This window comes from Methylobacterium sp. WL12 (genome assembly GCF_008039475.1).
Taxonomy (GTDB): domain Bacteria; phylum Pseudomonadota; class Alphaproteobacteria; order Rhizobiales; family Beijerinckiaceae; genus Methylobacterium; species Methylobacterium cerastii.
Genome location: NZ_VRUW01000031.1, coordinates 1 through 53,038 on the forward strand (window position 1 = coordinate 1; position 53,038 = coordinate 53,038).

Sequence of the window (53,038 nt, forward strand, 5' to 3'; positions counted from 1 at the left end):
GGGGGGGGGGCCGTCCCGGCCTCGATCTCCCGCGACTTGGTCCCGCGCGCCTCGGCCCCGTTGGCGATGGGCCTAATGCGCCCCTCCGCGGCGACGGCCGCGCCGCAGCCGGCCGAGCCGGCGACCGCCGCCCCCGCACCGGCTGCGCCCGCCGCACAGCCCCCCGGCTCCGAGGCGCGCGGCGTGCCCGAGGTGATCGACACCGGCACGCTCTCGTTCCGCGGCCGCACCGTGCGACTCACGGGCGTCGACGGCCAGGGCGGCCACCTCGCCCGCCAGCTCGCCCGATACCTGCGCCGCCGCGAGGTGGTGTGCACGCCCGATGCCGGCGGGACCCAAGGCACCCGGTGCCGCATCGACGGCGACGACCTCGCCGCCCTGATCCTCTCGGCCGGCGGCGCCCGCGCCACCGAGGACGCCCCGCCGGACCTGTTGGCGGCGGAAGAGCAGGCCCGCTCGGAACGCACCGGGATGTGGGGCGGGCGGCGGTGACGGACGCGTGCCGGGACAGACGGCCTTCGCCCTCTCGGTCCCCACTCCATCCGGCCTGACGCGAACGCTGTCCGGCTGCTAGCGTCCCATCCGACGCGAACAGAACGTCGATGGGAGGTCACGATGCGGAAACCCGTCCTGGGCGGCGTATGCGCGCTGCTGTGCTTCGGCTCGCTGGCCCTGGCCGAGCCCGCCCCCGACCACCCGGCGACCTTCAAGCCGGCGCAGCGCGAGGGCTACTTCTTCGTCGGGGGCACCTACGAGACGGCCGGCGGCAAGGCGGCTGCGGTCGGGCAGATGTTCGTCCAGTATCACGCGCCGGCGCAGGTGACGCAGCCCTACCCCGTGGTGATGGTGCACGGCACGGCGCAGACCGGTGTCAACTTCCTCGGCACGCCCGACGGCCGTCCCGGCTGGGTCGACCGCTTCGTCGAGAAGGGTTTTGCGGTCTACGTGGTCGATCAGGTCGGGCGCGGCCGATCCGGGGACAACCCGGAGGCCTACGGGCCCTATGCGCGCCTCGCGCCGAACGACCTCGAGACGATCTTCACGGGCCAGGAAAACTTCGGCCTGTTCCCGCAGGCCAAGCTCCACACCCGTTGGCCGGGCGGAGCCGGCGTGAAGGGCAACGCGGCGTTCGACCAGTTCTATTTCTCGCAGGTCCCGTTCATCGCCAGCGCCCTGCGCAGCGAGGAGCTCGTCGACCCGGCGCTGATCGCGCTTCTGGAGAAGATCGGTCCCTCCGTCCTGCTGACGCACTCGCAGGCCGGCGTGTTCGGCTGGGCGGTGTCCGACCGGCGGCCCGACCTCGTGAAGGCACACGTCGCCGTCGAGCCGAACGGGCCGACCTTCTACGACATCCGCTTCAAGGGCGGCGCCGACTGGTACGAGAAGGTCGGCGAGGCCCGCGCGCGGCCCTACGGGATCACCCGCGTGCCGCTGACCTTCGATCCGCCGGTCTCGCCTTCGACGGACTTGGTGGTGGCGCAGTCCGAGGCGCCGCTCCGCCCCGGCCAGATCCGCTGCTGGCTCCAGGCCGAGCCGGCACGCAAGCTGCCGAACCTCGCGCGCGTGCCCGCCGTGATCGTCACGGCCGAGGCGTCGTTCCGCGCGACTATGGACGATTGCACGGGCGCCTTCCTCGAACAGGCCGGCGCCAAGCCCGACCGGCTGGCGCTGGCCGAGCACGGCATCCACGGCAACGGCCACATGATGATGCTGGAGACCAACAACGGCGAGGTCGCCGACGCGATCATCGGCTGGATTGCCGGCACGCTGAAATAGCGAGGACGCTCTACCGGAACGGCGGCTCGTCGAAGCTCCTGAGTTTGCGCGAGTGCAGGCCGTGGCGGTCGCCGCGCAGGATGTCGAGGGCGGCGAGCCCGATCAGCAGGTGTTCGGCCACCGCGCGCTCGTAGAACGCGTTGGCCGCGCCCGGCAGCTTGATCTCGCCGTGCAGCGGCTTGTCGGAGACGCAGAGCAGGGTGCCGTAGGGGACGCGGAGCCGGTAGCCCTGCGCGGCGATCGTCCCGCTTTCCATGTCGACGCCGATGGCGCGGCTGAGGTTGATCCGGCGGCGCTCCTGGCTGAAGCGCAGCTCCCAGTTGCGGTCGTCGTAGGTGACGACGGTGCCGGTGCGCAGGCGGCGCTTGAGCGCGTCGGCCTTCTCGCCCGTCACCTGCGCGGCCGCGGCCTGCAGCGCGAGCTGCACCTCGGCGAGCGCCGGCACCGGCACGTCCGGCGGCACCAGCTCGTCGAGGATGCGGTCGCGGCGCATGTAGCCGTGGGCGAGCACGTAGTCGCCGATGGTCTGCGACTGCCGCAGGCCGCCGCAATGTCCGACCATCAGCCAGCAATGCGGACGCAGCACCGCGAGGTGGTCGGTGATCGTCTTCGCGTTCGACGGGCCGACGCCGATGTTGACGAGCGTGGTGCCCTGCGCGGTGCCGTCGGCACCTTCCGCGACGAGGTGGTAGGCCGGCATCTGGAAGCGATGCCAGGGCGAGGCCGCCATCAGCGCCGCCGGATCGGCCGACGCCGCCTCGCCGCGCGTCACGGTGATGCCGCCCGGCATGACCAGCTTGGTGAAGCCCTCCGCGCCCGAGGCCAGGCGCTCCAGTCCGTGGCGGACGAACTGGTCGACGTAGCGGTGGTAGTTGGTGAGCAGGATCCAGGGCTGCACCTCGCGCCAGTCGCAGCCGGTGTAGTGCACGAGGCGGCGCAGCGAGTAATCCACTCGCACGGCGTCGAACAGGGCGAGCGGGCGCGGCTCGTCGGCCATTGGCTGCCACAGGCCGTCGGCGATCTCGTCGCCGACGAGCGACAGCAGCGGCACCGGGAACCAGGTCGCGAGCTCGGCCGGGCTCACCCGCCCGGCGCCGAGGTCGGTGCCCGGCTCGAGCACGTAGGAATACGGGATCTCCTGCGCGCTCAGGCCGACCTCGAGCCCGACGCCGTAATCGGCCACCAGCGGCTCGAGCTGCGCCGTCAGGTAGGCGCGAAAGTCCGCGGGGCTGGTCACGGTGGTGCTGTAGGTGCCGGGCGCCTGCATCTTGGCGGTGGCGCGGCTGATCCGCGGCACCGGGCCGGCGGGCCGGTAGGTGACGCGCAGCTCGGGGTAGCGGAACTGCAGCCGCTCGGCGGCGTCCGGCGGCGTGCCGCCGTCGAGGGTCCGGGTCAGCGCCGTGCGCAGGGCCTGGGTCGCGCCGGCATGCAGCTCGACGAGCCGGTCCACGGCGGTCGCGACGTCGGCCACCGCCTCCATCGGGCGCAGTTCGTTCTCGATCACGCGCGATCCCCTTGCTGCTTCGTCTCGGCTCTACACCCCCCTGCCCGGTCGCGCGAGGCGGGGCTTGCGGTCCGCGCCGACTTGTCGGAAAGCCGCCGGACGGACCGGTCGGGACGCCATGGACGCTGACAGCAACGATTTCGCGCGCCGCGAGGGCGAGGAGGCAATCGCCCTCCCCGAGCAGGCCGATGCCGGCGTGCACTTCATCGGCCGTATCCGCACGCCGTGGACCATCCGCGGGCAGTGCCCGAAGAACGGGCTGCAGACCGACGCGGCCTGCACCGTCGAGGTCGATCCGGTTTACGCCGCGGGCCTCCGGAACGTCGAGGGCGCGAGCCATCTGATCCTGCTCTACTGGATGGACCGGGCCGAGCGCGGCCTCCTCGTCCAGCGCCCGCGCCACGCGAACGGGAGCCGCGGCACGTTCTCGCTGCGCTCGCCGGCGCGCCCCAACCCGATCGCGCTCTCTGTGGTGGAGTTGCTAGGGCGCGATGGCGCGACGTTGACGGTACGCGGGCTCGATTGCCTCGACGGCACGCCGCTCCTCGACATCAAGCCCTACTACGCCACCACCGATTCCCGGCCCGGGGCCACGGTCGACCGAGCCGGGACCGTCCGCGCATGAGGCGCCGGGTCGCGCTCGCCGCCACCGCCGTGCTGCTCGTCGGCGCCGGCATCCTGGTCGGGCGGATGCTCGCCACCGCCCCTGTCAACGTACGGGCCTACGCCCTGGGACGGCTCTACGCGGTGCAGGCGCATCTCGACGAGGCGCCGGCGGCCTACGTGTTCCTGGCCGGCGATTCCCACGCGGAGCTGCAGGCCCCGGCCCAGCGGCCCTGCGGCCTGGAACTCGTCAACGGCGGCGTCAGCGGCGCCACCGCACCGGTCTACGCCGACCTCGTCGCGACCCTGCGGTTTCCCGTGCGTCCGCGGGCCGCCGTGCTGACGATCGGCACCAACGACATCCTGTCCAAGAACGACCCGCGCGACCCGGCCGCGGCGGCGCGCTACGAGGCGGCCGCGACGCGGATCATCCGGCAGCTGACGGCCACGACGGATCGCCTCGTGGTCACCGCGCTTCCGCCGATCGGGCGCGAGCTCGACGGACGCCTCGACCCGCTGGCGGTCGGCGACTACTCGGAGCGCCTGAAGGCCCTGTGCACGCGCCTCGGCTGCCGCTTCGCCGACCCGTTCGCCGCCATCCGAGACGGGACCACGGGCTTCGCCAAGCCCGGCGCGATGCGCGACGGCTTGCACTTGTCAGCCTATCGCCCCGCGCTCGCCGCCCTCGCGCCCGCTCTGTGCAGCGCCGGCACGCCTTAAGCGAACTTCCGCCGGCAAATAAGGTTGTGTCGGCGGAGACAAGTTTCCACGTTGCAGGTGCGCAACGCCCGGGAACAGGTCTAAGTATTCCGGCGACCGGGACGATCCGGCATCGCGTGGCGATGAACGGGTGAACAAGTCCCGGCGGGGTGTGGCCAATGGGTCGATCGAACGAGGGCGCAGACGAGACGCCCGACGTAAACGGAAGCACGAGCGCCATGGTGGACCCGAAGGTCTACGTGCCGGCGCTGCTGACCCTGTTGTCCAACACGCTGACCAACAACGCGTCGATCTTCTACCGGCAGCATTTCGGCGTCGGCCTGACCGATTGGCGGATCATGTACCGGCTCGCCTCGGACCCGTGGATCACCGCACACCGGATCTGCGAGCTGTCCGCCCTCGACAAGGCGGTGGTGAGCCGCAGCATCGCCTGGATGGAAAGCCGCGGCCTCGTGTTGATCCGCGGCGACGCCGAGGACGCACGCCGCCGCCTGCTGGCGCTGTCGCCCGCCGGCCTCGACCTGCACGACCGCATCACCGTGGTGGCGCTGCAGCGCGAGCGCAACTTCCTCGCCGCGCTCAAGGAAGACGAGGTGGCCGAGACGATCCGCCTGCTGACGAAGCTGGTGGACAACCTGGGCGCGTTCTCGACGCCGGTGGCGATCCCGCCGCAGCGGGTCGCCCCGATCGAGTCCGCACCGCCGACCTCGCCGCGGCGGGCGATCAAGCCGCGTTAGGCTTCGGACCGTTCGCGGCCGGCGGGCGGATCCGGTACCACCCGACGTAGAGCGCCGGCAGGAAGAACAGCGTTAGGAAAGTCGCCGCGATGATGCCGCCGATCATCGCGTAGGCCATCGGCCCCCAGAACACCTCGCGGGCGATCGGCACCATGCCGAGGCTCGCCGCCGCCGCCGTCAGCAGGATCGGGCGCATGCGGTGGCGCGTCGCCTCCACCACCGCGTCCCAGGGCCCGAGCCCGTCGGCCTCGCATTCCTCGATCTGGCTCACCAGGATCACCGCGTTGCGGATGATGATGCCGATGAGCGCCAGGATGCCGAGGATCGCGACGAAGCCCATCGGCTTGCCCGAGGGCAGGAGCGCCGCGACGACGCCGATGAGCCCGAGTGGCGCCACGCTCGACACCAGGAACAGCTTCTGGACGCTCTGAAGCTGGATCATCAGGAACACCGCCATGGTCAGCAGCATCACCGGCACCACCGCCGCGATCGGTCCCTGGCCCTTGGCCGCCTCCTCGACGGCGCCGCCGGTGGCCAGCGCATAACCCTCGGGCAGCGCCTCCGTGAAGGCGGCGATGTCGGAGGCGAGCGCCGCCACGATCGTCGGCGGCTGAGTCGCGTCGACGATCGGTGCGCGAACCGTGAGCGTCGCGACCCGGTCGCGGCGCCAGACGATCGGCTGCTCCAGGTCGAAGCCGATCCGCGCGAAGGCGAGCAGCGGCACCACCGAGCCGTTGGCCAGGCTCACCTGCAGGCTCTGTAGGGTGTCCAGCGAGGTCCGCTCCGCCGCCTGCGCCCGGCCGACGACGTTGACGAGGTAGATCGAGTCCCGCACCTGTGTGATCGAGGAGCCGCCGACGACGCCGTTGAGGATGCCGGCGATGTCCTGACTGGTGACGCCGAGCTGGCGCGCCTTGTCCTGCAGGATCTCGACCCGCAGCACCTTGCCGGGCTCGTTCCAATCGAAGGTCGGCACGCCGACATGCGGGCTCTTGGCGACGATGTCGGCGAGCGCCAGCGCCTTGGCGCGCACCACCTGCAGGTCCGGCCCGCTGAGGCGGTACTGGATCGGCCGTCCCACCGGTGGGCCGAGCGAGAGCGGGTTCACGAACACGTCGGTGCCGACGAAGTCGCGCTTCGTCCGCGCCTCGAGCTTGGGGAACAGGCGGTCGCGCGCCTCCAGCGACGTCGTCACGACGACGACCTGCCCGAAGAAGCTGTTGGCGAGCTGCTGGTCGAGCGGCAGGTAGAAACGCACCGCGCCCTGTCCGACATAGGACGACCAGCGCTCGATGTCCGGGTCGCCCTTCAACGTGGCTTCGAACCGGTCCATCTGCGCCCGCGTCTCGGTGATGGTGGCGTTCTGCGGCAGGGTGAAGTCGACCAGGATCTCGGTGCGGTCGGAGGCCGGGAAGAACTGCTGCTGCACGAAGGTCATGCCGAAGATCGACAGGCCGAGCAGCGCGACGCAGGCAGCGACCGTGAGCCAGCGCCAGCGCATGGCGGCGACGAGCACGCGCAGGAACAGGCGCCCCATGCGGCCGGGCTCGTGGCTGTGCTTCTTCATGGTCTTGGGCAGCAATGTCACGCCGATCAGCGGCGCGAACAGCACGGCCACCACCCACGAGACCAGGAGCGAGGCCGCGATCACCACGAACAGCGAGTAGGTGTACTCGCCGGCCGAGGAGCCGTTGAAGCCGATCGGCAGGAAGCCGGCCACGGTCACCAGCGTGCCCGTCAGCATCGGGAAGGCGGTGGAGGTGTAGGCGAAGGTCGCAGCCTTCTTCAGCGAATCGCCGAGCTCGAGCCGCGCCACCATCATCTCGACGGTGATCATCGCGTCGTCGACCAGCAGGCCCAGCGCGATGATCAGCGCACCGAGCGAGATGCGCTGCAACGTGACGCCCATGATCTGCATCACCACGAAGACGATGGCGAGCACCAGCGGGATCGAGATCGAGACCACCAAGCCGGCGCGCACGCCTAGGCTGACGAAACTCACCGCGAGCACGATCACCACCGCCTCGACGAGCGCCTGGGTGAAGCCGCCGACCGCCTCCTCGACGATGCGGGGCTGGTCGGAGACCAAGTGGATGCCGACGCCGATCGGCAGCTTGGCCTCGATCAGGCGCATCCGCGCCTTCAGGTCCTCGCCGAAATGCAGCAGGTTGGCGTTCGGCCGCATGGCGATGGCGAGACCGATCGCCGGCTTGCCATCGACGCGGAACAGCGCCGCGGGCGGGTCCTCGTAGCCGCGGCTGATCTCGGCCACGTCCGAGAGGCGGAAGAAGCGGTCGTTGATCCGCAGGTTGATCGTCTCCAGCGAGGTCTCGGACGAGAACTGCCCGCTCACCCGCACCGAGACCCGCTCGGGGCCGGCCTGGACCACGCCCGAGGGCGAGATCGCGTTCTGGCTCTGCAGCGTCTTGATCAGGGACTGGATGTCGATGCCGTAGCCGGCGAGCTTGCGCGTGGAGAAGTCGAGGAAGATCGTTTCCTTCTGCGTGCCGAGCAGTTGCGTCTTGCCGATGTTGGGCACCTTGAGGATCTCGGTGCGCACGCCCTCGACGTAGTCGCGCAGCTGACGGTGGCTCAGGCCGTCGGCGGTGAAGCCGTAGACGTTGCCGTAGACGTCGCCGAACTCGTCGTTGAAGAACGGCCCCTGCATCCCCTGCGGGAAGGTGCCCTGGATGTCGCCGAGGCGCTTGCGGACCTGGTAGAACGACGGCTGGATCTCGGACGCCTTCGTGGTGTCGCGCAGCTGCACGAACACCGTGGCGTTGCCCGGCGTGGTGTAGCTGCGGACGTAGTCCAGGGTCGCGACCTGCTGCAGCTCCTTCTCGATCCGGTCGGTGACCTGCTCGAGGGTGTCGCCGATCGTGGCGCCGGGCCAGACCGCCTGCACCACCATCGTCTTGATCGCGAAGGGCGGGTCCTCCTCGCGGCCGAGGCCGCGATAGGCGAGCGTGCCGGCCACCAGGCAGATCGCCATGAGGAACCACACGAACGAGCGGTGCGACAGCGCCCATTCCGACGCGTTGAAGTTACCCACGATCGGAAATCCTGCCCACGATTCAAAATCCGCCCACGATCAAAGGTCCTGCGTGCCGGGAACGGCGATGGGCGTATCCGCGAGGCGGATCGCCTGGCCCTCGGCGAGGGAGTGGACGCCGGCGACCACGACGCGGTCGCCGGCCGAGAGGCCGCTCGCGACGCCGACGTAGTCGCCCCTCCGGTCGGCCACCGTGACCGCGACGCGCTTGGCCGCGTCGCCGGCGGCGTTGACGACCCAGACCGCGTCGCGGCCGTCTGCGCTCAGGATGGCGGTGGCGGGCAGGACGAAGCGCGGCGGGACCTTGCGCACCAGCGAGACGGTGATCGTCGCGCCGAGCCGGAAGGCGCCCGGCGGGTTCTCCAGCGACATCCGGATGCGCCGGGTGCGGGTGCTCGAATCGGCGAAGGGCGCCGTCTCGCGCACGGTGCCGACCGCCGTCACCGTGGGCGCGCTCTGGAGGGCGACGGTGAAGCGGCCGTCCTTGGGCATGGCCGCGACGAGGTCGTCGGGGATGTCCACCACCGCTTCGCGCACCTCGGGCCGGGCCACGGTCACCACCGTCTGCCCGGCGGTGAGATCCTGCCCGATCTCGGCGTTGCGCTGGGTGACGACGCCGTCGAAGTCGGCGTGGAGCTCGGTGTAGCCCATCTGGTCGCGGGCCTTCTGCAGGCTCGCCTGCGCCTGGGTCAGGCGCGCCTGCGCCGTGTCGCGGTTGGCCACCATGCCGTCGAGCTGGGCCTGGGTGACGTTGCCGCCCTCCATCAGGCGACGCGTCCGCGCCTCGGTGGCGGCGGCGTTCTCGGACTGCGCCTTGGCGTCGGCGACGTCGGCTTCGGCGCGGGTCATGGCGAAGCGCGGCACCACCGTGTCGAGGGCGGCGAGCCGCTGCCCCTTCTTCACGAGGTCGCCGACGGTCACGTCGCGGGCGACGACGCGGCCGCCGACCTGGAATCCGAGCTGCGACTGGTAGCGCGGCTCGACCGTGCCGGCGAACGGCCCGAACCGCACCGCCTCGATCGGCTTGGCGACGGCGTACAGCACCGGCCGCACCGGCGGCGCCTTCGCCTCCTCGGCGGGCTTGCAGGCGGCGAGTGCGAGCAGCGATGTCCCGGCGAGGATGGTGACGAGAGGCAGCTGGATGCCGCGAAACGCGGAATGCCTCACGCTTCCATCCTTCACCTGCGGCGCGGCGTGACACGCGGGTCCCCTCTCCCGAGCGGGAGAGGGACAGGGTGAGGGACGAGAACTCACCGGAGAGGTCACGCCCCTCACCCCAACCCTCTCGCCCTGGGAGAGGGGGCCGCGATGCGACGCGCGGAAACCGTCAGCGATCGGGTGAAACACCATCACTTCGCGGCTCCCGTCGCGACCTGCTCGGCCACCGTCACGGTCTGGCCCGGGCGAAGGAACTGGATGCCGGCGATGACGACCTCCTCGCCGGACGCGACGCCGCCCGCCAGGGCGATGCTGTCGGGGCCGTAGCGGTCGATGGTCACGACGCGCGGCGCGACCGTCCCGGCGCTTGGGTCGCGCACCCACACGGCGGGCTGGTTCTTCCAGCGGTAGAGGGCCGACCACGGCAGCACGACCGCCGCATGGCTCTGGAACCGGCCGCGACCGATCACCACCGCGCCGAGCGTCATCGCCGGCGGCGTCTCCTTGAGGCCGACCTTCACCCGCACCGTGCCGGAAGCCGGGTCGACGCTGGGCGAGATCTCGCGGACGCTGCCGAGGGCGGTGACCGTCGGGTTGCCCTGAAGCGTCACGTCCACGGTTCCCGATTGCGGCGGCGCGGCGAGCAGCGCCTCGTAGACGTTGAAGACCGCGTCGCGCGGCCCGTCCTGCGCCAGGGTCAGGACCGACTGCCCCGCCTGCACCACCTGGCCGACCTCCAGGGACCGGCTCAGCACCACGCCGGCCACGCCCGACCGCAGCTCGGTGTAGGACAGCTGCTCCTGCGCGGTCCCCAGCGCCGCCTTGGCCGAATCCACCGCGGCCTGGGTCGTGCGCAGCTGCTGCTCGGCGTTGTCGTAGGAGGGCCGCGTGGTGTAGCCGCTGGCCATCAGCTGCTCCTGGCGCTTGAACCCGAGCTTGGCCTGCGTCGACAGGGCCTCGGCCGAGGCGAGCGCGGCCTGCGCGTTGGCGAGGTTCGAGCGCTGCTCGCGCGGATCGAGCCGGGCCAGGACCTGGTCGGCGGCGACGTGGTCGCCGACCTCGACGAGGCGGGTCTCGATCTTGCCGGCGGTGCGGAACGAGACGCTGGTCTGCCCCTGGGCCTGGACGTCGCCGGTGAAGACGGCGTCGGAAGCGATCATGCTCTTCGTCGCGATCACGGTGCGCACCAGGGTCTGCGCCATGAGGCCGACCGGCGCACCGGCTTGCGGTTCGGCTTGTTCGGCGCTTGCCGCGGCCGCCGCGAGCAGCGCCGCGGCAAGAGCGGAGACAAGCACGACGGGGAAACTTCGGTTCACGGCGTTCCTCGGCTCCGCACGCTCTATCGCGGCGCGAACCTATCCACTATCTTACCGACCGTCCAGACGGTTTTTACGGGGTAGGGAGATGGACGACGTGACGGCCAAGGCGCGCAGCCGCCGGCAGGACCGCGCCGAGGTGATCCTCGACGCGGCCGAGGCGCTGCTGCGGCGCTCGGGCACCCGGACGCTGACCATCGACGCGGTCGCCGTGGAAGCCGGCTTGAGCAAGGGCGGGGTGCTGCACCACTACGCGTCCAAGGACGCGCTGTTGACCGCTCTGGCCGTCCGCAAGGTCGGCCGGATCCGCGTCGGCATCGCCGCGTGCCTCGCTTCCGCCCCCCACGGGCCGGCGGCGCTGCCGCTCGCGGTGGTCGCGCATGCACGCCAGGTCTACGCCGAGGAATGCGGCTTTCCCGATTCGCTGCTGATCGCGTCGGCCGACAACGCCGACGCGGCGGCGGCGTTCTCGCAGTTCCTGAGCGAGCTGCTCGCCGCCATGGGCGCGGCCGAGGCGCGGTCGGGCCAGGGGGCGGCGCTGACCTTCGCGGTGCTGGGGTTGATGCTGAGCCGGTCCCTCGACTTCCACCGCATCGACGGCGCGCCGCTGGACCGCCTGTTCGACGCGCTGGAGGCGCAGGCGCGCGCACTGCCGAAGGCTCAGTAGAGCGCGTTGGCGGCGAGCGCCTGGAACACCAGGGCGTGGCGGTTTGCGAGCGCGTCGACGTCGTGGGTGTAGCCGCCGCCGATCACCGCCACGAGGGGGATGCCCCGCGCCCGCGCCTGCCCGACGACGTAGCGGTCGCGCGCCAGCAGCCCGTCGTCGGTGAGCGCGAGACGCCCGAGGCGGTCGTCCCGGTGCGGGTCGACGCCGGCGTTGTAGAAGACGAGGTCGGGCGCCAGCGCGTCGAGCAACGGCGGAAGCCGCGCCTCGAGCACGGCGAGGTAGCCGGCATCGTCGAGCCCGTCGGGCAGGCCGACGTCGAGGTCGCCGGCGATCTTGGCGGTCGGATAGTTCTTCTCGCAATGGATCGACAGCGTGAACAGGTCTGGTGAGCGGGCGAGGCAGTCGGCGGTACCGTCGCCCTGGTGCACGTCGCAATCGACCACGAGCGCCCGACGGATCGCACCCTCGGCCTGCAGCGCGCGGGCCGCGACCGCCACGTCGTTGAACACGCAGAATCCCGCCCCCTGCTCGCGCCGGGCGTGGTGGCTGCCGCCGGCGGCGCTGCCGGCGAGTCCCTGCACCAGGGCGAGGCGCGCGGCGAGCAGCGTGCCGCCGACGGAGGCGCGCGAGCGTCGGACCACGCTCTCGTCCACGGGCAGGCCGATCGCCCGCTCGATCGCCCGCGGCACCGCGAGCCCGAGCACGGCTTCGACGTAGGACGCGTCGTGGGCGAACCGTAGGAGTTCGGGCGAGGCCGGCTCCGGCGTCGTGAACCCGCGCGGCGCCAGCCCGCGCTCCATCAGGACCTCGGCAAGCCGCCCGTACTTGCGCATCGGGAAGCGGTGCCCGGCCGGGAGGATCGCCTCGTAGGCCGGATGGAACACGATGGGCGGGATCACCGCCCGAACGTCAGGTCGGCGGCGATGCGGTCGGCGAGCGCCCGGCCGCTGTCGAAGGCCGCCTCGATCCGCGGACCCAGGCACCAGTCGCCGGCGGCACCCAGCCGCTGCGCCGGATCGTAGAGGCAGGGGTGGCCGAGCGCCGACTCGACCATGGCGTAGCGCCAGCGGTGGACGGCGGCGTAGGTCGGGCGGACCGACGTCCCCAGGCGCGCTTCGAGGGCGGCGACCAGGGCGGCCTGCACTGCCTCGCGCGCCTCCTCCAGGTGGGCGCGCGACCAATCCGGCGCGGCGTGGACCACGAGGCGATGCCCGGGCGCCCGGCCGGGCTTGGTCTCCTCGCGCGCGATCAGCGCGATCGGACTCTCCGGAAACGTGAGATGCGCTTCCGGGAAGCCTGGTGCCGCATCGAGGTCGAGCAGCAGCGACCAGCACGGCGCGTAGGATGCGCGCTCCGGCCCCGGCAGCGCGACGCCGCTCGTCTCCATCAGCGCCGTCACCTGCGGCGCCGGGAAGGTCACCGCCACGGCGGCGAATGGGCCTTCGGTCGCGCCCGCGGCATCCGTCAGCATCCAGCCGCGATCCCCCCGCGCGACGCAGGCGATCGTCGTCTCCAGCGACACCGGCAGCCCGTCGAGCAGGTGGCGGACAGGCGCCGGCATGCCGGGCAGGCCGACCTCGCGGCCCTCGACGTCCCAGGGCGCGGCGACGCCGGCGGCGATCCAGGCCGCGCATTGCGCGCGAAACGCCTCGCCCTTCGCGCGGAAGAACTGTGCGCCGTGGTCGAAGCGGGCGCCGGCTTGCGTGCGCCGCGTCGCCATGCGCCCGCCGATGCCGCGGCCCTTGTCGAAGACGCGGACGTCGAGGCCGGCCTCGGCGAGGCGCCGGGCGGCGGCGGCACCCGCCATGCCGGCCCCGAGGATCGCGACGGTTCCGCCTCCGGCCAAAGCTTCGCTCCCTCATCCGCTTGGTGCTGCTGTCATACGGCTGAAACGCGCGCGCTGTTAGGGGCAGTCAGCCGACGCGGCCGCGCGCCGCGGGACAGGCCGGTTCGGAGATGCCCGCCGCATGGGTCTCGTCAGCACCTTTCCGGCCCCGGACGGCACCACGGTCGCCCTCGTGCTCTGCGCACTCCTGACGGCCCTGCACCTCGCGAGCCTCGTCGTCGCCGGCCGGCGGATCGGGCGACATGCGTCCGGGACGACGTTTCCGGTGGGCGCGCCCGTCTCGCTGGTGCGTCCGGTCTGCGGCCTGGAGACCTTCAGCGAGGAGACGCTCGCCCGCGGCTTCGCCCTCGACTACCCGGCCTACGAGATCGTCTTCTGCGTCGCCGACGCCGCCGACCCCGTGCTGCCGCTGGTCCGCCGGCTGGTCGCGGCGCACCCGCGGGTCCCGGCCCGCATCCTCGTCGGCGACGAGCGCATCAGCGACAACCCGAAGCTCAACAATTGCGTGCGCGGATGGGAGGCGGCGCGGCACGATTGGATCGTCATCGCCGATTCGAACGTGCTGATGCCCACCGATTACCTGCAGCAACTGCAGGCCGCCTGGCGCGACGACACCGGCCTCGTCTGCTCGACGCCGATCGGCGCCCGCCCGGACGGGATCTGGGCCGCGGTCGAATGCGCCTTCCTCAACACCCTGCAAGCCCGCTGGCAATATGCCGGCGAGGCGGTGGGGCTCGGCTTCGCGCAGGGCAAGAGCATGCTCTGGCACCGCCCGTTCCTCGAGGCGCGGGGTGGCATCCGGGCGCTCGCCGCGGAGATCGCCGAGGACGCGGCGGCGACGAAGCTCGTGCGCGCGGCCGGCCGCCGGGTCCACCTCGTCGCCGCGCCGTTCGAGCAGCCGCTGGGGCGCCGCGCGGCGTTCGAGGTCTGGTCGCGGCAGATCCGCTGGGCGCGCCTGCGCCGGGTGACGTTCCCGCTGTTCTTCGCGCCCGAGATCGCCAGCGGCACCTTGCTGCCGTTCGTGATTGCGGGGTCGCTCGCGGGCACCTGGACAGCGGCGGCCGGGCTCGCGGCGCTGTCGGCTTTGGGCTACGCGGCCGAGTTCCGGCTCGCCGCGCGCGCCGGCTGGTTCCACGCGCCGCGGCTGCTCGTCGGCTTCCTGCTGCGCGACGCCCTGATCCCACTGGTCTGGTGCGCGGCCTGGACCCATCGCGCGATCGTCTGGCGCGGCAACGCCATGGACATCCGCCTGAAGGGCGCCGTCGGCCCGCGCGCGGTCCTCCGGCGGGCACGCGCCGCCTGAGGCGGTTGCATCGCGCTGTGAACGGCGCGATGCCGAGCCTGTCGCCCATAGCAACGGTCAGCCCGTGCGCATCGCCATCCTCGAAGCCGGCTCGCCGCCGACGCGGCTCGCCCGCTTCCCGTCCTACGGCGCGATGACCGCGCGCATGATCGGCCCGGCGCATGCCGCCACGATCCTCGACGTGCGCGCCGGCGAGCTACCAACAGACCCGGATGCCTTCGACGGCTACGCGGTCACCGGCTCGGCCGCCGGCGTCTACGATCCGCTGCCCTGGATCGCGCCGTTGATCGGGTTCCTGCGCGCGCTGCCACCGGGCAAGCCGCTGGTCGGCATCTGCTTCGGCCATCAGGTCATGGCGGAGGCCTATGGCGGCCGCGCGGTCCGCTCCGGGAAGGGCCGCGGGCTCGGGCTCGACAGCTATGCGGTGACCGAGCGGGCGCCGTACATGGACGACGCGGACCGGATCGCCGTGGCGGCCTTCCACCAGGATCAGGTCGTCGAGGCTCCGCCCGCCACCCGGGTGCTGGCGGCGAGCGCCTTCACCCCCTACGCGATGCTGGCCTATGAGGACCGTGCCGCGCTCTCGGTGCAGTTCCACCCGGAATTCGAGCCCGATTACACCCGCGCGCTGATCGCCGGCCATTCGGAGGCGCAGGACGACCCCGAACGCGCACGGGCCGCGCTCGTCTCCCTCGACGCACCGGACGACCGGCACCGGGTCGGAGGCTGGATCCGTCGGTTCCTCGAAGGCAAATAGCCCAAGGGACCAAGGGTCAGGTACGCCCCACGTCCTGCTCGATCAGCATGCGGACGTAGCGGGTGAAGGGGATTCCCTTCGCCTTGGCCTTCGCCTTCACGGCGTCGAGCAGAGGTTGCGGGATATGCATGTTGAAGGCCGCAGCCTTCGTCTCGAACGCGAACGGCACCGGAACCATCGCCGAAAAATCGTATTCGGTTAGGTCCGCCTCTGCGACGAAGCGCTCTGCCTCGTCATCTGTCGTCAGCACGGGCCATGGCGTCTTCATAGCTCTTCACTTCTTTCGCATGCATGTACCGCGAACTGATCGGTCGTATCATGGTCCGACCATCTATCTGGCGCAGCGTGAAAACCACGAACACGAAGCGCCCTGCCTCCGTCCGGCCGGCCGTTCGCAAGCGTTTCTCGATCGGGCTCGGATCGTCGACGACGAAACGCGCGGACGCGATGACGTGTTCGATCTCACCCTTCGAAACGCCGTGCCGGCCGCATTTGGGCCAGTTGCCCCCATCCCATTCGAAGCCCGCGACCGTCAGCATCGCCGTACAGACTGTTCGCTCGCGACGACGAACGCAACACAGGCCGAAAGTGACCGGCCGGCGACCAACCGCTTCCTGAGAGCGTCGGGAGACTGCATCGCCCCAACTTCAAAATCTGAATTTGTCATCGAGAAGCGGAGACTGACACCCGGCAAGGCATCGGGGCCGCTTTCGGATATGACACTTTTGGTGCGGGTAGAGGGAATCGAACCCCCACGCCTTGCGGCTGGCGATTTTGAGTCGCCCGCGTCTACCAGTTCCACCATACCCGCGACGGGGAGCCTTTTCGCACAGGTTCCGCGGTCGGGCCAAGCCCTTTCCGGGCTCGCGCCGCGTGCGCCGGCACGCTGGTGCGTTCGGGCCGGCTGTGCTCAAAGGGCGCCCTCTCCCCGAACCGGATGCAGACGGTCCCGATGATCCGCCGCCTCTACGAGTGGATACTCGCGCTCTCAGGCAAGCCGTCGGCGCCCTACGTGCTGGGTGCCGTGGCCTTCGCCGAAAGCTCGTTCTTCCCGGTTCCGCCCGATGCGATGCTGGTGCCGATGGCGGTGAGCCGGCCCGACCGGGTCTGGTTCTACGCGCTGATCGCCACGGTCGGCTCGGTGCTCGGGGGTCTCGTCGGCTACGCCATCGGCGCGCTGCTGTTCGACTCGCTCGGAACCTGGCTGATCCGCCTCTACGGGCTGCAGGACAAGGCCGCGACCTTCCAGCAATCCTATGCCGAGTACGGCCACTGGGTGATCCTGCTGAAGGGCCTCACGCCGATCCCCTACAAGCTCGTGACCATCACCTCGGGCTTCGCCCATTACAGCCTGTTCTGGTTCACGCTGCTGTCGATCGTCACCCGCGGGGCGCGCTTCTTCATCCTGGCGGGGCTGCTCGGGCGCTACGGCGTCCAGATCCGCGGCGTGCTTGACCGGCACCTCAACGCGGTCGTCGCGATCTCGGTCGCGGTGATCGTCCTCGGCTTCGTCCTGTTCAAGGTGATCCTCTAGATGAGCTACGCCGCCCTGCTGCGCCTGCGCCGCGCCGCGCTCAGCCTTCTGATCGGCTCCGTGCTCACGGTGGGCGCCGCCCTCGTGCTGCAGTTCGGCTACGGCTACGCGCCGTGCAAGCTCTGCCTGACCGAGCGCCTGCCCTACTATGCCGCCGTGCCGTTGAGCCTGCTGGCTCTCTTCCTGCCGGAGCGGCTCTCGCGCCTGGCCCTCGGGCTGGCCGCGGCCGGCCTGCTCTACGGGGCCGGGCTCGGCGCCTACCATGCCGGCGCGGAATGGGGGTTCTGGCCGGGGCCGACCGATTGCGGTGGCGGGACCGGCGCGAACCCGGCCGCCGTCGGCGACTTCCTGAACGCCCTCCAGACGACGAGGGTGGTCGATTGCTCGGTCGCGGCGATGAAGGTGCTCGGGATCTCGCTCGCGGGCTGGAACGCGGTCGTCGCCTTCGTGCTCGCCAGCGTCGCCGGCACGGCCGCGGCAAAGCCCTGACGCGACGACCGGCGCCGGCCCGTCCGGCGGTTCAATTGCGGTCGTCGGGTATCGGCGGGAGCGGTGCGACGTCGATGCCCTCGTCGATGAGGGCGCGGGCCTCGTCCGGGCTCGCCTGCCCGTAGATCGCACGCTCTTCCGTCTCGCCGTAATGGATCTTGCGCGCCTCCTCGGGGAAGCGCGTTCCGACATGCTCGGCCGAGGCGACGACCTGCTCGCGCAGGGTCCGGAGCATCGCGCGGATGCGCCGCTCGGGCTCGCCGGTCGTCGGCATCGCCGAGGGCGGCGCCGGGACGACCGGAGCCGCCTCGCCGTCCGCAGCGGCCCGCGCCCGGTCGGTGCGGGCGAGGCTCGGCGCCATCAGGCCCTTGGTGACGTGCGTCGAGTCGCAGACCGGGCACGTCACCAAGCCGCGCGCGGCCTGTTCGTCGAAGGAGTCGGAGGAGGGAAACCAGCTGTCGAAGCCGTGCCCGGCCTCGCACACGAGGTTGTACCGGATCATGCCGTCACGTCGTGGCGGCTCCGGGCGTGCCGACGCGCTCGACGGTGAAGGGCCGCCCGTGCTGGAGCGAGGGGATCCGCGCCCGCGCGTCGGCCACCGCGGCGAGGTCGATCTCGGCCAGGATCACGCCTGGCTCGGTGCCGCCCGCGTCGGCCAGCACCCGGCCCCAGGGATCGACGATGAGCGAGTGCCCGTAGGTCTCGCGCCCGTCCTCGTGCTTCCCGCCCTGCGCCGCCGAGATCATGAACGATCCGGTCTCGATGGCGCGGGCCCGGTGCAGCACGTGCCAATGCGCCTCGCCGGTCTGCTTGGTGAAGCAGGCAGGCGCCGTCAGCACCGAGGCGCCGGCTTCGGCGAGCGCCCGGTACAGCGCCGGGAAGCGGATGTCGTAGCAGATGCCGAGCCCGATCTCGGCCCACGGCGTCGGCGCCACGACGGCGCAGGCGCCGCCGGTATAGGTCGAGGATTCCCGCCAGCGCTCGCCGCTCGGCAGGTCCACGTCGAACAGGTGAAGCTTGTCGTAGGCCGCGACGATCGCGCCGTTGGCGTCGATCAAAAAGGCACGGTTGGCGACCTTCTCGCCCGCGAGGATGGCGAGGGAGCCGACCTGCACCACCGTCCCGGTCTCGCGCGCCACGTCGCGAAGCGCCGCCAGCGTCTCGTCCTCGTCCTGGCCGCGAACCACGGCGAACAGTCGCGCCCGATCGCGCTCGACGAGCGAGGTCATCTCCGGGGTCTGGACGAACTGCGCGCCGCGGGAGGCGGCCTCGCGCACGCCGGCCACCGCCGCGTCGCGGTTGGCGGCCGGGTTGCGCCCAGACCGCATCTGCACGCAGGCGGCGACGAAGCGCGGCTCAGGCATTGGCCGACGCCGTCAGCAGCGCATCGAGCTTGCCGGCCTTGTCGAGGGCGTAGAGGTCGTCGCACCCGCCGACATGGGTCTCGCCCACGAAGATCTGCGGCACGCTGGTGCGCCCGCCCGCCCGCGCCATCATGGTCGCGCGCTCGCCCGGCGCCTTCTCGACGTCGATTTCCCGGAACGCGGCGCCCTTCTCCTTCAGCAGGCTCTTGGCCGCCGAGCAGTAGGGGCACCACGCCGTGGTGTAGATCGTGATCGGATGCATTGGCGTGTTCGCGTCCCGCGGATGACACGAACCATATAGCGGCCTACGGTCCCGAACGCCTATGGCCGGAACGTCACGCCGGCCGCCTCAAGCGGCCAGGAGCTTCTCGACCTCGTTGACGAGGTCGCGCAGGTGGAAGGGCTTCGACAGCACCTTAGCGTCCTTGGGGGCCTTCGAATCCGGGTTCAGCGCCACGGCGGCGAAGCCCGTGATGAACATCACCTTGATGTCAGGGTCGAGCTCGGTCGCCCGGCGGGCGAGCTCGATCCCGTCCATCTCCGGCATCACGATGTCGGTCAAAAGCAGCTCGAAGGGCTCTTCGCGCAGGCGGTTGTAGGCCGAGAGGCCGTTGTCGAACGACAGCACGTCGAAGCCGGCGTTCTGCAACGCCTTGGCCAGGAACCGGCGCATGTCGTTGTCGTCTTCCGCCAAGAGAATTTTCATCAGACGGTTCCGAACCCTCGAATCGCAACGTTCTTTTCATAAAGGGCGGCTTCGGTAAACAGAACGTTAGGATTAGGTCGTCCGGCGAGGTGACAGGCCGCACCGCGCGTGCTCGACTTGGCCGGTTGGCATAGTGGACAGGCCGTCGCCGCCGCCGCACAGTGTGACCTGACGTTGGCCGTTCCCATCCCCGACGGTGCGCCTCCTGCCGATGACGCTGCCCCTCCCGCACCTGACCGACGCCTTCGGATTCTCGCCCGCCTTCGTCGTGGACGAACCGACGCGGCACAGCCTGCCCTTCGTCTTCAACACCGGCCATTCCGGCTCGGTGTACCCGGAGAGTTTCCTGAAGGCCTCGCGCCTCGATGCGCTGGCGCTCCGCCGCTCGGAGGACGCCCATGTCGACCGGCTGTTCGCCGGGGTCGTACAGCTCGGCGCGCCGCTTCTGCGCTGCAACTTCCCGCGCGCCTACCTCGACGTGAACCGTGAGCCCTACGAACTCGACCCGCGGATGTTCGAGGGCCGGCTGCCGCCCTTCGCCAACACCCGCTCGATGCGTGTGGCGGGCGGCCTCGGGACGGTGCCCCGCGTCGTCTCGGACGGACAGGAGATCTATGCCGGCCGCATGCCGGTGGACGAGGCGGTGGCGCGCATCGACGGGTTGTACAAGCCGTACCACCGGGCCTTGCGCGGGCTGATCCTGCGCACGGTTCGTGAATTCGGGCGCTGCCTGCTGATCGACTGCCACTCGATGCCGTCCTCGAGCCTCGGGCGCGACCACGACGCGCGGGCCGACTTCGTCCTCGGCGACCGCTTCGGCACCTCCTGCGATCCGGCCCTGATCGACGCCTTCGAGGCGGCGTTCCGCGCCCGCGGGTACAAGGTGGTGCGCAACAAGCCCTATGCCGGCGGCTTCATCACCGAGCATTACGGCGAGCCGAACATCGGCCGGCACGCGCTGCAGATCGAGATCAACCGCGCCCTCTACATGAACGAGGCGAGCCTTGCGATCACGCAGGGCTTCTCCGGCCTCGTCGCGGCGCTGCGGGGTGCGATCGTGGAGGTCGCCGACGAGCTCGGCTCGGAGACGCCGCTCGGCATCGCCGCGGAGTAGGTCGCGTCTAGGAAAACGACCCGCACAACACCGTCATTCCGGGACGCCGGAGGCGAGCCAGAAATCCAAAAGCACGGTTCATTTTCCAGCTGGCGCCGTCGGCGGCTCTGGATCTCAGCCTCCGCTGCGCGGCCTCGGGATGACGGAGAGGTTCCGAGGAAGGGGTCCGCACGGCCTGATGATTCAGGCGCGCCACGAAATGCCGTTCGGCCCTGCGACCAAGAAAAAAGGCCACTCCCGAAGGAGCGGCCCGAAGTCTAGGGAGGAAACGCCCAAGAAGGGCTGCCGGACCGCGACGCCATCGCGATCCCGCAATGCACAAAGTAGATTGCGGCGCACAAAGCGCAAGCGAAATCCCCCTATCGCGCGCGCATACCCTGCCCGCACCGGCTGCACGTCCGGCGACGCTCAGTGATCTGCGAGCAGCTTGGCGATCTCCGCCTTGAGGGGCCCTGCGAGGTCCTTGCGATCGAGGGCGTAGGCGATGTTGGCGGTGAGGAAGCCGAGCTTGGAGCCGGTATCGTAGGTGCGGCCCTCGTAGCGCATGCCGAAGAAGTCCTGGCTTCCCATCAGCTTGATCATCGCATCGGTGAGCTGGATCTCGCCGCCCGCGCCCTTCTCGCCGTGCTCGAGGATTCCGAAGATCTCCGGCTGGAGGATGTAGCGGCCCGAGATGATGAAGTTCGACGGCGCGGTTCCCTGCTTCGGCTTCTCGACCATGCCGGTGACTTCGAAGGTCTGGCCGAAGGTCTCGCCGACGCTGACGATGCCGTACTGGTGCGTCTCCTCGGGCGCGACCTCTTCTACCGCGATGACGTTGCCGCCGTGCCGCTCGTAGGCGGAGAGCATCTGGCCCATGCAGCCGCGACTGAGCATGTCCGGCAGCAGCACGGCGAAGGGCTCGTCGCCGACGATCTCGCGGGCGCACCACACCGCGTGGCCGAGGCCGAGCGGCGCCTGCTGACGGGTGAAGCTGGTCTGGCCGGCGGCCGGCAGGTCGCGCTTCAGCTCCTCGTAGGCGGCCTGCTTGCCGCGCTCCTGCAGCATCCGGTCGAGCTCGAACGCGATGTCGAAATGGTCCTCGATCACCGCCTTGCCGCGGCCCGTGACGAAGATGAAGTGCTCGATGCCGGCTTCCCGCGCCTCGTCGACCACGTGCTGCACGACCGGCCGGTCGACCACCGTCAGCATCTCTTTCGGGACGGCCTTGGTGGCGGGCAGGAAGCGGGTGCCGAGGCCCGCAACGGGGAGGACGGCCTTTCGGATCGGTTTCATCAAGCAAAAACCCAAACGTGGGAGTTGGACGGGCCGGGCGTTCCTGGCAACACTAGCACGGCGAGCGATCGGCCATGGGCCGTCGCGGCGCACGATTGAGCATTATCGGTTAAAAGCAAGCTCGCGCAGGCCTGCGCGAGCGATTTCTTTCCAAGGGCGACGATGGCGGTTCTGGTCACGGGCGGTGCCGGCTATATCGGCAGCCACATGGTTCTGGCGCTTCAAGACGCCGGGCACGAGGAGGTGGTCGTCCTCGACGACCTTTCCACCGGCTTCGATTGGGCGCTGCCGCCGGAGGTGCCGCTCGTGCGCGGCGACGTCGGCGACCCCGCCCTCGTCACCGAGACGATCCTGCAGCATCGGGTCGACGCGATCGCCCACTTCGCCGCCCGCATCGTGGTGCCGGACTCTGTCGCCGACCCGCTGCACTACTACCTCGCCAACACGGTCAAGACCCGCGCCCTGATCGAGACCGCCGTCCGCACCGGCGTGAAGCACGTGATCTTCTCCTCGACCGCCGCGGTCTACGGCGAGCCGGAGACGGTGCCGGTGCCGGAGGACCTGCCCGCCAACCCGATCAACCCCTACGGCCGCTCGAAGCTGATGAGCGAGTGGATGATCCGGGACGCGGCCGCCGCGTACGGCTTCAGCTACGTCATCCTGCGCTACTTCAACGTCGCCGGCGCCGACCCGCGGGGGCGCACCGGGCAATCGACGCCGAACGCGACCCACCTGATCAAGGTCGCGACCCAGGCCGCGCTCGGCCAGCGCCCGCACCTCGAGGTGTTCGGGACCGACTACCCGACCCCGGACGGCTCGTGCCTGCGCGACTACATCCAGGTCTCGGACCTCGCCGAGGCGCACCGGGTCGCCCTCGACCACCTGCGCGCCGGCGGCGAGAGCCTGACGCTGAACTGCGGCTACGGCACCGGCTACTCGGTGCTGGAGGTGATCGACACGGTGAAGCGCGTGTCGGGGCGGGACTTCCCGGTTCGCGTCTCGACCCGCCGCCCGGGCGACCCGGCACGGATCGTCGCCGAGGCGTCGCGGATCCGCGACCGCCTCGGCTGGCGCCCGAAATACGACGACCTCGACGGGATCGTCCGGCAGGCGCTCGATTGGGAAGACGCCTTGTCCAAACGCAACCGGATCTGATGGCAATCCACCCGTTCCCCGCCGCGCTTCTCGCGCTCGGCCTCTGCATCGCCTCCGGGGCGTTCGCGGCACAGGCCGCCCCTGTCGGGAAGGCCGGCCAATCGGATGCGTTTCCGGCCTTCGTCGCCGCCCTGCGCGTCGACGCCCTGGCGAAGGGCATCACGCCCGCGACCTTCGATGCGGCGTTTCGGGGCGTGACGCCCGATCCAACTGTCCTCGCGCGGATCAAGGGTCAGAGCGAGTTCGGGCGGCCGGTCTGGGAATACCTCGTCGGCGCGGTCTCGCCCGAGCGGATCGCCCGCGGCCGGGCGCGTGCCGCAGCGCTCGGTCAGGCCCTGCCGGCGATCGAGGCGCGCTACGGCGTCCCGGCCTCGGTGCTGCTGGCGATTTGGGGCGTCGAGTCGGATTTTGGCGCGAGCGGCGGCACGGTACCAACGGTCCGCGCCCTGGCGACCCTCGCCGCCGCGCGGCACCGCGGCACGCTGTTCCGCGACGAGCTGCTGGCCGCCCTCGCGATCCTGCAGCGCGGCGACGTCGCGCCGGAGCGGATGCTCGGCAGCTGGGCCGGCGCCATGGGGCAGGTACAGTTCCTGCCCTCGACCTTCCTGGCGCACGCCGTCGACTTCGACGGCGACGGCCGGCGCGACATCTGGACGAGCGACGCCGACGCGCTCGCCTCCATCGCCGCCTACCTCAAGGATCTCGGGTGGAACTCCGCCATCTCTTGGGGTTACGCGGTCCGCCTCCCCGACCGGTTCGACCTGACCCGCTACGCGGCCGACCTCTCCGACTTCGCCCGCCGCGGCGTGCGCCGCATCGACGGCGGCGACCTGCCGGACAAGGGGGCCGCGTCCGTCTTCCTGCCCGGCGGCGCCGGCGGTCCCGCCTTCCTGATCACCGACAACTTCGAGGTGATCCGCGGCTACAACACCTCGGACTCGTATGCCCTCGCCATCGGGCACCTCGCCGACCGGCTGGCCGGAGGGCCGCCGCTCGCCGCCCCCTGGCCGAGCGCTGCCTCCCGCCTCGATAAGGCCGGGCTGCAGACGCTGCAGACGGGCCTTTCGCGCGAGGGACTCTATGCCGGCGAGGCCGACGGACGGGCGGGCCCGAAGCTGCGCGAGGCGATCCGCCGCTATCAGGTCCGCGAGGGCCTGACCGCCGACGGCTACGCGACGCCGGCGCTCCGTGACCGTCTATCGGGCAGGCCTTAGACGCGCAGTAAGGGCTCGGCTATGCTCAACCGCGGGTCGAAGTCCGCGGCACCGGAGGGCGCATGAACGGAGGGCGGATGAGACGCGATGCGACGAACCGAGTTGTGACAACCGCCAAGGGGCCCCGCATCGTCCTGGCGCTCGGGTTCGGCCTCGCTCTACCGCTCGTCCTCCTGCCGCCGTCGCCGGCCGAGGCGCAGTGGGGCGACAACTACGACCAGCCGCGCCGTCGCGGCCGCGACGCCTATTACCGCGAGGACGACGGCTATGCTCGGGCCCCGCGCCGTACCACGGCGCCGGAGCCCGAACGAAGGCAGTTCTACTGGCCCTGGGAGGACAGGCCGAGCGCGCCCGAGCCGCGCCAGGTCGCCCCGACCTACCGTCCGCCACGTCCGCGCCCGCCGGTCGGTGCCGACGCTGCACCGCGCCAGATCCGGCGACCGCAGACCCGGCCGGCGCCCACGATCGCGGCCCCGACGCCGGCGTTGAAGAAGACCGAGGCGAAGGTGCAGATCGCGGTGTTCGGCGATTCGCTGGCCGACCACCTGAGCCGCGGACTCGACGACGTCTTCGCGGACAGCGCCGACATCGCGGTGATCGACAGGGCCAAAGGCGACAGCGGCCTCGTGCGCCGGGACGTCATCGACTGGCCGAAGGCCGCAGACGACTACCTCAAGGCGAACCCGAAGGTCGGCTACGCCGTGGTCATGCTCGGCGCCAACGATCGCCAGCCGATACGCGACGGCGACCAGACCCTCGACCCGCTCACCGATCGCTGGCGCGAGCTCTACCGCGCCCGCGTCGAGGCCTTGGTCAACGTGTTCGCCGACCGGAAGATCCCGCTGGTCTGGGTCGGCACCCCGCCGATGCGCAGCGAGAGCCTGACCCGCGACCTCGGCAGCATCAACGACATCATCCGGGACGCGGTCACCAAGGGCGGCGGCACCTACGTCGACGTCGGGCCGGGATTCTCCGACGACCGCAACCACTACACCGCCACCGGGCCGGACCTCGACGGGCAGACCGCCAAGCTGCGCACCGCCGACGGCGTGCACTTCACCCATGCCGGCGCCCGCAAGCTCGCGCATTTCGCCGACGTGGAGTTGAAGCGCCTGATGGGCGCGACGACGCCGGCCGCCCCGGAGCAGCCGGCGGCGGCCGTCTCGGCCCTGCCTGCGACGCCGCTGGATGCGGCGCCGACGAAGCTCGACGACGTCACCGCGATCGACCGGCAGATCACGGCGATGCTGCCGAGCCTGCCCGAGCCCCCGGGGGTGCCGGCGCTGCCGGTGAAGCCCGCGGCGGGTCCGGTCGTGCCGCTCGGCCGGGTCGAGCTCTCGCCGGGCGGCGTCCTCGTCAGCGGCCGGCCGCGCGACGGCGACGCAACCGGCACCGTCGAACGCGCGCTCCAACGCGGCGCGGCGCCGCTGCCGCAGCCCGGACGAGCCGACGACTTCCGCTGGCCCCCGGGCTGAACGCCCGGCAGAGACTCAGCGCGGCAGGATCGAGGCGCCCATCAGCGTCTCGTCGATCGAGCGGGCGGCCTGCCGGCCCTCGCGGATCGCCCACACGACCAGGGACTGGCCGCGGCGCATGTCGCCGGCCGCCCAGATCTTCGGATCGGAGGTGCGGTAATCCTCCTCGTTCGCCGTGACGTTGCCGCGCTTGTCGACCGTGATGCCGGACTGCTCCAGAAGCCCCTTCTGGATCGAGCCGGCGAATCCGATCGCCATGAACACGAGGTCGGCCGGCAGGACGAATTCCGAGCCCTCGATGGGCTGGCGCTTGGCGTCGACGCGGGCGCAGACGACCCCGGTGAGACGCCCCTTCTTGTTGCCTTCGAGCCGGAGGGTGGCCGCCTGGAACTCGCGCTCGGCGCCCTCGGCCTGGCTCGACGAGGTCCGCATCTTGGTCGGCCAGTACGGCCAGACCGAGAGCTTGTCCTCGCGCTCGGGCGGCCGCGGGCGGATGTCGAGCTGCGTCACCGACAGGGCGCCCTGACGGAACGCGGTGCCGACGCAGTCGGACGCGGTGTCACCGCCGCCGATCACCACCACGTTCTTGCCCGACGCCAGGATCGGCGCCTCGCCGTTGCCGCGCATCGGCTCGGCGCCGACCCGCCGGTTCGACTGGATCAGGTAGGGCATCGCGTAGTGCACGCCCTCGAGCTCCTGCCCCGGCAGCTGCGGGTTGCGCGGGTCCTCGGCGCCGCCGGAGAACAGCACAGCATCGTACTCGGCGGTCAGCTCCTCGACCGGCTTCGTCACGCCGACGTTCTGGTTGTAGTGGAAGACCACGCCTTCGGCTTCCATCTGCTTCACGCGCCGATCGATGTGGCGCTTCTCCATCTTGAAGTCGGGGATGCCGTAGCGGAGCAGACCGCCGGCCTTCGGCTCGCGCTCGTAGACGTGGACCGCGTGCCCGACGCGGGCGAGCTGCTGCGCCGCCGCGAGGCCGGCCGGACCCGAACCGATCACCGCCACCTTCTTGCCGGTGCGGATCGACGACGGCTCCGGCTTCACCCAGCCCATGTTCCAGGCCCGGTCGGCGATGGCCTGCTCGATCGTCTTGATCGCCACCGGCTGGTTCTCGAGGTTCAGCGTGCACGCCTCCTCGCACGGCGCCGGGCAGATGCGGCCGGTGAACTCCGGGAAGTTGTTGGTGGAGTGGAGGTTGCGCGCCGCCTCCTCCCAATCCGACTGGAAGACGAGGTCGTTCCAATCGGGAATCTGGTTGTGCACCGGGCAGCCGGTCGGCCCATGGCAGAACGGGATGCCGCAATCCATGCAGCGCGCCGCCTGCTTCTTCAGGTCGTGCTCGTCGAGCGGCAGGGTGAACTCGCGGAAGTGCCGCACGCGGTCGGCCGCGAGCTGGTACTTCTGGTCCTGCCGGTCGAATTCGAGGAAGCCGGTGATCTTGCCCATCGGTGTACTCAGCGTCGGTAGCGAAAAATCGGTGTCGCAGCTTTCCGGTCAGCGACCGGCGGCAGCGGCGATAGCGTCGGGTTCGAGCCGGAACGCGACCCTGCATCGGTCGAGCCAACCCCGGATCGCGGGCCTCCCCGCCAAGTCGAATCCACCCTCGTCGGCCCACTGGGTGTAGGCGAACAGGGCGACGTCGGCGATGGTCACGTCGTCGCCGACGAACCATTCGCTTTCCGCGAGGTGCCGCTCCATCAGGTCGAGCGCCGCCTCGCCGCGCGCGACCCGGCCCGGATCGCGCCCCTCGCGCGGCACGCCGCGAAACGTCATCTCAACGCGGCAGACCGCGATGGTCGGCTCGTGGCTGTACTGCTCCCAGAACAGCCACTGGTCGACGGTCGCCGCCGCGAACGGGTCGCCCGGAAGCAGCGCGCTCTCGCGGGCGAGATACCGCATGATGGCGTTCGACTGGGCGAGGCGCCGCCCGTCGTCGAACACCACCCCCGGGATCTGCCCGGCCGGGAACAGGGCGAGATACGCAGGCGTCCGCGTCTCGCCCTTCAGCGCATCGACCTGGACCCATTCGTAGGCGAGGCCGAGAACATCGGCGACGATCTTGATCTTCAGGCAGTTGCCCGAGGTGAGGTCGCCGTAGATCCGCATGGCGGCGGGCGGCGTCGTCGAGAACGTATCCGTCATGCGCCTCCCCTCGCGCTGTCCATCGTCGGCGGCGTCTTCCTTCATGGCCGACCGACTTCAAAGCCGGCCGGGGTGTTCGTTCAGCCATTCCTTCAGCGCGGTCTCGATGCGGATCTGCCAGTCCGGACCACCGCTCCGGAACCGTTCGACGAGGTTCGTCGGGAGGACAAGTCGCTCCGTCTCACCAGGGCGATGACCACGTTCGACCAAGCGACCGCCGACCCGAATATCCGCTTGTTCGAACCAAGCAGCATCCAGCTCCGGTGCGTCGTCGGGATCCCAGCCGATCTCATCGGGAAACATCGGTTGATCGGGTGCGGCCGCCGAATTGCGCCTGCTCTCGTTCATTGGCCTTCCTCAAGCTGATGATCCGTCGATCGCCGTCCCGTTCCGTCCAGACCACGATGACCATTCGGCCGTCGAGGAGACCGACTGTTATCCACCGTGTCTCCCTATAACCGAACCGCACGTCCTCACGCGTCGCTTCGGTCCCGTTGAAGACTTGCCCACATCGAGCGAAATCCAACCCGCGCTCACGCAACGCGTGCGCGCGCTGCTCGTCATCGTAGACGACGCGCAGGGGCGTCTCTCACCGAGAGAGCGACGGTCCTTACTCCGCCGCCACCGGCATCCGCGCCATCTCCATCTCGCGGAGCGCCCGGCGGTACTCCACCGGCATCACCTTGACGAACTTGGTGCGGTAGCCCGCCCAATCCTCGAGGATCGCCTTGGCGCGCGGGCTGCCCGTGTACTTCAGGTGGTTGGTGATGAGCTGCGACAGGCGCTCCTCGTCATGCCCCGACATGTCTGCGAGGATGTCGACGCGGCCCTTGGTCTCGAGGTCGCCGTCCTGGTGGAAGCGGCGCATCAGGTCGTCTTCCTCCTCGACGGGTTCGAGGTCGACCATCGAGAGGTTGCAGCGGGCCGAGAACGATCCGTCCTCGTCGAGCACGTAGGCGATGCCGCCGGACATGCCGGCCGCGAAGTTGCGCCCGGTCTCGCCGATCGACACGACGACGCCGCCGGTCATGTACTCGCAGCCATGGTCGCCCATGCCCTCGACCACGGTGATCGCGCCGGAGTTGCGCACGGCGAAGCGCTCGCCGGCCGAGCCGCGGATGTAGCACTCGCCGGCGATGGCGCCGTAGAGCACGGTGTTGCCGACCATGATCGTCCTGTCGGCGGGCGCCTTGAGCGAATCGCTCGGCCGGATGATCAGCTTGCCGCCCGACAGGCCCTTGCCGACGTAGTCGTTGCCGTGGCCGGTGAGCTCGATCGTCACGCCGGCCGCGACCCAGGCGCCGAAGCTCTGTCCGGCGGTGCCGGCGAGCTTCACCACGATGGTGTCGTCGGGCAGGCCTTCGTGGCCGTGCGCCTTGGCGACGGCGCCCGACAGCATCGCGCCCGCCGTCCGGTCGGAGTTGCGGATCACGTCGTGGAGGACCACCGGCTCGCCGGTGTCGATCGCGTTCTGCGCGCCGGCGATCAGGCGCCGGTCGAGGACGTCGTCGATCGGGTGCTTCTGCGTCTCGACCCAGCGGATCGCCACGTCCGGCCCGACGTCGGGCCGGTGGAACAACTTCGAGAAGTCGAGTCCACGCGCCTTCCAGTGCTGGATCGCCTCGACCTTGTCGAGGAAGTCCGAGCGGCCGACGAGGTCTTCGAGCTTGGTGAAGCCCATCGCCGCCATCAGCTCGCGCAGCTCCTCGGCGACGTAGAAGAAGTAGTTCACCACGTGCTCGGGCGTGCCTTTGAAGCGCTTGCGCAGAACCGGGTCCTGCGTCGCGACGCCGACCGGGCAGGTGTTGAGGTGGCACTTGCGCATCATGATGCAGCCGGCCGCGATCAGCGGCGCGGTGGAGAAGCCGAACTGGTCGGCGCCGAGGAGCGCCGCGATCAGCACGTCGCGGCCGGTGCGGATGCCGCCGTCGGCCTGCAGCGCGACGCGGCCGCGCAGGTGGTTCATCACCAGCGTCTGCTGCGTCTCGGCCAGCCCCGTTTCCCACGGACCGCCGGCGTGCTTCAGCGAGGTCAGCGGCGCCGCGCCGGTGCCGCCGTCGAAGCCCGAGATGGTGATGTGGTCGGCCCGCGCCTTGGCGACGCCGGTGGCGACCGTGCCGACGCCGACCTCGGAGACGAGCTTCACCGACACGTCGGCCGCCGGGTTCACGTTCTTCAGGTCGTAGATCAGCTGCGCCAGATCCTCGATCGAGTAGATGTCGTGGTGCGGCGGCGGCGAGATCAGGCCGACGCCCGGGGTGGCGTAGCGGACCTTCGCGATCTTGGCGTCGACCTTGTGGCCGGGCAGCTGGCCGCCCTCGCCGGGCTTGGCGCCCTGAGCGACCTTGATCTGCATCATGTCGGCGTTGACGAGGTACTCGGTGGTGACGCCGAAGCGCCCCGACGCGACCTGCTTGATCGCCGAGCGGCGCGAGCGCCCGTCCGGCAGCGGCTTGAAGCGCTCGACCTCCTCGCCGCCCTCGCCCGAGTTCGAGCGTCCGCCGAAGGAGTTCAGGGCGATGGCCAGCGTCTCGTGCGCCTCCTTCGAGATCGAGCCGTAGGACATCGCGCCGGTGGCGAAGCGCTTGACGATCTCGGAGGCCGGCTCGACGCTCTCCAGCGCCACCGGCTCGCGCCCGATCTCGGGGGCGAGCTTGATCCGGAACAGGCCGCGCAGGGTCTTGAGCTGCTGCTCCTGGTCGTTCACCAGCCGGGCGTATTCGCGGTAGCGCTCGGGCACGCCGAGACGCACCGCATGCTGCAGCGTCGCGACCGTGTCGGGGGTCCAGGTGTGGGCCTCGCCGCGCAGCCGGTAGGCGTACTCGCCGCCGACGTCGAGGGCGTTGCGATAGATCGGCGCGTCGCCGAACGCGTCGGCGTGGCGGCGCACGGTCTCCTCGGCGATCTCGGCCATGCCGACGCCCTCGACCATCGTCGCCGTGCCGAAGAAGTCGCGCGCGACGAAGGCCGAGTTCAGCCCGATCGCGTCGAAGATCTGCGCGCCGCAATAGGACTGGTAGGTCGAGATGCCCATCTTCGACATGACCTTCAGCAGGCCCTTATCGATCGACTTGATGTAGCGGTAGATGATCTCCTCATCCAAGAGGTCCGGCGGGAACTCGTGCTTCATCGCCACCAGCGTCTCGAAGGCGAGATACGGGTTGATCGCCTCGGCGCCGTAGCCGGCCAGGCAGGCGAAGTGATGGATCTCGCGCGGCTCGCCCGATTCGACCACGAGGCCGACCGAGGTGCGAAGCCCCTTGCGGATCAGGTAGTTGTGCACGGCCGCCGTCGCGAGCAGCGCCGGGATCGGGATACGATCGGGGCCGACCGCGCGGTCGGACAGGACGATGATGTTGTAGCCGCCGCGCACCGCGACTTCCGCGCGGTCGCAGAGCCGGTCGAGCGCGCCGTTCATCGCCGCCGCGCCGGTCTCGGCCGGATAGGTGATGTCGAGGGTCTTTGTGTCGAAGCGGTCCTCGAAATGGCCGATCGAGCGGATCTTCTCGAGGTCCGTGTTGGTCAGGATCGGTTGGCGGACTTCCAGGCGCTTGCGGCGGGAGGCGCCTTCCATGTCGAGCAGGTTCGGGCGCGGGCCGATGAACGAGACGAGGCTCATCACGGCCTCCTCGCGGATCGGGTCGATCGGCGGGTTGGTGACCTGCGCGAAGTTCTGCTTGAAGTAGGTGTAGAGCGACTTCGACTTGTCGGACAAAGCCGAGAGCGGCGTGTCGGTGCCCATGGAGCCGACCGCCTCCTGGCCGGTCACGGCCATCGGCGCCATGAGCAGCTTGAGGTCTTCCTGGCTGTAGCCGAACGCCTGCTGGCGATCGAGCAGCGACACGTCGGTGCGGCTCTCGCGAGCGGTGACGGGCTTGAGATCCTCCAGCACGATCTGGGTGTTCTTCACCCAGTCGGCGTAGGGGTGCGCGGCCGCGAGCTCGCCCTTGATCTCCTCGTCGTCGACGATGCGGCCCTTCTCCAGGTCGATCAGAAGCATCCGGCCCGGCTGCAGGCGCCAGGACTGGACGATCTTCTCATCCGGGATCGGCAGCACGCCCATTTCTGAGGCGAGCACGACGAGGCCGTCGTCGGTGACGATGTAGCGGGCGGGGCGCAGTCCGTTGCGGTCGAGGGTCGCGCCGATCTGGCGGCCGTCGGTGAAGGCGACCGCCGCCGGGCCGTCCCACGGCTCCATCAGCGCGGCGTGGTACTCGTAGAAGGCCCGCCGCTCCTCGCTCATCAGCGGGTTGCCGGCCCAGGCCTCGGGGATGAGCATCATCATCGCGTGGGCGAGCGGGTAGCCGCCCATGACGAGGAACTCGAGCGCGTTGTCGAAGCACGCGGTGTCGGACTGGCCCTCGTAGGAGATCGGCCACAGCTTCGAGATGTCGTTGCCGAACAGGTCCGAATCGACGCTCGCCTGGCGGGCGGCCATCCAGTTCACGTTGCCGCGCAGCGTGTTGATCTCGCCGTTGTGCGCGACCATCCGGTAGGGGTGCGACAGGCGCCAGGTCGGGAAGGTGTTGGTGGCGAAGCGCTGGTGCACGAGGGCGATCGCCGAGACGAAGCGCTCGTCCTTCAGGTCGAGGAAGTAGTTCCCGAGCTGGTTCACCAGCACCATGCCCTTGTAGACGATGGTCCGGCTCGACACGGAGACGGGATAGAACTCCATCACCCGCGGGTCCTTCAGGCCGTAGACGCGGCCGGAAATCACCTTACGGGCGACGTAGATCCGCCGCTCGAACGCGTCGCCGTCGGCCGCGGAGGCCGGGCGGCCGATGAAGAGCTGGCGGTGATGCGGCTCGGTCGCCTTCACGGCGACGCCGAGGTCCTCGGGATCGACCGGCACGTCGCGCCAGCCGAGCAGGGGAAGCCCCTCGGCGGCGAGCGACTGCTCGACGATGGATTCGATGATCGCGCGCGACTCCTCGGCCTTCGGCATGAACAGCTGCGCGATGGCGTAGTCGCCGGCCGGCGGCAGCTCGAAGCCGAGCCGCGAGCACTCCTCGGCGAAGAAGGCGTGCGGGATCTGCGTGAGGATGCCGCAACCGTCGCCCATCTTCGGGTCGGCGCCGACCGCGCCGCGATGGTCGAGGTTCTCCAGGATCTTCAGGCCCTGCTCGACGATGGCATGGGTGCGCCGGTCGTGCATGTCGGCGACGAAGCCGACGCCGCAGCCGTCCTTCTCGTTGCGCGGATCGTAGGCACCCTGGGCGACCGGCATCGCCGGATCGCGCACCACGAGCGGCGCGACGCCGTCGCGCGAAGCCGGCGCGGTGTCCGCGTCGAGGTTTCCGCTCACGGTCATGTCCGCATTCCCGAAAGCCGCCATGCCCACCATCCCCGAAAGTTCGAAAAGTTCGACCAGACCCGTCCGAACGTCCATGCCCGCCGACGCGAGCACGTTTCATGCCCGACACTCAAGCGAGGCCGGGCCAGTCATCTTGTCTCGTCGGGTCTCGGGAGGGTCCTCGGTGGAGGAAGCGCCCGCAACCCGCGGGCTCGCACCGGCCCGATGTCAGCCGGCGTGGGCCCGGATCGCCTCGACGGCGACCGGCTTGAGATCTCGTTTCGACGTCACGATGATCACGTGCCGAAACCCTCTACCCCGGACCCTTAGGTCCCGCTGCGCGGCGTCCATCGCGCGCGCCCACCGGAAATGGGACAGTCATACTGTCCTAACGCTGCAAACTGGCAGATTTCAAATATTCCAGCAAGGCCCACACACCGGCAAAAGCGGCGTTTTGATGCCGCATCCCACGCCTTCCCTGCTCGATCCCAGCGCCAGGAGCGACCGAACGCCGTCGAACTGCATCGGGAATCGGCCGCTTGGCGCCCGCATTCTCCCGCAATTGCGCCCGAATCGTCCGGTCAATGGCGTACGCCGAGCACAAGCGGCATGCGGGGCAACGACCCTGCCGGAATGGCCGAAGGACACGCGGGACGCGGTCCTTCGGCGCGGGGCCCGCTCCGGATCGTCGGCGGGCCTCGACGAAACTCCCCGGCGCGGGGCGAGCGCCGCAGGAGGTCGGGCGATTTGTGAGAGCGTGACCCGGATGTCAGCCGTGAACCCATTCCATCGTCGTCTTCGCGTGAGCCTCTCGGCCTGCGCCCTGCTGATCGGCGCCACCGGCGCGGCGCAGGCGCAATACGCCTTCGACGACGCGATCATGCCGCCCCGCGCGGTAGCCTGGCGCCTGGGCGAGCGCGGCTTCAGCGGCATCAGCCGGCCGCGCTTCGACGGCCGCGCCTACGTCGTCGAGGCGTTCAACCCGAACGGCGCCCGCGTGCGCCTGTTCGTCGACGCGCGAGACGGTGCGATCCTCGGCCGCCAGCGCCTCGACGACGGCCCGGTGGTGATCGCTCGCCCGGCCCCCGGCTACGGCTGGACCGAGGAGGACGCGATGCCGCGGAGCCCGATGCGGCAGGCCGAGCGACTTCTTCCGCCAGGCGACATCCCGATGCCGGAGAGCCGCGGCGTGCCCCCGCGCCGACCTGTGCCGGACGCAGACTTCGTACGGCCCGAGGGCGGACCAGACGCCTACGGCCGCATGCCTGCAGAGCCGAACCCGCACGGGATCAACCCGGATCGCCGCGGGCCGGTCGAGGCGCCGCGCCGGCTCGCACGCACCGGCAACCCGACCCGGGGGCCGGACGGTAGGACGCTCGACGGGAAGACGCTCGACGGCAAGAACCCGGAAGGCAGAGCGCAGGCGCGCACCGTTCCCGAGGTGCCGAAGCTGCGCCCGGTGGAGGCCGCCAAACCCGAGCCGAAGCCGGAAGCGCCCGTCGCGACGGCGGAGCCGCCGAAGGCGGCCGCGCCTGCCGTCATCGCGACGCCCGCAGCGGTTCAGCCGCCCGCGGACGGCACGGTGGCGAAATCCCCAGAGACCAAGGCTTCCGAGACCAAGGCTTCCGAGACCAAGGCGGCGGAAGCAAAGCCCCCCGCTGCGAAGGCGGCCGAGCAGACTTGGCAGAACCCGCCCGAGACCAAGCGCAACGTCCGCGTCATCGGCGGCGCGACCCTGGTGCCGGGTGCGCCCGACAAGGATGCGCAGACCCCGTAACCTGAAGCCTCAAGCTACCCAGGCGCCCAGGCGCTCGTCCCCGCAGAAGACCGTGAACGAATCGGCGCGGGCGATGGCGCAGAGCGTCATGCGGTGGAGGCGGGCCCGGTCGATGGCGAGCGAGGTCGGCGCCGAGATCGCGACCAGGACCGACGCGCCGAAATGCGCCGCCTTCTCGACCATCTCGAACGAGCAGCGGCTGGTGATCACCAGGAAACCTTCGGCCGGGTCGGTGCCTGCGCGGATCAGCGCGCCGATCAGCTTGTCAAGGGCGTTGTGCCGGCCGACATCTTCCCGCACAGCCACGAGGCTGCCGTCGAGACCTGCCCAGGCCGCCGCATGCACCGCGCGCGTCTCGCGCCCGAGCGCCTGGGCGTCACCGAGGTCGGACAGAGCGCGCGCGATCGCCTCCGGCCGGACGCTCACGGCGGTGGACGCGTCGCGCGTCTCCGCCCGCGGCAGGGCGGCGAGGTCCTCGATCCCGCAGACGCCGCAGCCGGTGCGCCCGCTGATCGCGCGCTTGCGGGCGAGGTGCTCGCGCAGCCGGCCCGGCGCGAGGTCCACCAGCAACCGTAGCCCGCCCTCGCCCCGCTCGACCGCGGCGCCGCGGATCTCGTCGGCCGAGGCGACGATGCCCTCGGTGAGGCTGAAGCCGTAGGCGAAATCCTCGAGATCGGCGGGCGTCGCCATCATCACCGCGTAGGGCACGCTTCCGTAGACGAGGTTGACCGGCATCTCGACGGCGAGCGCACGCTCGCCCTCGCGCGGCTCCGGCGCGGCGTAGGCGACGACGCGCGTCGCCACCCGCACCGCCGTCTCCGGTCTGCTCCGCCCGGTCCGCATTCCGTCCGCCATTCCGCTGGTCCCGCCGATCGCCCCCGCATCCGCCTCATAGCAGGCGGCGACCCGGACCGCGCCTGCGGCGATGCTGCCCCCGCCTCATGAATGCTTCCGGCCCCTGCGGCGATGCTTTCGGTGGTGCTGCGGCGCATCCGGAAAGCGTGCGATGCGACGCTTGTGCGGTTGCACCTTGCACGACCTTGTGGTCTGACACCGCGATCGGATACCCGGGCATCGCGCCGACAGGGCGTCCAACTCCGCCGGACGACACCGCGGGCCTCGTACAAGCAAGACGCGGGCGGTCGACGGAGCGTAACGTGACCAAGGGGAGCCACGAGAGGCACATGCGGACGGCGCAGACGAAACACCGCTCCAAGAGGGGGCTCGCCGCGTTCGGCGCGTTGCTCCTGACGTCGTCGCAGGCCCTGGCCGCCGGCATCGGCCAGCCCGAGCCCTGGCAGATGACCCGCCAGGTTCCGGTCACCGAGAACGCGCGCGACATCCTCCAGTTCGAGTCGTGGGTGCACTGGCTCTCGCTCGCGATCTGCGTGTTCGTGCTCGGACTGATCCTGTGGTGCATCTACCGCTTCAGCGAGAAGCGGAACCCGACGCCCTCGAAGACCACCCACAACACCCTGATCGAGGTGGCCTGGACGATCGTCCCGGTGCTGATCCTCGTCGCCGTCGCAATCCCCTCGTTCCGCCTGTTGCGCGTTCAGCTCTCGGATCCGAAGTCCGACGTGATGATCAAGGTGACCGGCCACGCCTGGTACTGGTCCTACGAGTACCCCGCAGACCAGGGCGGCGGCTTCTCGTTCGATGCCAACATCGACGAGGACAAGCAGCCGCGCCTGCTCCAGGCCGACAACGAGATGGTCGTGCCGGTGAACAAGATCGTGAAGATCCAGGTCACCGCCGCCGACGTGATGCACTCGTGGGCGATGCCGTCCTTCGGCTTCAAGATCGACGCCGTGCCGGGCCGCCTCAACCAGTTCTGGTTCAAGGCCGACCGCGAGGGCACGTATCACGGCCAGTGCTCCGAGCTCTGCGGCCAGCGCCACGCCTACATGCCGATTGTCGTGCGCGTCGTGAACGACGAGGCCTACGCGGCCTGGCTCGGCGAGGCGAAGACCAAGTACGCCCGCATCGACAACGGGTCCAAGTTCGCCGACGCCCGATAGAGGGCGCGCCTCGGGCCAGCACCGCGCCGGCCCGACCCACCGAGATCTCGAGAGACACGCACAAGGCTCAGCTCAGATGGCAACCGCCGCAGCGCATGCAGGGGCCCACGAGGCCCACGACCACAAACCTTCCTTCTTCGCCCGCTGGTTCCTCTCCACGAACCACAAGGATATCGGCACGCTCTACCTGCTGTTCGCGTTCTGCGCGGGCATGATCGGCGCGTTCCTATCCTTCGGCATCCGGATGGAGATGGAGGCGCCCGGTCTCCAGTACTTTTCCAATCCGCAGACCTACAACGTGTTCGTGACCGGCCACGGCCTCATCATGGTGTTCTTCATGGTGATGCCGGCCCTGATCGGCGGGTTCGGCAACTGGTTCGTCCCGCTGATGATCGGCGCGCCGGACATGGCCTTCCCGCGCATGAACAACGTCTCGTTCTGGCTGACGGTGGCGGGCTTCTGCAGCCTGATCTGCTCGCTGTTCGTCGAGGGCGCGCCCGGCGCGTCCGGCGCCGGCACCGGCTGGACCGTGTACCCGCCGCTCTCGACCGCGGGCCACCCCGGCCCGGCCGTCGATTTCGCGATCTTCGCGCTGCACCTGTCCGGCGCCGGCTCGATCCTCGGGGCGATCAACTTCATCACCACGATCCTGAACATGCGCGCCCCCGGCATGACGCTGCACAAGATGCCGCTCTTCGCCTGGGCCGAGCTCGTCACCGCCTTCCTGCTGCTGCTGTCGCTCCCGGTCCTCGCCGGCGCGATCACCATGCTGCTCACCGACCGCAACTTCGGCACCACCTTCTTCGACCCGGCCGGCGGCGGCGATCCGATCCTGTACCAGCACCTGTTCTGGTTCTTCGGTCACCCCGAAGTGTACATCATGATCCTGCCGGCCTTCGGCATCGTCTCGCACATCATCGCCACGTTCTCGCGCAAGCCCGTCTTCGGCTACCTCGCGATGGCTTACGCGATGGTCGCGATCGGCGTCGTCGGCTTCGTCGTGTGGGCGCACCACATGTATACGGTGGGCCTGTCGCTGCAGACGCAATCGTACTTCGTCTTCGCCACCATGGTCATCGCGGTGCCCACCGGCGTGAAGATCTTCTCCTGGATCGCGACGATGTGGGGCGGCTCGATCCGCTTCACCGCGGCGATGCACTGGGCGGTGGGCTTCATCTTCCTGTTCACGGTCGGCGGCGTCACCGGCGTCGTGCTCGCGAACTCGGCTGTCGACAAGTACCTGCACGACACCTACTACGTCGTCGCGCACTTCCACTACGTGCTCTCGCTCGGCGCCGTGTTCATCATCTTCGCGGGTATCTACTACTGGTTCCCGAAGATGACCGGCCACATCATCCCCGAGTGGGCCGGAAAGCTGCACTTCTGGCTGGCCTTCATCGGCGCGAACGTCCTGTTCTTCCCGATGCACTTCCTCGGTCTCGCCGGCATGCCGCGTCGTTACGCCGACTACCCGGAGGCCTTCGCCGGCTGGCACAAGGTCTCGACCTACGGCGGCCACATCTTCGGCCTCGGCATGATGGTGTTCGTCATCGGCGTGATCCTCGCCTTCCGCTCGAAGGAGCGGGCTGCGGACAACCCCTGGGGTCCCGGTGCGACCACGTTGGAGTGGACGCTGTCCTCGCCGCCGCCCTTCCACCAGTTCGAGACGCTGCCCCGCATCGTCGACGAGCCGGGCCACCACTGATCGGAAGCGTTTTCGAGTGAGGTGGAATCCGGCTCACGTGAAGAAAACGCGACCAACTGGAAACGAAGTGGGTTTCGCGTAAGCGGAATCGACGACCATCGCGGGGGCTGCGCTTGCAGCCCCCGCCCTTCCCCGGACCCTTCCCGCGAAGGGTCCCGGCAAGGGCGGTGCGACGGTCCCGTCTGAGCGAAGCTCGGCGGGATCCCCCCTTTTCCGGGTGAGCCTTGCCCGGACGTTTGGACCTGTTCCGGTTCGCGTCTACCCGCGGCGGAACGAGCGCTCCCGCCGCGCGGGCTTGAGTGCGAAAAGCAGAATGGTTGCGGTGTCCATGACCACCCTGTCGAACAGCATGCCCGTCGGAGTGCCGCCGGTCCCCGTCGTCGGCGGCGACGTGCCGGACTATTTCGCTCTCCTGAAGCCGCGGGTGATGGTGCTGGTGATCTTCACCGCGCTGGTCGGCATGGTCGTGTCGCACGGCCACGTCCCGCCGGCCGTGGCCGTGATCTCGCTGCTGATGATCGCGATCGGCGCGGGCGCGTCGGGCTGTCTCAACATGTGGTGGGACGCCGACATCGACGCGATCATGACGCGCACCGCCAAGCGCCCGATCCCCGACGGCCGCATCCAGCCGAACGAGGCCCTGGCCTTCGGCCTAGTGCTCTCGGTCGGCTCGGTGATGGTACTCGGGCTCGCCGCCAACTGGCTCTCGGCGGGCCTGCTCGCCTTCACCATCGTGTTCTACGCGGTGATCTACTCGATGTGGCTGAAGCGGGCGACCGCGCAGAACATCGTCATCGGCGGTGCGGCCGGCGCCCTCCCCCCGGTGATCGGCCAGGCGGTCGTCAGCGGTTCGGTCGGCATCGAGTCGCTGGTCCTGTTCGCGATCATCTTCATCTGGACGCCGCCGCACTTCTGGGCGCTCGCCCTGGTGAAGGCTGGTGAGTACGCCAAGGCCGGCATCCCGATGATGCCGAACACCGCCGGCCCGACCTCGACCCGCCGCCAGATCATCTACTACACGCTGCTGCTCGCGCCGCTCGGCCTCGTGCCGGTCTGGATCGGCTTTGCCGGCCTGCTCTACGCGGTGGTCGCCGTGGTCGGCGGCCTCGGGATGCTCGCCTTCAGCGTGCAGGTCTACCGCAATCGCGAGGGCGAGGCGGAGAAGAAGGCCGCGATGGGGATGTTCGGCTTCTCGATCCTCTACCTGTTCGTGCTATTCTCGGCGCTGCTCGCCGAGCAGAGCCTCGGCCTGTTCCGCCCGGTCTTCGCCTGATGGAATACGATCCGCACGGCTTCCCCAAGATCGAGATGCGCCCCCTCACCCCCGAGGAGGAGGCGCGCCGACGCAAGCGTTCGATCGCGATCGCCCTGGCGCTCGGCGCCATGGTGCTGCTGTTCTTCGTCCTGACGATCGCCAAGCTCGGACCGCAAATCCTGAACCGGCCGCTGTAGAATGAGCATGCCGAACCCGAACCGGACGATGCTGCGCACCGCCTTCGCATGCGCGGGCATGGCTGTCGGCATGATCGGCCTCGCCTTCGCGTCGGTGCCGCTCTACGACGCTTTCTGTAAGGCGACCGGCTACGACGGCACGCCGCGCCAAGGGCCGGCGCTCACTGCCGGCGTTTCGACCGACGACAGCATGGTCGTACACTTCGATACCAACGTGTCGGCCTCGCTGCCGTGGCGGTTCAAGGCGGAATCGCGTCGCGTCGAGGCGCGACTCGGCGAGACCAAGACGGTGTTCTTCCAGGTGAAGAACACCGGCGCGACGCCCTCCACCGGCGTCGCCACCTTCAACGTCCAACCCGGCCTGATGGGCAGCTACTTCGTCAAGATCGAGTGCTTCTGCTTCAAGGAGCAGACGCTGCAGCCGGGCGAGACCCTGGACGTGCCGGTGGTGTTCTACATCGACCCCGAAGTGCGCAAGGATTCGAACACGGCGCACCTTTCGGAGATGACGCTGTCCTACACCTACTTCGCGTCGAAGAACGGTGAGCCGATTCCGGCGTCAGTCGCCGCCACGGGCACCACCGGCACGAAGCGCGACTTCTGACTGCGCGCGGATTTCCGGGCGCACCCGGTTTTCCCCACGCGGGAAGCGTGACAACACGCGCCCGCCTCCGCTAAGGGTGCGGGCAGACCGGACGGGTCGAACGGCCCGAATTCGGCGTATTAGAGTACACGGACCGCGAGCCGGCGACGGCGCAGGACCGACGGGGTCGAGGAGAGACGGGTAAGATGGCCGAGGCGCACGCCAAGAATCACGACTTCCACATCCTTGCACCGAGCCCTTGGCCGCTCATCGGCGCCTTCTCCGGCTTCGTGATGGCCTTCGGCGCCGTGTTCTGGATGAAGAGCCTGCAGATCGGCACGCTCACCCCGGGCCCCTACATCTTCGGCGCCGGCACGCTCGGCGTGCTCTACACCATGTTCTCGTGGTGGAAGGACGTGGTCCACGAGGCCAACCACGGCGACCACACACGCGTGGTGCAGCTTCACCACCGCTACGGCATGATAATGTTCATCGCCTCCGAGGTGATGTTCTTCGTCGCTTGGTTCTGGGCCTACTTCGAGGCGGCGCTCTACACCGCCGACCCGATCCAGGCTTCCCGCGTCGGCTTCACCGGCGGCGTCTGGCCGCCGAAGGGCATCGAGGCCTTCGACCCCTGGCACCTGCCGCTGCTCAACACGCTGATCCTGCTCACCTCGGGCACGACGGTGACCTGGGCACACCACGCCCTGCTGCACGACGATCGCAAGGGTCTGAAGTACGGCCTGTGGCTCACCGTCATCCTCGGCGTGCTGTTCACCGCGTGCCAGGCCTACGAGTACGGCCACGCGCATTTCGGCTTCGCCGGCAGCATCTACTCCTCGACCTTCTTCATGGCGACGGGCTTCCACGGTGCGCACGTCCTCATCGGCACGATCTTCCTCGGGATCTGCCTGTACCGCGCCTATCTCGGCCAGTTCACGGTCAAGCAGCACCTCGGCTTCGAGTTCGCCGCCTGGTATTGGCACTTCGTCGACGTGGTGTGGCTGTTCCTGTTTGCCGCCATCTACGTCTGGGGTTCGGGCGCCGGCCACGCGGCCCACTGACCGCGACCGGGCCTCGATCCCCTGTGACGCAGGGCGGGATTGCGTGGAAGGGCGGCTCAGGCCGCCCTTTTTCGTATCCAAGACCCCATATCGTGGTGGAGGCCGACGTATCGTTCGTCGCCGGGGGGCCTCACCTCATGCAAGGAACCTGAGCTTGGCCCGGACCTACACGCCACAAGCCCCGATCTCGACCGGCCTGCGGGGCCGCTGCCCCCGCTGTGGCGAAGGCCACCTGTTCAAGGGCTTCCTCACCGTCGCCCCCTCCTGCGAAGCCTGCGGCCTCGATTATGGGATGTTCGATTCCGGCGACGGCCCGGCCTTCTTTGTGATGTCGATCGTCGGCATCTTCGTGGTCGGCCTCGCCCTTTGGATGGAGATCACCTACCAGCCGCCGATGTGGGTCCACGGCCTCGTGGCGGGATCGCTCTCCGTAGGCTTGAGCCTCCTTCTGGTACGCCCGCTGAAGGGCATGCTCCTCGCCCTGCAATATGCGAACAAGGCCGAGCAGGGGCGCTTCGAGCCGTGACCGCGGCCGAGACCGCCCCGCGCACGCGCCCCGGCGCGATCCGCGATCTGTTCCCCCCGGCGCTCGCGACGCTGATCGCCCTGGCGATCCTGCTCGGGCTCGGCGTGTGGCAGCTCGAGCGCAAGGGCGAGAAGGAGGCGCTGATCGCCCGCATCGTCTCGCGCTCGCAGGCCGAACCGGTGACGACGCCCGCCGACTGGAACCCCACGCGCGACGAGTTCGAGCACGTCCGCGTCGCCGGGCGCTTCCTCAACGACCGCGAGACCCTGGTGCACGGGCTCGCGGCCGGTGAGACGCCGGGCCGGGCGCTGCAGGGCTACTACGTGATCACGCCGTTCCGGCGCGACGACGGCGCGATCGTGCTGGTCAACCGCGGCTTCGTGCCGACCGAGCTGAAGGACCAGGCCGACCGTCGCGACGGGCTGGTCGAAGGCGAGACCACCATCGTCGGCCTGCTGCGCGGAAGCGAGCCGAGGACGATGTTCGTGCCGGCGCCGGACCCCGTGCGCAACGAGTGGTTCAACCGCGACGTGCCCGGCATCGCCGCCGCGCGCGGGTTCCCGGACGCCACGCCCTACCTGATCGAGGTCGACGCCACCCCCGGGAGCAAGACCTGGCCGCGCGGCGGGCAGCTCCGGGTCGACCTGCCGAACAACCACCTGCAATACGCCTTCACTTGGTTCGGCATCGCCGCCTGCCTGCTCGGTGTCTTTTCCGTTTTCGCCTGGAAGCGCCTGCACGAGCTCGAGCCGCCTGCCGCCTGAGTCGCACTTGCGGCGGCGGTGAGGCCGGCTACACTCGCCGCGTTCGATGGCGGAGTGGTCCCCGATGCGCTGCTGGCTCGCCTTGTTCCTCGCCTTCGCACTGACGCCGGCGCACGCGGCCGACGACGGCGCGCGTGACGCAGCGCGTGCGACCATCACGCGCCAGGCCGAAGCGCTGGTGCGCGACGACGCCACCACCGCCTACGCTCAGGCGGCGCCGTCGATCCAGGGCATGTTCCCGACCGCGGACGTGTTCCTCGGCATGGTCCGCAACAGCTACCGCCCGGTCTACCGCCACCGCAGCTTCGTCTTCGGCAAGCTGCTCGACCTCGGCGACGGCGCCCTGTCGCAGGACGTGGCGATCCAGGACGAGGACGGCATCGATTGGACCGCCGTCTACAGCCTCGAGCGCGGCGCGGACGGCCAATGGCGCATCAGCGGCTGCCGGCTGATGAAGGCCGAGGGCACGAACGCCTGAACGGCGACGGCCTGCGTAGAGCCCTCGATCCTGCAGGGCGCTTGCAGAAGGCACGACACCGTCATTCCGGGTCGCCATAGGCGAGCCTGGAATCCAGAACCGCCGATGGTGGAAAGTCCTGCTCGACCTGTGGTTCTGGATCCAGGGCTCCGCTGCGCGGCTCCGGGATGACGCAGTGGTGCCAGTGAGTTTCCGAACGGCGAATCGCCGTCTGCGATCCTCCCTCGGTTCAGGCGAGAGGCCGCCGAGCCGTGTGGCGGACGCCGAGGATGACGATCTCGTCGTCCCCGATGCGGTCGGCGACGGCATAGGAATAGGGCCGCACGACCATCCGCCGCCCCCCTGGGCGAGCCGTCGCGGCGCCGGCCTGGGGTTGTTGCTGCAACACATCGATCACGGCGCGGATACGTTCCTGCACGTTGTGCGCGCCGGTCGGATGCTGCTCGCCGATCGTCGTCAGGATGCGGTCGAGCTGACGTGCGGCTGGAAGGGTGAAACGCAGCCTCACAGGCCGTGCTTGGCCCAGATGGCGCGCACCTCGGCATCCGTGGCGAACTCGGGGCGGTCGGCGGCCCGCTCGGATTCGTCCAGTCCCGCAGTTTCCTCAGGCGTGAACCGATAAACGGCCGTGTCGTCGCCGACGAAGGCCAGCACCACCCGCGCGACCTCGTCCTGCATCTCGGGGGAAAGCCCGCGCGCGGTGGCCACCGCCTTTTCAAGGAGATCCGTCATGCTCGCACGATGGCCGGAATCGGCGGACGGCAAAAGCGGAATCGATGGCGTCGCCACAGGCTCGGTCGGCCATCGCGAGCGCGATCCTTCTCAGGCGGCCGCGAAAGCCGAGGGCGATCTGTGGCCGACCCCGTTTCGACAGGCCCGAACCGATCGTGTAGAGGGGGCGCCTTCCCCGGAGGCCCCCGTGCTGCACGTCTCGACCCGCGGATCCGCCGCGCCGCTCTCGTTTTCCGATGCCCTGCTCGCCGGGCTCGCCCGCGACGGCGGGCTCTACGTGCCCGAGGCGTGGCCGACGATCACGAAACCGGAAATCGCGGGGCTCGCGGGCAAGCGCTACGCCGACGCCGCCAAGCTGGTGCTGCGCCCCCTGATCGACGGCGAGATCGCCGACGCCGACCTCGATCGGATGATCGAGGAGGCCTACGCCACCTTCCGCCACCCGGCGATCTGCCCGCTGACCCAGCTCGACGACAACCTGTTCCTGCTCGAGCTCTTCCACGGCCCGACGCTCGCGTTCAAGGACGTGGCGATGCAGCTGCTCGGGCGCCTGATGGACCACGTGCTCCGCGCCCGCGGCAGCCGCGCCACCATCGTCGGCGCGACCTCGGGCGACACCGGCAGCGCCGCGGTCGAAGCCTTCGGCGGGCTCGACCAGGTCGACGTCTTCATCCTGTTCCCGCACGGCCGCGTGTCGGAGGTGCAGCGTCGACAGATGACCTCGGTCGACGCGCCCAACGTCCACGCGCTCGCGGTCGACGGCAACTTCGACGACTGCCAGAACATGGTGAAGGCCATGTTCCAGCACGGCGACTTCGCCGACGCGGTGAAGCTCTCGGGCGTGAACTCGATCAACTGGGCCCGGGTCGCGGCGCAGGCGGTGTACTACTTCACCAGCGCGGTGGCGCTCGGCGCGCCGCACCGCAAGGTGTCGTTTTCGGTGCCGACGGGCAATTTCGGCGACGTGCTGGCGGGCTGGGTCGCCAAGCGCATGGGGCTGCCGATCGAGCGCCTGATGATCGGCACCAACGCCAACGACATCCTGGCGCGCACCCTGGAGCACGGCGCCTACGAGCTGCGCGGCGTCCACGCGACCACCTCGCCCTCGATGGACATCCAGATCTCCTCGAACTTCGAGCGGCTTCTGTTCGAGGCGCTCGGCCGCGACGCGTCCGCCCTCGGCCGGCTGATGGCGGGCCTGAAGCAGTCCGGCGGCTTCACCCTCGACGACGCGGTGCTCTCTGCGGTGCGGGCGGAGTTCGACGCCACCGCCGTGTCCGAGCCCGACGTGATGGACGAGATCGCCCAGACCCATGCTGCCACCGGCATGGTGCTCGACCCCCACAGCGCCATCGGCGTACGCGCCGCCCGCCGCCTGCTGAAGCGGGACCCGGCGACGCCGGTCGTCGCGCTGGCCACGGCGCATGCCGCGAAGTTCCCCGACGCGGTGAGCCGCGCCACCGGGGGCCTGCGCCCCGCCCTCCCCCCGCACCTCGCCGACCTGATGGACCGGCCGGAGCGCATGACACGAGTGGGCAACGACCAGGCCGAGGTCGAGGCCCTGATCCGGGATCGCGCTCGCATCACGAGGAGCGCATGAACGACGGGCAGGATTCGGTCGGCCACTCCGACGGGAAACCGTCGGCAAGCGCGAATGCGCATCGGCGCCGGTGCGCCGGAACGCCCTTGAGGCGTCTGCATCGAGGGCAACAACGATGAACCAGCACTTCGCCACACACGCCGCCTCGCCGGGCCTGCGCATCACCACCTTGGACAACGGCGTCACCGTCGCGACGGAGGCGATGCCCGGCGTCGCCACCGCGACGCTCGGCGTCTGGGTCGGGGCCGGATCGCGCCACGAGCGTCCGGACGAGAGCGGCCTGAGCCACCTCATCGAGCACATGGCGTTCAAGGGCACGCGCACGCGCTCGGCCCGCGCCATCGCCGAGGACATCGAGAACCTCGGCGGCGAGATCAACGCCGCGACCTCGGCCGAAGGCACGAGCTACACGGCGCGGGTGCTCGGCGAGGATGTCGGCACCGCGCTCGACGTGCTCGGCGACATCCTGACCGATTCCGTGTTCGACGCGGGCGAGCTCGCCCGCGAGAAGGGGGTGATCCTTCAGGAGCATGCCGGGATCGAGGATACGCCGGACGACGTGGTCTACGACGCCTTCACCGAGGCCGCGTTCCCCGACCAGCCGATCGGCCGCCCGATCATCGGCCGGCCCGAGACGATCAAGAGCTTCGACGAGGCCGGCATCCGCGCCTACCTCGCCCGCGAATACACCCCCGACCGCTTCGTGGTGGCCGCCGCCGGCGCCGTCGAGCACGAGGCCTTCGTGGCGTCGGCCGAGCGCCATTTCGGCGGCATGGCGAAGGCGGCGGCGCCCGAGGCGATCCCGGGAACCTACGGCGGCGGCGAGCGGCGCATGCCGAAGAAGCTCGAGCAGGCCAACCTCGTGATCGGCCTGCCCGGCCTGTCGTTCCGCGACGAGGCCTACTACGCCCTTCACATGTTCTCGCAGGTGCTCGGCGGCGGGCTGACTTCGCGGCTGTGGCAGGAGGTGCGCGAGACCCGCGGCCTCGCCTACGAGATCCAGGCCTTCCACTGGCCGTTCTCCGATTGCGGCCTGTTCGGCATCGGCGCGGCGACCTCCGGCGCGGACCTGCCCGAGCTCGTCGAGGTGACGCTGGAGGCGACCGCGCGGGCCGCCCGCGACCTCGACACCGTCGAGATCGCCCGGGCCAAGGCGCAGCTGAAGGTCTCGCTGCTCTCCGCGCTGGAGACGCCGGGCGGCCGGATCGAGCGCAACGCCCGCCAGATCCTCGCCTGGGGCCGGGTGATCCCGGCGGACGAAGTGATCGCCAAGGTCGACGCCGTGACGGTGGACCACGTGCGCGCGGCGGGCCGAGCGGTCCTCGCGGGCGCGCCGACGCTCGCCGCCATCGGCCCGATCAAGAAGCTGCCGTCCCTCGACCGGATCACCGCGGCTTTACGCGCCGCCTGAACGCGGCCGGGGACGCCCCCCTCAGGAGCGTCCCGAAACTTGTTTTAGCCGCAAAAGCGGGCGATCTGCGGCCCGGACGATCGCGCATACCAGCGGTGGGTGACGCCGGCCGCCGGGCCTCAGCCGCCTTGCTCACGGTTAATCCCGCCTCTACCACTGCGCGGAACCTGAGCCGTACTCGCCGCCGTACCCGGCCGGAACACTCGCCCGTTGCGCATCCTCGCCCTCTCCCTCGCACTCCTCGGCGGCCTTCTGTTCAGCGGTTCCGCGCGGGCCGTCGAGGCGGTGCGGGTCACCCTCGACGCGCCGGTCATCGACCTGACCACGGCGATCGAGCGTTACCGCTCGGACGGCGACCTGATCCAGATCTCCACGGCGCCCGGCAAGGACGGCATCGTCCGCCGCATCGTCGTGAAGGCGCGCGATGCCGGCGCGCGGCCCGACTGGATGGTGTTCGCGCTCACCAACGACACCGACGAGCAGATCGAGCGCATCCTCGTGGCGCCGCACTTCCGGCTGGTCGATTCCGGCGTGGTCTGGCCCGATCTCGGCGGCTCGCGCATCGCCGCGATCACCGCGAGCCAGGGCATCCGGCCCGAGCGCAACGAGAACCCCGAGGCGGACGAGTTCGTCATCACCCTCGATCCCGGCACGACGATCACCTACGTCGCCGAGCTGCGCGGCCCCAACATCCCGCAGGTGCACCTCTGGGATCAGGACGCCTACCGCAAGAAGGCCGCCGGGCTGACGCTGTACAAGGGAATCATCATCGGCATCAGCGGCTTGCTGGCGCTGTTCCTGACGATCGTCTTCGTGGTCAAGGGCGCGATCATCTTCCCCGCGGCCGCCGCCCTGGCGTGGTCGGTGCTGGCCTACGCCTGCATCGACTTCGGCTTCCTGCAGCGGGTCTTTCCGGTCACCGAGCTGGCCGAGCGGGTCTACCGCGCCTCCGCCGAGGCGGTGCTGGCGGCGACCCTGCTGGTGTTCCTGTTCGCTTACCTCAACCTTTCGCGTTGGCACGTGCGCTACAGCCACGTGGCGTTCTTCTGGCTGACCTTCCTCGCCGGCCTCGTCGGGCTGGCCCTGTTCGATCCGCCGGTGGCGGCGGGCGTGGCGCGCATCTCGATCGCGGCGGTGGCCGGCGTCGGGCTGCTGCTGATCGCGTACCTTGCCGCCCACAACGGCTACGACCGCGCCATCCTGCTCGTCCCGACCTGGACGCTTCTGGTGGTCTGGGTCACCGCCGCGGGCTTCGCGGTGACCGGACAGATCGGCAGCGAGCTGACCCAGCCCGCGCTGATCGGCGGCCTGGTGCTGATCGTCATGCTGATCGGCTTCACGGTGATGCAGCACGCCTTCGCCGGCGGCGGTCTCACCCACGCCCTGGTCTCCGACACCGAGCGGCGGGCGCTGGCGCTCACCGGCGCCGGCGACGTGGTGTTCGACTGGGACGTGCCGGGCGACCGCGTCTTCGCCGGCCAGGAGATCGAGGTCCAGCTCGGCCTCAAGCGTGGGGCGCTCGAAGGCCCGGCGGCGAACTGGCTCGGGCTGCTCCACCCGTTCGACATCGAGCGCTACTCGGCGACCCTCGACACCATGATCGAGGAGCGCCGCGGTCGCATCGTGCACGACTTCCGCCTGCGCACCACCGGCGGGGCCTACTATTGGTATCGCCTCAAGGCGCGCCCCGTGATCGGCAACGACGGCGAGGTCATCCGCATCGTCGGCACCATCGCCGACGTCACCGAGATCAAGACCGCCGAGGAGCGCCTGCTGCACGACGCCGTGCACGACAGCCTGACCGGCCTGCCCAATCGCGAGCTGTTCGGCGACCGGCTCGACGCGGCGCTCGCCTTCGCAAGCCAGGACCCGCGCCTGAAGCCGACGGTGATCGTCCTCGACATCGACCGATTCAAGGGCATCAACGACGCGATCGGCCTCTCGGCCGGCGATTCGATCCTGCTCACCCTGTCGCGCCGGCTCGGGCGCCTGCTGCGGCCGCAGGACACGCTGGCGCGAGTGGCCGGCGACGAGTTCGCGGTCATCCTCCTGTCGGAGCGCGAATCCGACCGCATCCTGGCCTTCGCCGAGATGATCCGCCGCGCCATCGCGACGCCGATCACCTATGCCGACCGCGAGATCTTCCTCACCGTCTCGATCGGCTTGGCGCTGCACGAGACCGGCGCCAGCCTGAAGCGCGACGAGGTGTTCAAGAACGCCGAGACGGCGATGGTCCAGGCCAAGCGCGGCGGCGGCGACCGCATCGACGTGTTCCGCGCCGACATGCGTGCGGAGCGCTCGGACCGGCTGATGCTGGAGAGCGACCTGCGCCGTTCGCTGGAACGCAACGAGATGAAGGTGCTGTTCCAGCCGGTGGTCCGCCTGGAGGACCGCACGGTGGCGGGTTTCGAGGCGATCCTGCGCTGGGACCACCCGAAGCTCGGCCGCATCCCGCCGGCTACCTTCATGCCGGTGGCGGAGGAGAGCGGCTTCGTCGTGAACCTCGGCATCTTCGCCCTGGAACGCACCGCGCTCGAACTCGCGGCCTGGCAGCGCTCGCTCGAGGTCGACCCGCCGATCTTCGCCTCGGTCAACGTCTCCTCGCGCCAGCTGCTGCGGCACGACCTACTGCACGACGTGAAGACGGTGCTCGCCCGCTCGGGCGTGATCCCGGGCTCGCTGAAGCTCGAGCTCACCGAAAGCCTGGTAATGGAGAACCCGGAATACGCCGCCCAGATGCTGACCCGCATCCACGACCTCGGCGCAGGGCTCTCCCTCGACGGCTTCGGCACCGGCTATTCGGCGCTGTCCTATCTCCAGCGCTTCCCGTTCGACACGATCAAGATCGACCAATCCTTCGTGCGCCAGATGGCGTCGGGCAAGACCGCGATCCTGCGCTCGATCGTGCGGATGGCCAACGAGCTGAACCTCGCCATCGTTGCCGAGGGTGCCGAGTCGGAAGCCGACGCCCAGGCCCTGGCCGAACTCGGCTGCGACTACGCTCAGGGCTACGCCTTCGGCGAGCCGATGACGATGCTCCAGGCCCGCCAGCTCGTCGGCGCGGCACCGGAAGCGGCCTGATCTAAATTCGATCCACAGGGCGCTTGTCGTGGCGTCCCGATCTCTTGCCCAACCGTCCCAAGGCTGCGGTTCGCGTTGAACGCGTCGGCGCCGCGCCCTAACGCTCGACCACCGGCCGATCCCCCAGCACCATGCGTGGCCGGGTTGCCGACAGGGCTGCGAACATCATGAAAAAACTACTCTTCTCCGCCGAAGGCCGGATCGGCCGCGGGACCTTCTGGAAGGGCGTCATCGTCTCGGTCTTCGGTGCCATGCTCGTCGCGGCGGCGTTGAACTACGCCCTGGCTCAGGCGATCCCGAACGAGGCCGGCGCGGGCGAAGGCTTCTCGGTCAACGGCGCCAACGCGGTCCCGTTCTTGGTCCTGAACCTGCTCACCACGGTCTTCATCGTCTGGTCGTCGGTCTGCCTCGGGATCAAGCGCTACCACGACCGCAACAAGCCCGGCGTGTGGGTGCTGCTGTCGCTCGTGCCGCTGGCCAACATCTGGTACTTCATCGAGACCGGGTTCCTCGGCGGCACCGTCGGCCCGAACAATTTCGGTCCCGATCCGCGCGGCCGCAGCCTCGCCGCCCCGACGGGCCTGTCGCCGGCGATCTGACGCCGCGCGACCGCCGCTTCGAAGGGGCCGGATGCCGGACTGCGAAGCGATTCGCGAGGAAGACGCGCGTCCGCTCCCGGGTTCCTCGGGGATGGGCGCTCGTCGTGTCTCGGTCGCCAAATGGGCGCCGCGTGCGCCTGTCGAAAGGCGGCCGACGTGACCGGTTCCGCATGCCATTTAAACCTCCCTTAACCATGCCGACGCAAGGTTGTGTGGAGAAATGGCGGGGCGCACGGCGTGCCCCCTGCGTGCTGGAGAACAGTGATGGCCGAAGCGGCAAGGCGGTTTCGCGAGACGAGCGGATCCGATGTGGTGCGCCGGCTGATCGCGCGCCCGATCCGCCTCGACCCGCCGCACATGGTCGCGGCGATGCCCACCCCGACCGCGTTCGAGCGGCGCGCCGAGGCTTCGTTTTCCGAGACGATCGCGGACGAGGCCGCCCTCGAAGCCGTCGAGGCCGAGGATGCGGACTTCGATGACGAGGTCGAGGAGGACGTCGTCGAGCGTCTCCAGGCCGAGATGGCCGTGATGAAGGCGATCCTGATGGCCGAGCGGGCCGAAGCCGCCTCGCTTCGCGCCCGGATGGAACAGTACGTCGAGCCGGAGCCGATCGGCGCGGAAGCGCGCGCCACCCGCGAGCGCTGGGCCGGGATGGTCGACCGCCTCCTGATGTCCGCGCGCTGATCGCTGCCATCCTCATGACATTCGGGAGACGACCATGAGCGCGCGCTGCTCGCTCGTCGTCAACGGCAAGTCCGTGCGCGTCGCCACCGGCGACACCCCGCTCGATGCGGCCGTCGAAGACGGGATGATCGCCTACGCCCAGGCCACCCACGGCGCCGCCGTGCCGGGACAGGGCGCAAGCCCGGGCGCGCGCCGCGTGCCGGGCCGGCGCGAGCGCACCGACCCGATCCGGCTGGCCCTGCCCGCCGGCCCCGCGATCCTCGCGCAGGCCGAGGAACCGGCGCCTGCGGTCGCGATGCGCACGGGCACCGTCACCGACGTCCGCGCGCTGACCACACACGTGATCGAGCTGGTCGTCACCGTGAACAAGGACCTGCCGCTCGGCCCCGGCGCCCAGGTCGCCCTCGCGCTCGACGGCGTCGGCCTGCGCACCCTGTGCCCGACCCTGCGCGTCGACGGCTCGGCGGAGCTGAACGAGCTCGTGTTCCACCTCGCGCGGGACGAGGACGGCTGGTCGCTCGCCGACTCGCTGCCGCTGCACGCCGACGTGAAGGTCCGCGGACCGGTCGGGCGAGCCCAGTACCGCCCCGGCGGCGGGCGCCTCGTCCTCGTCTCCGCCGGCTGCGGTTTCGGCCAGATCTGGTCGATCGCCCGGGCGGCGCGCTACATCGAGCCGACCCGCGACATGTGCGTCGTCGTCGGCGCGCGCGATCCCCTCGACCTCTACATGCGCGAGAGCCTGGAATGGCTGCGGGCCACCGGCGTCGGGCGCATCGTGCTCAGCGCCGACCGGAGCCGCCAGCGACCGCCGGACGTGCGGCCGGGCCCGCTCACCGCCCACCTTCCGGCGCTCCGAGCCACCGACGTGGTGCACGTGGCCGGCGACAGCTCGACCGTCGGCGCCGTGCAGGTGCTGGCCGCCGCCGTCGGCGCGCGCTGCTACCCGGTTCTGGTCGACGCGTAGACCGCGCGCCGCGCCGCCTTGTTTGACGCTTTCGGGCCGCGGTGTTTCACGCATCGCCGCGCAACGGTCCCGGATGGATCGCTCGAAGCACCGCGCGGCTCCCTCTCCCATGGGGAGAGGGTTGGAGTGAGGGGCGTGACCTCTCCGGACGGTTCTCGTCCCTCACCCTGCCCCTCTCCCGCTCGGGAGAGGGGACCCGCGTGCGACCTGCACGGTTGAGGAGGCCGTCCGCCCCGACCCAGGATCGAAACCGGCGAAGCCGCGCTTAGACCCCGTTTCATAATGGGGTGAGCGGCAGGTGTCGCGGGCGTTGGGAGAGTGTCTGACGCTCACCCTGGATCGCCGATGTGGACCCCTACCGCTCGCACCGAGCTTGCGCGCGAAAGCCGCCCCT

Annotated in this window: 50 protein-coding genes, 1 tRNA gene and 1 pseudogene; 30 read left to right on the forward strand and 22 right to left on the reverse strand. The window is 70.0% G+C overall.

All coding sequences use genetic code 11. The features are described from left to right. Positions 1–492 (forward strand): annotated as a pseudogene (locus FV226_RS13530) (penicillin-binding protein); the annotation flags it as partial. Positions 493–615: 123 nt separating this feature from the next. Beyond that, the gene (locus tag FV226_RS13535) at positions 616–1,776 is read left to right on the forward strand and encodes an alpha/beta hydrolase (RefSeq protein ID WP_147763317.1); all 1,161 of its coding nucleotides are present in this window, start codon (positions 616–618) and stop codon (positions 1,774–1,776) included. A gap of 10 nt (positions 1,777–1,786) precedes the next feature. On the opposite strand, the gene FV226_RS13540 is transcribed toward FV226_RS13535, so the two are convergent. Further along, a complete protein-coding gene (locus FV226_RS13540; RefSeq protein ID WP_210246519.1) occupies positions 1,787–3,256 on the reverse strand; it encodes an AMP nucleosidase in 1,470 nt (489 codons plus the stop codon). Positions 3,257–3,398: 142 nt separating this feature from the next. Here FV226_RS13540 and tsaA point away from each other — a divergent pair, with 142 nt between their 5' ends. From tsaA to FV226_RS13555, 3 genes are all read left to right on the forward strand, one after another. Beyond that, positions 3,399–3,905: a tRNA (N6-threonylcarbamoyladenosine(37)-N6)-methyltransferase TrmO gene (gene tsaA / locus FV226_RS13545; protein WP_147763319.1), complete on the forward strand. Its 507-nt coding sequence runs from the start codon at positions 3,399–3,401 to the stop codon at positions 3,903–3,905. After that, positions 3,902–4,603: an SGNH/GDSL hydrolase family protein gene (locus FV226_RS13550; RefSeq protein ID WP_147763320.1), complete on the forward strand. Its 702-nt coding sequence runs from the start codon at positions 3,902–3,904 to the stop codon at positions 4,601–4,603. The genes tsaA and FV226_RS13550 overlap by 4 nt, the downstream gene beginning before the upstream one ends. Positions 4,604–4,821: 218 nt before the next feature. Beyond that, positions 4,822–5,340: a MarR family winged helix-turn-helix transcriptional regulator gene (locus FV226_RS13555; RefSeq protein ID WP_187273549.1), complete on the forward strand. Its 519-nt coding sequence runs from the start codon at positions 4,822–4,824 to the stop codon at positions 5,338–5,340. Here FV226_RS13555 and FV226_RS13560 read toward each other — a convergent pair. The 3 genes from FV226_RS13560 to FV226_RS13570 form a co-directional block, all read right to left on the reverse strand. Further along, entirely contained in the window at positions 5,327–8,392 is a 3,066-nt protein-coding gene (locus FV226_RS13560) for an efflux RND transporter permease subunit (RefSeq protein WP_147763322.1), read from the reverse strand. The genes FV226_RS13555 and FV226_RS13560 overlap by 14 nt on opposite strands. Positions 8,393–8,431: 39 nt before the next feature. Beyond that, positions 8,432–9,559, reverse strand: coding sequence for an efflux RND transporter periplasmic adaptor subunit (locus FV226_RS13565; protein ID WP_238272547.1), 1,128 nt, complete (start codon positions 9,557–9,559; stop codon positions 8,432–8,434). Between the two features lie 182 nt (positions 9,560–9,741). Then, positions 9,742–10,866: an efflux RND transporter periplasmic adaptor subunit gene (locus tag FV226_RS13570; RefSeq protein WP_147763323.1), complete on the reverse strand. Its 1,125-nt coding sequence runs from the start codon at positions 10,864–10,866 to the stop codon at positions 9,742–9,744. 88 nt (positions 10,867–10,954) lie between these two features. Here FV226_RS13570 and FV226_RS13575 point away from each other — a divergent pair, with 88 nt between their 5' ends. Continuing rightward, positions 10,955–11,533, forward strand: a complete 579-nt coding sequence (locus FV226_RS13575) for a TetR/AcrR family transcriptional regulator (RefSeq protein WP_306422431.1) — start codon at positions 10,955–10,957, stop codon at positions 11,531–11,533. On the opposite strand, the gene FV226_RS13580 is transcribed toward FV226_RS13575, so the two are convergent. Next, a complete protein-coding gene (locus FV226_RS13580) occupies positions 11,527–12,429 on the reverse strand; it encodes a histone deacetylase (RefSeq protein ID WP_147763352.1) in 903 nt (300 codons plus the stop codon). The two genes, FV226_RS13575 and FV226_RS13580, sit on opposite strands and share 7 nt — an antisense overlap. Beyond that, positions 12,429–13,379, reverse strand: a complete 951-nt coding sequence (locus FV226_RS13585) for an FAD-dependent oxidoreductase (RefSeq protein ID WP_147763324.1) — start codon at positions 13,377–13,379, stop codon at positions 12,429–12,431. The genes FV226_RS13580 and FV226_RS13585 overlap by 1 nt, the downstream gene beginning before the upstream one ends. A 121-nt stretch (positions 13,380–13,500) precedes the next feature. Here FV226_RS13585 and FV226_RS13590 point away from each other — a divergent pair, with 121 nt between their 5' ends. Together FV226_RS13590 and FV226_RS13595 are read left to right on the forward strand one after the other, a co-directional pair. Then, complete coding sequence (locus FV226_RS13590; protein ID WP_147763325.1) at positions 13,501–14,682, forward strand: ceramide glucosyltransferase; 1,182 nt, start codon at positions 13,501–13,503, stop codon at positions 14,680–14,682. A gap of 64 nt (positions 14,683–14,746) precedes the next feature. Beyond that, positions 14,747–15,439, forward strand: coding sequence for a gamma-glutamyl-gamma-aminobutyrate hydrolase family protein (locus tag FV226_RS13595; protein ID WP_147763326.1), 693 nt, complete (start codon positions 14,747–14,749; stop codon positions 15,437–15,439). A 16-nt stretch (positions 15,440–15,455) separates the two neighbouring features. Here FV226_RS13595 and FV226_RS13600 read toward each other — a convergent pair whose 3' ends face one another. The 3 genes from FV226_RS13600 to FV226_RS13610 form a co-directional block, all read right to left on the reverse strand. Continuing rightward, positions 15,456–15,689, reverse strand: a complete 234-nt coding sequence (locus FV226_RS13600; RefSeq protein WP_238272545.1) for a CopG family antitoxin — start codon at positions 15,687–15,689, stop codon at positions 15,456–15,458. Next, positions 15,673–15,978, reverse strand: coding sequence for a BrnT family toxin (locus tag FV226_RS13605; RefSeq protein ID WP_210246516.1), 306 nt, complete (start codon positions 15,976–15,978; stop codon positions 15,673–15,675). The genes FV226_RS13600 and FV226_RS13605 overlap by 17 nt, the downstream gene beginning before the upstream one ends. A gap of 187 nt (positions 15,979–16,165) precedes the next feature. Beyond that, a tRNA-Leu gene (locus tag FV226_RS13610) sits at positions 16,166–16,250 on the reverse strand. Positions 16,251–16,391: 141 nt separating this feature from the next. Here FV226_RS13610 and FV226_RS13615 point away from each other — a divergent pair. Both FV226_RS13615 and FV226_RS13620 read left to right on the forward strand, forming a co-directional pair. Beyond that, positions 16,392–16,973 (forward strand): YqaA family protein, encoded by a 582-nt coding sequence (locus FV226_RS13615; RefSeq protein ID WP_147727379.1) that lies wholly within the window; start codon positions 16,392–16,394, stop codon positions 16,971–16,973. Beyond that, positions 16,974–17,462: a disulfide bond formation protein B gene (locus tag FV226_RS13620; RefSeq protein ID WP_147763328.1), complete on the forward strand. Its 489-nt coding sequence runs from the start codon at positions 16,974–16,976 to the stop codon at positions 17,460–17,462. A gap of 31 nt (positions 17,463–17,493) precedes the next feature. On the opposite strand, the gene FV226_RS13625 is transcribed toward FV226_RS13620, so the two are convergent. The 4 genes from FV226_RS13625 to FV226_RS13640 form a co-directional block, all read right to left on the reverse strand. Beyond that, on the reverse strand, positions 17,494–17,964 hold the full coding sequence (locus FV226_RS13625; RefSeq protein ID WP_147763329.1) for a DUF1178 family protein: 471 nt from the start codon (positions 17,962–17,964) through the stop codon (positions 17,494–17,496). A gap of 4 nt (positions 17,965–17,968) precedes the next feature. Then, on the reverse strand, positions 17,969–18,826 hold the full coding sequence (locus FV226_RS13630; RefSeq protein ID WP_147763330.1) for a carbon-nitrogen hydrolase family protein: 858 nt from the start codon (positions 18,824–18,826) through the stop codon (positions 17,969–17,971). Then, positions 18,819–19,088, reverse strand: coding sequence for a glutaredoxin 3 (grxC, locus tag FV226_RS13635; RefSeq protein WP_147763331.1), 270 nt, complete (start codon positions 19,086–19,088; stop codon positions 18,819–18,821). The genes FV226_RS13630 and grxC overlap by 8 nt, the downstream gene beginning before the upstream one ends. 87 nt (positions 19,089–19,175) lie before the next feature. Then, positions 19,176–19,532 (reverse strand): response regulator, encoded by a 357-nt coding sequence (locus FV226_RS13640; RefSeq protein WP_147727374.1) that lies wholly within the window; start codon positions 19,530–19,532, stop codon positions 19,176–19,178. A gap of 211 nt (positions 19,533–19,743) precedes the next feature. On the opposite strand from FV226_RS13640, the gene FV226_RS13645 reads away from it, so the two are divergent. Continuing rightward, a complete protein-coding gene (locus tag FV226_RS13645; RefSeq protein WP_147763332.1) occupies positions 19,744–20,646 on the forward strand; it encodes an N-formylglutamate amidohydrolase in 903 nt (300 codons plus the stop codon). Between the two features lie 408 nt (positions 20,647–21,054). Here FV226_RS13645 and FV226_RS13650 read toward each other — a convergent pair whose 3' ends face one another. Next, positions 21,055–21,921 (reverse strand): UTP--glucose-1-phosphate uridylyltransferase, encoded by an 867-nt coding sequence (locus FV226_RS13650; RefSeq protein WP_147763333.1) that lies wholly within the window; start codon positions 21,919–21,921, stop codon positions 21,055–21,057. Between the two features lie 162 nt (positions 21,922–22,083). Between FV226_RS13650 and galE the strand changes: the two genes are divergently transcribed. The 3 genes from galE (at position 22,084) to FV226_RS13665 (ending at position 25,765) form a co-directional block, all read left to right on the forward strand. Further along, complete coding sequence (gene galE, locus FV226_RS13655; protein ID WP_147763334.1) at positions 22,084–23,076, forward strand: UDP-glucose 4-epimerase GalE; 993 nt, start codon at positions 22,084–22,086, stop codon at positions 23,074–23,076. After that, positions 23,076–24,290 (forward strand): lytic murein transglycosylase, encoded by a 1,215-nt coding sequence (locus FV226_RS13660; RefSeq protein WP_147763335.1) that lies wholly within the window; start codon positions 23,076–23,078, stop codon positions 24,288–24,290. Before galE ends, FV226_RS13660 begins: the two co-directional genes overlap by 1 nt. Before the next feature lie 173 nt (positions 24,291–24,463). After that, positions 24,464–25,765, forward strand: coding sequence for an SGNH family hydrolase (locus tag FV226_RS13665; RefSeq protein WP_246691599.1), 1,302 nt, complete (start codon positions 24,464–24,466; stop codon positions 25,763–25,765). A 15-nt stretch (positions 25,766–25,780) separates the two neighbouring features. Here the strand turns inward: FV226_RS13665 and FV226_RS13670 are convergent, their stop codons facing one another. From FV226_RS13670 to gltB, 5 genes are all read right to left on the reverse strand, one after another. Beyond that, positions 25,781–27,214 (reverse strand): glutamate synthase subunit beta, encoded by a 1,434-nt coding sequence (locus FV226_RS13670; RefSeq protein WP_147763337.1) that lies wholly within the window; start codon positions 27,212–27,214, stop codon positions 25,781–25,783. A 48-nt stretch (positions 27,215–27,262) separates the two neighbouring features. Then, positions 27,263–27,874, reverse strand: a complete 612-nt coding sequence (locus FV226_RS13675; protein WP_147763354.1) for a glutathione S-transferase family protein — start codon at positions 27,872–27,874, stop codon at positions 27,263–27,265. A gap of 93 nt (positions 27,875–27,967) precedes the next feature. After that, positions 27,968–28,258: a BrnA antitoxin family protein gene (locus FV226_RS13680; RefSeq protein WP_210246517.1), complete on the reverse strand. Its 291-nt coding sequence runs from the start codon at positions 28,256–28,258 to the stop codon at positions 27,968–27,970. Further along, entirely contained in the window at positions 28,200–28,451 is a 252-nt protein-coding gene (locus FV226_RS13685; protein WP_348644106.1) for a BrnT family toxin, read from the reverse strand. The genes FV226_RS13680 and FV226_RS13685 overlap by 59 nt, the downstream gene beginning before the upstream one ends. Positions 28,452–28,520: 69 nt before the next feature. Further along, complete coding sequence (gene gltB / locus FV226_RS13690; RefSeq protein WP_147763338.1) at positions 28,521–33,221, reverse strand: glutamate synthase large subunit; 4,701 nt, start codon at positions 33,219–33,221, stop codon at positions 28,521–28,523. Positions 33,222–33,978: 757 nt separating this feature from the next. Between gltB and FV226_RS13695 the strand changes: the two genes are divergently transcribed. Continuing rightward, positions 33,979–34,980, forward strand: coding sequence for a hypothetical protein (locus FV226_RS13695; RefSeq protein WP_147763339.1), 1,002 nt, complete (start codon positions 33,979–33,981; stop codon positions 34,978–34,980). Between the two features lie 9 nt (positions 34,981–34,989). On the opposite strand, the gene fdhD is transcribed toward FV226_RS13695, so the two are convergent. Then, complete coding sequence (gene fdhD / locus FV226_RS13700) at positions 34,990–35,835, reverse strand: formate dehydrogenase accessory sulfurtransferase FdhD (RefSeq protein ID WP_147763340.1); 846 nt, start codon at positions 35,833–35,835, stop codon at positions 34,990–34,992. Between the two features lie 329 nt (positions 35,836–36,164). On the opposite strand from fdhD, the gene coxB reads away from it, so the two are divergent. The 9 genes from coxB (at position 36,165) to FV226_RS13745 (ending at position 43,573) form a co-directional block, all read left to right on the forward strand. Further along, positions 36,165–37,001 (forward strand): cytochrome c oxidase subunit II, encoded by an 837-nt coding sequence (gene coxB, locus FV226_RS13705; protein WP_147763341.1) that lies wholly within the window; start codon positions 36,165–36,167, stop codon positions 36,999–37,001. 76 nt (positions 37,002–37,077) lie between these two features. Beyond that, positions 37,078–38,706, forward strand: a complete 1,629-nt coding sequence (gene ctaD / locus FV226_RS13710; RefSeq protein WP_147750901.1) for a cytochrome c oxidase subunit I — start codon at positions 37,078–37,080, stop codon at positions 38,704–38,706. 328 nt (positions 38,707–39,034) lie between these two features. After that, positions 39,035–39,979: a heme o synthase gene (locus tag FV226_RS13715; protein WP_147763357.1), complete on the forward strand. Its 945-nt coding sequence runs from the start codon at positions 39,035–39,037 to the stop codon at positions 39,977–39,979. Next, positions 39,979–40,158: a hypothetical protein gene (locus FV226_RS13720; RefSeq protein ID WP_147725195.1), complete on the forward strand. Its 180-nt coding sequence runs from the start codon at positions 39,979–39,981 to the stop codon at positions 40,156–40,158. Before FV226_RS13715 ends, FV226_RS13720 begins: the two co-directional genes overlap by 1 nt. 1 nt (position 40,159) lies before the next feature. After that, on the forward strand, positions 40,160–40,762 hold the full coding sequence (locus FV226_RS13725) for a cytochrome c oxidase assembly protein (RefSeq protein WP_147763342.1): 603 nt from the start codon (positions 40,160–40,162) through the stop codon (positions 40,760–40,762). A gap of 185 nt (positions 40,763–40,947) precedes the next feature. Next, a complete protein-coding gene (locus FV226_RS13730) occupies positions 40,948–41,805 on the forward strand; it encodes a cytochrome c oxidase subunit 3 (protein WP_147750903.1) in 858 nt (285 codons plus the stop codon). Between the two features lie 154 nt (positions 41,806–41,959). Next, positions 41,960–42,331, forward strand: a complete 372-nt coding sequence (locus FV226_RS13735; protein ID WP_147750904.1) for a DUF983 domain-containing protein — start codon at positions 41,960–41,962, stop codon at positions 42,329–42,331. Beyond that, positions 42,328–43,095, forward strand: coding sequence for an SURF1 family protein (locus tag FV226_RS13740; protein ID WP_147763343.1), 768 nt, complete (start codon positions 42,328–42,330; stop codon positions 43,093–43,095). Before FV226_RS13735 ends, FV226_RS13740 begins: the two co-directional genes overlap by 4 nt. Before the next feature lie 64 nt (positions 43,096–43,159). Further along, entirely contained in the window at positions 43,160–43,573 is a 414-nt protein-coding gene (locus tag FV226_RS13745) for a DUF4864 domain-containing protein (protein ID WP_147750906.1), read from the forward strand. A 229-nt stretch (positions 43,574–43,802) separates the two neighbouring features. On the opposite strand, the gene FV226_RS13750 is transcribed toward FV226_RS13745, so the two are convergent. Both FV226_RS13750 and FV226_RS13755 read right to left on the reverse strand, forming a co-directional pair. Continuing rightward, a complete protein-coding gene (locus FV226_RS13750; RefSeq protein ID WP_147763344.1) occupies positions 43,803–44,081 on the reverse strand; it encodes a type II toxin-antitoxin system RelE/ParE family toxin in 279 nt (92 codons plus the stop codon). Further along, the gene (locus FV226_RS13755; protein ID WP_147750908.1) at positions 44,078–44,305 is read right to left on the reverse strand and encodes a hypothetical protein; all 228 of its coding nucleotides are present in this window, start codon (positions 44,303–44,305) and stop codon (positions 44,078–44,080) included. Before FV226_RS13755 ends, FV226_RS13750 begins: the two co-directional genes overlap by 4 nt. A 187-nt stretch (positions 44,306–44,492) precedes the next feature. Between FV226_RS13755 and thrC the strand changes: the two genes are divergently transcribed. From thrC to FV226_RS13785, 6 genes are all read left to right on the forward strand, one after another. Beyond that, positions 44,493–45,905, forward strand: a complete 1,413-nt coding sequence (gene thrC, locus FV226_RS13760) for a threonine synthase (RefSeq protein ID WP_147763345.1) — start codon at positions 44,493–44,495, stop codon at positions 45,903–45,905. 115 nt (positions 45,906–46,020) lie between these two features. Then, positions 46,021–47,316, forward strand: coding sequence for a pitrilysin family protein (locus tag FV226_RS13765; protein WP_147763346.1), 1,296 nt, complete (start codon positions 46,021–46,023; stop codon positions 47,314–47,316). Between the two features lie 210 nt (positions 47,317–47,526). After that, the gene (locus tag FV226_RS13770) at positions 47,527–50,397 is read left to right on the forward strand and encodes a sensor domain-containing phosphodiesterase (protein WP_147750911.1); all 2,871 of its coding nucleotides are present in this window, start codon (positions 47,527–47,529) and stop codon (positions 50,395–50,397) included. A gap of 167 nt (positions 50,398–50,564) precedes the next feature. Further along, complete coding sequence (locus FV226_RS13775; RefSeq protein ID WP_187273548.1) at positions 50,565–50,996, forward strand: DUF805 domain-containing protein; 432 nt, start codon at positions 50,565–50,567, stop codon at positions 50,994–50,996. A gap of 312 nt (positions 50,997–51,308) precedes the next feature. After that, a complete protein-coding gene (locus FV226_RS13780) occupies positions 51,309–51,680 on the forward strand; it encodes a hypothetical protein (RefSeq protein ID WP_246686099.1) in 372 nt (123 codons plus the stop codon). A 34-nt stretch (positions 51,681–51,714) separates the two neighbouring features. Further along, positions 51,715–52,644, forward strand: a complete 930-nt coding sequence (locus FV226_RS13785; RefSeq protein WP_187273547.1) for a ferredoxin--NAD(+) reductase — start codon at positions 51,715–51,717, stop codon at positions 52,642–52,644. The last annotated feature ends 394 nt before the right edge of the window (positions 52,645–53,038 follow it).

Excerpts from the sequence above, each read along its gene's own strand:
- FV226_RS13535 (WP_147763317.1), top strand. The coding sequence starts at position 616 with ATGCGGAAACCCGTCCTGGGCGGCGTATGCGCGCTGCTGTGCTTCGGC.
- FV226_RS13540 (WP_210246519.1), bottom strand. The coding sequence starts at position 3,256 with ATGGAGGCGGTGGCCGACGTCGCGACCGCCGTGGACCGGCTCGTCGAG.
- tsaA (WP_147763319.1), top strand. The coding sequence starts at position 3,399 with ATGGACGCTGACAGCAACGATTTCGCGCGCCGCGAGGGCGAGGAGGCA.
- FV226_RS13550 (WP_147763320.1), top strand. The coding sequence starts at position 3,902 with ATGAGGCGCCGGGTCGCGCTCGCCGCCACCGCCGTGCTGCTCGTCGGC.
- FV226_RS13555 (WP_187273549.1), top strand. The coding sequence starts at position 4,822 with ATGGTGGACCCGAAGGTCTACGTGCCGGCGCTGCTGACCCTGTTGTCC.
- FV226_RS13575 (WP_306422431.1), top strand. The coding sequence starts at position 10,955 with ATGGACGACGTGACGGCCAAGGCGCGCAGCCGCCGGCAGGACCGCGCC.
- FV226_RS13590 (WP_147763325.1), top strand. The coding sequence starts at position 13,501 with ATGGGTCTCGTCAGCACCTTTCCGGCCCCGGACGGCACCACGGTCGCC.
- FV226_RS13605 (WP_210246516.1), bottom strand. The coding sequence starts at position 15,978 with ATGCTGACGGTCGCGGGCTTCGAATGGGATGGGGGCAACTGGCCCAAA.
- FV226_RS13615 (WP_147727379.1), top strand. The coding sequence starts at position 16,392 with ATGATCCGCCGCCTCTACGAGTGGATACTCGCGCTCTCAGGCAAGCCG.
- FV226_RS13620 (WP_147763328.1), top strand. The coding sequence starts at position 16,974 with ATGAGCTACGCCGCCCTGCTGCGCCTGCGCCGCGCCGCGCTCAGCCTT.
- FV226_RS13625 (WP_147763329.1), bottom strand. The coding sequence starts at position 17,964 with ATGATCCGGTACAACCTCGTGTGCGAGGCCGGGCACGGCTTCGACAGC.
- FV226_RS13630 (WP_147763330.1), bottom strand. The coding sequence starts at position 18,826 with ATGCCTGAGCCGCGCTTCGTCGCCGCCTGCGTGCAGATGCGGTCTGGG.
- grxC (WP_147763331.1), bottom strand. The coding sequence starts at position 19,088 with ATGCATCCGATCACGATCTACACCACGGCGTGGTGCCCCTACTGCTCG.
- FV226_RS13640 (WP_147727374.1), bottom strand. The coding sequence starts at position 19,532 with ATGAAAATTCTCTTGGCGGAAGACGACAACGACATGCGCCGGTTCCTG.
- FV226_RS13645 (WP_147763332.1), top strand. The coding sequence starts at position 19,744 with ATGACGCTGCCCCTCCCGCACCTGACCGACGCCTTCGGATTCTCGCCC.
- FV226_RS13650 (WP_147763333.1), bottom strand. The coding sequence starts at position 21,921 with ATGAAACCGATCCGAAAGGCCGTCCTCCCCGTTGCGGGCCTCGGCACC.
- galE (WP_147763334.1), top strand. The coding sequence starts at position 22,084 with ATGGCGGTTCTGGTCACGGGCGGTGCCGGCTATATCGGCAGCCACATG.
- FV226_RS13660 (WP_147763335.1), top strand. The coding sequence starts at position 23,076 with ATGGCAATCCACCCGTTCCCCGCCGCGCTTCTCGCGCTCGGCCTCTGC.
- FV226_RS13670 (WP_147763337.1), bottom strand. The coding sequence starts at position 27,214 with ATGGGCAAGATCACCGGCTTCCTCGAATTCGACCGGCAGGACCAGAAG.
- FV226_RS13675 (WP_147763354.1), bottom strand. The coding sequence starts at position 27,874 with ATGCGGATCTACGGCGACCTCACCTCGGGCAACTGCCTGAAGATCAAG.
- FV226_RS13680 (WP_210246517.1), bottom strand. The coding sequence starts at position 28,258 with ATGAACGAGAGCAGGCGCAATTCGGCGGCCGCACCCGATCAACCGATG.
- gltB (WP_147763338.1), bottom strand. The coding sequence starts at position 33,221 with ATGACCGTGAGCGGAAACCTCGACGCGGACACCGCGCCGGCTTCGCGC.
- fdhD (WP_147763340.1), bottom strand. The coding sequence starts at position 35,835 with ATGGCGGACGGAATGCGGACCGGGCGGAGCAGACCGGAGACGGCGGTG.
- coxB (WP_147763341.1), top strand. The coding sequence starts at position 36,165 with ATGCGGACGGCGCAGACGAAACACCGCTCCAAGAGGGGGCTCGCCGCG.
- ctaD (WP_147750901.1), top strand. The coding sequence starts at position 37,078 with ATGGCAACCGCCGCAGCGCATGCAGGGGCCCACGAGGCCCACGACCAC.
- FV226_RS13715 (WP_147763357.1), top strand. The coding sequence starts at position 39,035 with ATGACCACCCTGTCGAACAGCATGCCCGTCGGAGTGCCGCCGGTCCCC.
- FV226_RS13720 (WP_147725195.1), top strand. The coding sequence starts at position 39,979 with ATGGAATACGATCCGCACGGCTTCCCCAAGATCGAGATGCGCCCCCTC.
- FV226_RS13725 (WP_147763342.1), top strand. The coding sequence starts at position 40,160 with ATGAGCATGCCGAACCCGAACCGGACGATGCTGCGCACCGCCTTCGCA.
- FV226_RS13730 (WP_147750903.1), top strand. The coding sequence starts at position 40,948 with ATGGCCGAGGCGCACGCCAAGAATCACGACTTCCACATCCTTGCACCG.
- FV226_RS13745 (WP_147750906.1), top strand. The coding sequence starts at position 43,160 with ATGCGCTGCTGGCTCGCCTTGTTCCTCGCCTTCGCACTGACGCCGGCG.
- FV226_RS13755 (WP_147750908.1), bottom strand. The coding sequence starts at position 44,305 with ATGACGGATCTCCTTGAAAAGGCGGTGGCCACCGCGCGCGGGCTTTCC.
- FV226_RS13765 (WP_147763346.1), top strand. The coding sequence starts at position 46,021 with ATGAACCAGCACTTCGCCACACACGCCGCCTCGCCGGGCCTGCGCATC.
- FV226_RS13775 (WP_187273548.1), top strand. The coding sequence starts at position 50,565 with ATGAAAAAACTACTCTTCTCCGCCGAAGGCCGGATCGGCCGCGGGACC.
- FV226_RS13785 (WP_187273547.1), top strand. The coding sequence starts at position 51,715 with ATGAGCGCGCGCTGCTCGCTCGTCGTCAACGGCAAGTCCGTGCGCGTC.